Below are 57,152 nucleotides of genomic sequence, written 5' to 3' on the forward strand. Positions count from 1 at the left end.
CAGCCGATGTCGCCGTCGAGCTTGATATAGGCGAGGTCGTACTTCGATGCCTCGAGCTCGGCGGGATCTTCCTCGGTCTCGTCGCGCAGTTCCATCAGGTCCTTGTGGCGGAACATCGCGTTGCCGTCGAAGGCGACCTTGGCGTCGAGCACCATCAGCTTGCCGTCATCGGTGACCGCGAGCGGGTTGATTTCGATCTGCTCGGCATCGGTGCCCATGAAGGCATCGTACAGCTTGGCGGCGACGAACGACGCCTGCTTGGCGAGATCGCCCTTGAGCTCGAGCGCGGCTGCGACGGCGCGGCCGTGATGCGGCTGGAAGCCGGTCGCCTGGTCGATGTCGATGCTGTGGATCTTCTCGGGCGTGTCGTGCGCGACGGTCTCGATGTCCATCCCGCCCTCGGTCGAGGCGACCATCGACACGCGGCCGGTGGCGCGGTTGACGAGCAAGGCGAGGTAGAATTCCTTGGCGATGTCGACGCCGTCGGTGACGTACAGGCGGTTGACCTGCTTGCCGGCGTCGCCGGTCTGGATCGTCACCAGCGTGTTGCCGAGCATGTCGGTCGCGGCCGCGCGAACCTCGTCAGCGGTCTTGGCGAGGCGGACGCCGCCCTTCGCGTCGGGGCCGAGTTCCTTGAACTTGCCCTTGCCGCGGCCGCCGGCGTGGATCTGCGCCTTGACGACATAGAGCGGCCCGGGGAGCTTTTCCGATGCTGCAACCGCTTCCTCGACCGACATGGCGGAGAAGCCCGCGGGAACGGGCACGCCGAATTTCGCCAGGAGTTCCTTGGCCTGATATTCGTGGATGTTCATGAGCGCGTGCCTTTCCAAGGGTCGGGTTTGCGGGGGGCTTAAGCACACACGGGGGCGCGAATCCACCCCTTCGCAGTTGCGAACACTCGCTATCGCGGCCGTGGCACGCTATATCGCCTGCATGTCGCTGATCTCCGGTCTGTTGCTCTTTCTTGCCACCGTCGCTGGGATGGAGCTGTTCGCTTATGCTGCGCACCGCTGGGTGATGCACGGATTCGGCTGGTTCCTGCACGAGAGCCACCACCGCCCGCGCACCGACAATTGGGAGCTCAACGACCTGTATGCGGTGATCTTCGCTCTGCCGTCGATCACGATGCTGGTGTTCGGCGTGCAACTCGGCTGGTGGCAGGGTTTCACCTGGATCGGCGCGGGCATCGCCGCTTATGGCGCAATCTATTTCGGCTTTCACGACGTCATCGTCCATCGCCGTATCCCGACGCGCTATCTGCCCAAGTCGGCCTATATGAAGCGGATCATCCAGGCGCACCGGCTCCACCATGTCGTCGAGACCAAGGATGGGACGGTCAGCTTCGGCTTCCTCGTCGCGCCCAAGCCAGAAGATCTGAAAGCCGAACTCAAGCGCCGCAAGCGCGCTGGCGTCCGCGCGCCGGTCGGCCAGACCACGCTCATCCCGGATTGAACGAGCCGCTGCATTTCTACGCGCTGGCGGTCCCGGCGGTGGTGCTGCTCGGCCTGTCGAAAGGCGGCTTTGCAGGGCTCGGCGCCTTGTCGCTGCCGATGCTCGCGCTCGCTATCTCGCCGGTGCGCGCGGCCGCGATCCTGCTGCCGATCCTGATCGTGCAGGATGTCGTCGGCGTCTGGGCGTTCCGGCGCGATTGGGACGCGACGATTCTCGGCTGGATGCTGCCGGGCGCGGGGGTCGGGATCGTGCTCGGCTACCTGTTCGCAGCGCAGGTCTCGACCGCGGCGGTGCTCGCGGTCGTCGGGGTGATCTCGGTGCTGTTCGGGCTCTACCGGCTGTGGAGCGAGCGGCGGGGCGCGGTGGCGGTCGCGGCGCAGGCGCCCGGCTGGGTGGGATCGCTGCTCGGCATCGCCTCGGGCTTCACCAGCCAGATCGCCCACGCCGGCCAGCCGCCGTTCCAGGTCTATGTCCTGCCGCGTCGGCTGCCGCGCGACGTGCTCGTCGGCACGACTGCGATCTTCTTTGCCGCGGTCAATTGGGCGAAGGTCCCCGCCTATTGGGCGCTCGGCCAGTTCGACCGCGGCACGCTCGGTATCGCGGCGCTGCTGCTGCCCGTGGCGATCGCGTCGACCTTTGCCGGCGTCTGGCTGGCGCGGCGCGTCCCGCCCGAGCGATTCTACACCGCGATCTACACGCTGATGGTGCTGGTCGGCGTAAAGCTGATCTGGGACGCGCTCGCCTGATTTAATCGAACAGCGACGAGACCGACGATTCGTCGGCAATCCGCCGAATCGCCTCGGCGAGCAACGGCGCGATCGTCAGGTGGCGGATCTTCTTGGCCGAGGCGACGATGTCGTGGCTGCCGAGCGAATCGGTGATGACCAGTTCCTCGAGCGCCGAGCTTTCGACTCGCGCCACCGCGCCGCCCGAGAGCACGCCGTGCGTGATATAGGCGGCGACGCCTGCAGCGCCGGCTTGCTTGAGCGCGGCGGCGGCGTTGCACAGCGTGCCGCCCGAATCGACGATATCGTCGATCAGGATGCAGAAGCGCCCTTCGACCTCGCCGATGATGTTCATCACTTCGGATTCGCCCGCGCGCTCGCGGCGCTTGTCGACGATCGCGAGTGGGGCGTTGTTGAGCCGCTTGGCCAGCGCGCGTGCGCGCACCACGCCGCCGACGTCGGGCGAGACGACCATCAGATTGCGGTTGCCGTAGCGGGTGAGGATGTCGGCCGACATCACGGGCGCGGCGAACAGATTGTCGGTCGGGATATCGAAGAAGCCCTGGATCTGCCCGGCATGCAGATCGACCGAGAGCACGCGGTCGGCGCCCGCGACGGTGATCAGATTGGCGACGAGTTTCGCCGAGATCGGCGTACGCGGGCCGGGTTTGCGGTCCTGCCGGGCATAGCCAAAATAGGGGATGACCGCGGTGATTCGCTTGGCCGAAGCGCGTTTCAGCGCGTCGATGCAGATCAGCAGTTCCATCAGATTGTCGTTCGCAGGGTAGCCGGTCGATTGCAGCACGAAGACGTCCTCGCCGCGGACATTCTCCTGGATTTCGACGAAAATTTCCTCATCGGCGAAGCGGCGCACCTGCGCGTCGGTTAGCGGCAGCTGGAGGTAGGCAGCGACATCGCGCGCGAGCGGCAGGTTCGAATTGCCGGTGAGAAGTTTCATATGGGCCGCCCCTTGCGCTTGCCGATTTGCAGCCTCCTTAGGAGCGTCCACCGCTTGGGGAAAGGGACCGCAGGGCGGGTGATACCCCGCGCGACCCGCAGATGCGCCCCAAAACGGACGCCTTATGGCACATCGCAGCCTTGCCGCGCGGGCTTGTCGAGGGGGCGCCGCGTCCTCTACCGCTCGTCGCATGACGATCCGCACTCGCTTCGCCCCTTCGCCCACCGGCATGCTGCACGTCGGCAACATCCGCACCGCGCTCCACAATTGGCTGTGGGCGCAAGCGCAGGATGGCGAATTCTGGTTGCGGATCGACGATACCGATGCCGAGCGCAGCGAAGAGCGCTTCGTCGACGCGATCCGGGCCGATCTCGCCTGGCTCGGGCTGACGATTGCGGGCGAGGAGCGGCAGTCGGCGCGCTTTGCGCTCTATGAGGCACGCTTTGCGGCGTTGCGCGAGGCCGGCCGCGTCTATCCCGCCTATGAGACCGCGCAGGAACTCGACCTCAAGCGCAAGATCGCCGCCGGGCGCGGGCTGCCGCCGGTCTATGACCGCGCCGCGCTCGCGCTGAGCGACGCCGAGCGGGCGAGCCTCGAAGCCGCTGGCGTCAAGCCGCACTGGCGCTTCAAGCTCGATCATGCCGCGCCGATCGTATGGGACGATCTGATCCGCGGAGCCCAGAAATTCGATGCCGCGACGATGAGCGATCCCGTCATCCGCCGCGCCGACGGTTCGTGGCTGTATATGCTGCCCTCGGCGATCGACGATGTTGAGATGGGCATCACGCATGTCGTGCGCGGTGAGGACCACGTCTCGAACACCGCACTGCAACTCCAGATGTTCGACGCGATGGGCGCGACACCGCCGGCCTTCGCGCACGAGGCGCTGCTGGTCGGCTCAGAGGGCAAATTGTCGAAGCGGCTGGGATCGCTCGGCGTCGCGCATTTCCGTGAGGTCGGGATCGAACCCGAGGCGGTGCGCGCGCTGCTCGCGCGGATCGGGACAAGCTTGCCGGTCGAGCCGCTGGTCGAGATAGCGACGCTGATCGAGAGTTTCGATTTCGCCAAGTTCGGCCGCGCGCCGGCACGCTTCGACGAGACCGAGCTCGCCGGATTGAACGCCAAGATCGTCCATCAGCTCGATTTCGCGCACGTCGTCGACCGGCTTCCCGCTGGGATGGGCGCGGCGGAATGGGCGGCGGTGCGGCCCAATCTCCAGACGATCGCCGAGGCGGCCGACTGGTGGGGCGTGATCGAGGGCCCGGTCGTCGCAGAGCGCGACCCCGCCGATGTGGACTTCCTCGTTGCCGCCGCGCGGGTGGCCAAGTCGCTCGACTGGGCAGGGGACCCATGGCACGCGCTGACCGCTGTGCTGAAGGCCGAGACCGGACGCAGCGGCAAGGCGCTGTTCCTGCCGTTGCGGCGAGCGCTGACTGGCCGCGAGCACGGTCCCGACATGAAGGCGTTGCTCCCGCTGATCGGCCGCGACCGCGCGATCGCGCGCCTGTCGCCCGAGTAAGGCGACAGGATATAATGTCTCTTGCGCGCGTAATGTTATGATGTAACATCCTCTCCATGTCCGGCGCAGACTCGGACGGCACAGATGGAGACGGGACGATGTACGCAGATCGCTATGCCAACCGCCATGGTCTCAACCCCGGCGGAGTCGCCTTCGCGCTCGGCGCCAGCGGCGTGTTGCTGTTCGGGCTTTCGCTGACCGCGCCGCATTTCGTGCGCGATATCGTGCCGACGATCACCGCGACCAACATCCCGCTCGATCCGCCACCCCCGCCAAAGCCCGAACCAAAGCCGGTCCCGCAGATCCAGCACGCCGCGCAGCCACTGAAGCCGCCGCCCGAATCGATCGACCTGACCAAGCCTGTGCTACCGGGCGTCCCGAGCGGCCCGATTGCCACGCACATCGATCCGCCGCCGCTGCAACCGTTCGCCGGCGGCACGGGTGATGTCGGCACGATCGTCAAGCCGCCCGCGCCGGTCATGACGATCCCGCGCCTCGACTCGCGCTATCTCGGCGCGTTCCAGCCGACCTATCCGAGCGACGAACGCCTCGCCGGGCGCGAGGGGCGGGTCGTGGTACGCGTGTTGATCGGCACCGACGGGCGCGTGAAACAGGTCGAGCAGCTCAGCGCGGCGAGCCCCGCCTTCTTCGAGGCGACGCGCAAGCGCGCGCTCGAGAAATGGCGCTTCACCCCGGGCACGCGCGACGGCGTGGCGATCGAGGCGTGGCAGACGATGGCGGTCCGCTTCGTGCTCGACGAAGAATAGCCGGAGCGGGTGGGCGCGGCAGGGCTGGCATCGCCTCCCTGTCGCGCCTATCTCGGTGCCATGAATTTCCTGCGCTACATTTCCCCGCTGCGCGCCTGGCGCGATATGCGCACCTATATCGTGACGCGCCGGCCGCATCAGCTCGGCTTCATGGGGCTGGCGCTGGCGCTGACCTATGTGATGGTCGTCGGCGTGATCTATGAGTCGAAGATCCCGCCCAAGCCGTATCACCGCGACATCATCTATGTGCAGCAATGGCGCGCCGATCGCACCGATGCCGAGATCATCGCACAGCAGAAGATCGACGGCGTCGAACAGACGCGCCAGGCCAACGAGCTCAAGCGGCTCGAGGCCGAGCGGCGGGCGCAGTTCAAGAAGGTCAATGACGGGCTCAAGGCCTACGGGATCTGAGCGTGACCACGGCTTCCGACGATCCGCGCTGGATGGGCGCAGCGCTCGCGCTCGGCGAGCGCGGACGCGGGCGGACCACGCCCAACCCCAATGTCGGCTGCGTGATCGTCGCCGATGGTATCGTCGTCGGGCGCGGCTGGACCCAGCCGGGCGGGCGCCCGCATGCCGAGGCGATGGCGTTGGCGCAAGCCGGCGAAAAGTCGCGCGGCGCAACCGTCTATACCACGCTCGAACCCTGCGCGCACGTCTCGACGCGTGGGCCGGCGTGCAGCGATCTGCTCGAGCTGGCAGGCGTGGCGCGCGTCGTGGTCGCGCTCGGCGATCCCGATCTGCGCACCAATGGCGCGGGCGTGGCGCGGTTGCGCGATGCGGGGATCGCGGTCGATCTCGGCCCGGGCGCCGCCGCCGCGCGCTCGGCGATGGTCGGCTTCCTTATGCGACGCCAGCATGGCCGGCCCGCCGTGACGCTCAAGCTCGCGCTGTCGCTCGACGGCGCGACCGCGCTGGGGTCGGGCGCGAGCCAGTGGATCACCGGGTCAGAGGCACGCGCGCACGCGCACCTCGAACGTACGCGCCACGACGCGATCCTGGTCGGCCGCGCGACAATCGACGCCGACGATCCGACGCTCGACGTGCGCTTGCCCGGACTCGAGGCGCGGTCGCCGCGGCGTTTCATCCTGTCGCGCACGCCCGACCTGCACCATTCGGCGCCCGACGGCGCGCTGCCGTGGGAAAACCTTGCTGCGCCGGACGCGATCGGCACGTTGGCGGGTGTGGACACCATGCTCGTCGAAGGTGGCCCGGCGACCGCCGCCGCCTTTCTCGGCGCCGACCTCGTGGACCGCTTGCTGCTCTATCGCGCGCCGATCGTTGTCGGCGGCGGGCGCACCTTGCCCGACATCGGCCTCGCCGATCTTTCCGAGGCGCATGGTCGCTGGACGATGAGCGACGCGCGCACCCTTGGCAGCGACCGGCTCGAGGTTTACGAGCGCGTCAGGGAGTAGGCCATGTTCACCGGGATCATTACCGACATCGGCACGATCGATCGGATCGAGGAGCGTGGCGATCTGCGCATCTTCGTTGACACCACCTATGACATGGCGAGCGTCGATCTCGGCGCTTCGATCGCCTGTTCGGGCGTGTGCCTGACCGTCGTCGACAAGTCCGCGCCCGGCGCGTCGGGCTGGTTCGCCGCCGATGTCTCGGGTGAAACCGTCTCGCGCACCCCCGCCGCGCAATGGACCGCCGGTCGCCGGCTCAATCTCGAACGCGCGCTGAAGCTTGGCGAGGAACTGGGCGGCCACATCGTCACCGGCCATGTCGACGGCATCGCGTCGATCGTCGCGACCAGCAGCGACGGTGATTCGTGGAAGGTCGTCATCGCCGTTCCGGCCGCGCTTGCGCCGTTCGTCGCGCCCAAGGGCTCGATCACCGTCGATGGCGTCTCGCTGACCGTCAACAGCGTCGCCGATCAGGCCGACGCAACGACCCATTTCGCGATCAATATCATTCCGCACACCCAGGCGATGACGACGCTGGGCGATCTTCACCCCGGCGCGCACGTCAATATCGAGATCGACGTCCTCGCCCGCTATCTGCAACGCATGGAGCATTATCGTGCAAAAGCCTGAAGTTGCGCGCCTGCGCCATGGGTTCCTGTCCTCGCCCGAGGAACTGATCGACGAGGCCAAGAATGGCCGCATGTTCATCCTGGTCGATGACGAGGATCGCGAGAATGAAGGCGATCTGGTCATCCCCGCGCAGATGGCGACGCCCGAGAAGATCAACTTCATGGCCAAGCACGGCCGCGGGCTGATCTGCCTCGCGATGACCAAGAAGCGGGTCGAGGAGCTCGGCCTGGGTCTGATGAGCCGCCACAACGGCACGCGGCACGAGACCGCCTTCACCACCTCGATCGAGGCGCGCGACGGCGTCACCACCGGCATTTCGGCGGCCGACCGTGCGCGCACCATCGCGGTCGCCATCGATTCGTCGAAGGGCAAGGAAGAGATCGTCACCCCGGGCCACGTCTTCCCGCTCGTCGCGCGTGACGGCGGCGTGCTGGTGCGCGCGGGGCATACCGAGGCTGCGGTCGATGTCTCGCGGCTCGCCGGGCTCAACCCGTCGGGCGTGATCTGCGAGATCATGAACGAGGACGGCACGATGAGCCGGCTCGACGATCTCGTCTCGTTCGCGCAGCTTCACAATCTCAAGATCGGCACGATCCGCGACCTGATCGCCTATCGCCGCCGCCACGACCATCTCGTCGAGAAGCGCGCCGAAATGCCGTTCGAATCGAAATGGGGCGGACTGTGGAAGGCGATGACCTTCCACAACAAGGCGACCGGCGACGAGACCGTCGCGCTGGTGAAAGGCAAGATCGACCCGAGCAAGCCGACGCTGGTGCGGATGCACACGCTGTCGACCTTCGTCGACGTGTTCGGCGAAGAGAATGAGCGCTCGGGCCTGCTGTCGGGCGCGATGCAGCTGATCGCCGACGAAGGCACCGGCGTGATCGTCGTGATCAACCGCCGCATGTCGGACGGCATCACGCGCTTCATGAAGTTGCGCGGCGAGGGCAAGGGCGCGGGCGCGCCCGAGGTCGAGGAATTGCGCGATTACGGTGTCGGCGCGCAGATCCTCGCAGAATTGGGCGTCGAGGAAATGGTACTGCTTACCAATACGCATCACGCGCTGGTCGGCCTCGAAGGCTATGGCCTGTCGATCGTCGACGAGCGCGCCATTCCAGGCACCGGGGGCGAATAATGGCCAAACTGCTCATCGTCGAAGCGCGCTTCTACGACCATCTGAACGACCTGCTGCTCGAAGGCGCCCGCGCCGCGATCGAGGCGGCCGGGCACACGCATGAGACGATCACCGTCCCCGGCGCGCTCGAAATCCCCGGCGCTGTAGCGCTCGCGGCCGAGACCGGCCTGTATGACGGCTTCGTCGCGCTGGGCGTCGTGATCCGCGGCGAGACCTATCATTTCGAGATCGTCGCGGGCGAGAGCGCGCGCGGGCTGATGGCGCTGTCGATGGATGGTCTCGCGATCGGCAACGGGATCCTCACCACCGAGGACGAAGCGCAGGCGCTGACGCGCGCGCGCAAGTCCGAGAAGGACAAGGGCGGCGAAGCAGCCAAGGCGGCACTCGCGATGATGGCGCTGAAGGCGCGCTTCGGCTGATCCCGATGGTGAGCGGGCCGATCCTGTTCACCGACCGGCTGATTCTGCGGCTCCCCGAGCCCGCGGACTTCGAGGCCTATGCCGCCTTCACCGCCGATGGCGAGACGATGGCGCATCTCGGCGGCGCGATGCCGCGCGCGGTCGCCTGGCGTGACTTTTCGGTGCGCGCCGGCGCGTGGATGACGCGCGGCTTCTCGATGTTTTCGGTGATCGAACGCGAAACGGGCGCCTGGGTCGGGCGGATCGGCCCGTGGCAGCCCGAGGGCTGGCCGGGCACCGAGGTCGGCTGGGGCGTTGCCAGCGGTTTTGCCGGCAAGGGCTATGCGCATGAAGCCGCGGTCGCCGCGATCGATTACGCGTTCGACCTGCTCGGCTGGAGCGACGTGATCCACACGATCGCACCCGACAATCACCGCTCGGCCCGGCTCGCCGAGCGTCTCGGCTCGACCAACCGCGGACCGACCCGCTTGCCGCCGCCGCTCGCCGACTATCGCGTCGATGCCTGGGGCCAGAGCGCTGCCGAGTGGCGCGCGCGGCGCGGCCGATGAGCAAGCCGCCGCCCCCGCGCTACAAAATCGTCGAGCGCGATGGGCGGCTGCTCACGATCGACACTTGGGCCGATCGCCCGGCGGCTGCGCCGCCACAGCGCCGTGCCGGCCCGGTCGCGCCGGGTGACGCGATCGGCGCGCCGCTCGTCGCGGCGCTGTTCCGCGTGCGCGACGCGCAAGGGAGACGGTTGCTGACAACGTCGCCGAATTGGGATCGCAAGGGACCGCGCGTCATCGCGCTGTCGCCCGCGGGCGAACGCCGGATCGCCGCGCTCGGTCTGCTGAGCATCGGCCTTATGCTCGTCGGGGTGCTGGTGGCGCTGATCGATCTCGACTGGCTGCTGCCGATCGTCGTGGTCGCGGTCGTGCTCGCCGGCGCGATGTCGAGCAGCCGGACCAGCTGGGTCACCCGCTGGCTCGACTCGCTCGGCGAGGAAGCGCCGCGCTAAGCGCTTCCCAGCGCGAGACTCCTTACTTATACCAATGTCAGTAAGCAGGAGCGCGACGATGGCCTACGCCCATACCTTCAAAGCCAATCCGCACTGGCTGCCGCGGCAGAAGCAGGGGGACATTCGCGACATTCACGGCGAGGATGGGCTGCCCTTCGTCGGCAACACCTTCCGCATGCTCAAGGATCCGGTGCGCTTCGGGCGCCACATGATCGACAGTTATGGTCCGGTGTTTCGCAACAACGCGTTTGGCGGGCCGACCGTCAGCCTGATCGGTCCCGAGGCCAACGAACTCGTCCTGTTCGACCGCGACCGCGTCTTCTCGTCGGAACAGGGCTGGGGGCCGTTGCTCAATTTGCTCTTTCCGCGCGGGCTGATGCTGATGGATTTCGACAAGCACCGCGCCGACCGCCGCGTAATGTCGGTCGCGTTCAAGCCCGAGCCGATGCGGCATTATGCCGAGACGCTCGACAGCGGCATTGCGCGCACCGTGGCGGGCTGGGGTAACCGGCCGATGCGCTTCTATGATGCGATCAAGGAACTGACGCTCGATCTCGCCGCCGAAAGCTTTCTCGGCATGCCGCTTGGCCCCGAGGCAACGCGGATCAACCAGGCGTTCGTCGACGAGGTGCAGGCCTCGATCACCCCGATCCGCGTGCCCCTCCCGGGCTCGCAGATGCGCAAGGGCGTGCGCGCGCGCGCCTATCTGATCGACCTGTTCGAACGCGAGATTCCGGCGCGGCGGGCAGGCGCGGGCAACGACTTCTTCTCGCAATTCTGCCGCGCGACCGATGATGCCGGCAAGCCGCTCGCTGCCGATGCAATTGCCGACCACATGAACTTCCTGATGATGGCGGCGCACGACACGATCACCTCGTCGGCGACGAGCCTTGTCATGTTGCTCGGACGCAATCCCGAATGGCAGGAGACGTTGCGCGCCGAGATTACCGAGCTCGGCCGTAACGACACCGGCGGGCCGGCATATGGGCAGCTCGACCGGCTGGTGCTGACCGACATGGCGTTCAAGGAATCGCTGCGGCTGATCCCGCCCGTCCCGTCGTTGCCGCGCCGTGCGATCAAGCCGTTCGACTTCGGCGGCTATCATATTCCGGCGGGGACGACGGTCAGTGTCAGTGTCGCCTACACGCACACCATGCCCGAACTGTGGTCCGACCCGCAGCGCTTCGATCCCATGCGTTTCACCCCAGAGGCGGTGCGCGCGCGGCACAAATATGCCTGGGTGCCGTTCGGCGGCGGCGCGCATATGTGCCTGGGGCTGCACTTCGCCACGATGCAAATCCGCATTCTCGTCGCGCATTTGCTCAGCCGCTATCGCATCGTTCTCGACGCGGGTGCCGGTGAGACATGGCAGGCCTGGCCGATCCCGCGGCCCAAGGACGGGTTGCCGTTGCGTTTTGTTCCGCTGGGGTGAGGCGGAAAGGGTCGTGTCAGACCGGCTTGTTGGGCGACCCCGCTGGACATGCAGGTCGCTCCGTTACGCAAGTACGGCACGACTGATGTCAGATCATTCGACCACCCGCTGTTGGCCGCAAATCTCAGCCGCCACAACCATCTTGCACTGAGCGAATGTCGTACGGCTTTGTCTCGCCGGGCACGACCCGTTTGCCAAAAAACGGTAGTTAGAGTAGCGCTCGAACTCCGTATTCGCTACCCGCGCTTGGACGGGACAGCGGCATACCGCTGCCAGGTCTTGCATCACAAGCCGTGTTCGCCTAGCGCAAGCCTGTGACGCCATTTCTTCCTTTCAAGGTATCTTGTAGATAATTATGGACGTTGAAAATTCGCTCCGCTTCGAGCCTACAAAGGCAACCAGTCAAAGCAGAGTATCTGCGTTGATAAAAAAGAGGAAATGGTTCTTTGTATTCGTAATTTTGCCAACAATCTTGGCGGCGATCTATTATCTATTTATAGCATCTGATGTCTATATTTCGGAAGCGCGTTTTGTTGTAAAGAGTGCTGATCAAAAGCGCCCGCAGCTTTCGACGCTCGCGAATTTAATTCAGACGACCGGCCTCTCTGCTGGGCAAGAGCAAGCAAACGAAATCCTTGAATTTGTGCGGTCGCGCAATGCGGTCGCGGCGTTGGAACGCGACCCAGGTTTGCGGCAGAGGTACTCTGCGCCGGGGATCGATTTCATTTCGCGCTTCCCGCATCTCGGGTCAGGGAATACCTTCGAGGACCTGTATCGCTATTATACCAATATGGTCAGCGCCAAGCTCGACGGCGAGACGGGCACCGCGATTCTGACGATCAAGGCCTACTCGGCACGAGATGCTTACGAGATAAACAAGAAGCTCCTCGAGTTGAGTGAGGGGATGGTTAATCGGCTAAATACCCGGGCGCAAACGCGTGGGATTTCCGAGGCGCAAAAACAGGTGGCGATTGCCATGGAGCGGACGAAGGAGGCACGTGCAGCCCTCGCCCAGTTCCGGAATTCGCAAGATATCATCGATCCGACCAAGCAGGCCACTGGGGTTCTGGAGATCTCGAATAAGATGGTCGCCGAACGGGCGTCGTTGGCAGCGCAATTGGCATCTATCCAGCGCTCAGCTCCCTCCAATCCCTCGATCCCCGCGATCCGCAGCAGAATCGCGGCAATCTCGGCGCAGATTGCCTCGCAAAATGGTCGTGTCGTCGGTGCGGGCGGCAGCATCTCGTCGAAGCTTGGTGGCTATGAAAACCTGCAGGTCGAACAGGAGTTTGCGACCGAAAACCTCAATGTCGCGAGCGCGGCGCTGGTCCAGGCGCGCAATGAAGGGCAGCGCCAGCAGTTCTATCTCGAGCACGTCGTGGACCCTAATTTGCCTGACATGCCGTTGTTGCCGCGCCGGCTTATCGACATCATCGTCGTAGCGGCTGCAGCGACGTTCCTTTATTTTATCGGATGGATGGTTATCGTCGGCATCCTCGAACACGCGCCGGAAGAGTGACCGTGGCCAATCTAGATCTGCGCCGATTTCGGAGAGGCTGGGGAACGCAAGTTCGCGTGATCCACGCGCTCATGATCCGAGAACTGCACACACGCTATGGCCGCGAAAATATCGGATTTTTGTGGATCATGGTCGAGCCCCTGCTCTTTGCGGGTCTCGTCGCGCTGATCTGGCGCTTCTTGAAAGGGCCGGAAGAACACGGGATCGGGATCGTCGCGTTCGTCGTCTCGGGCTACATTCCGATTACCCTTTTTCGGCATGGCGTTTCCCGAAGCATCAGCATTTTCCTAGTCAATGGTAGTTTGCTTTACCATCAGCAAATCAAGGTGATCGATTTTATCTTGGTTCGCTTTCTTATCGAAATGCTCGGCGGGATGATGGCGTTTCTCTTCATAGGCATAGTTCTGATTCAGTTTGATTTGTTTCCGATCCCGCAGGATATTGGACTATTTGTCGCTGGTTGGTCACTGTATTCGATTTTCACTTTGTCGATATGTTTTGTCGTCGCACCCCTTTCGGAAATGTCTGAGGTGCTCGAGAAGTTCATGCCGGTCGTCACGTACATCATGATCCCGTTCTCGGGTCTCTTCACGATGGCGTCGTGGTTGACGCCTACCTTCCGCGAGTATCTTCTCTGGTCTCCCTTCGTCAACGCGATGGAGATGATGCGGAAGGGCCTGTGGGGCGACGATTTGACGGCATATTACAACCCTTGGAATCCCATCGCCTGCACAGTCGTACTGACCGCGATCGGCCTCGCACTCTGCCGTCACGTACGAAAAGAGTTGGCTGTCGAATGATCACGTGCGTCAATTTGGGTAAGAGCTACCCTGTCGGGTCAGGCAAGAAGCACGTCCTGCAAAACGTCAACCTGTCGGTTGGCCGTGGTGAGCGTATCGCGTTGATGGGGCGTAACGGTGCTGGCAAAAGTACGCTTATCAAGCTGATCGGCGGAGTGGAGATGCCGTCGTCGGGGCATATTTCGCGAAAGATGTCTGTCTCGTGGCCGCTCGGCTTTGCTGGAGGGTTTCAAGGAAGTCTGACCGGTTTTGACAATGCGCGCTTTATCGCCCGCATTTACAATCGGGACTATCGCGAGATTAAAGATTTTGTAGAGAGCTTTACTGAGCTCGGGCGGCAGCTGAAGATGCCGGTCAAAACCTATTCGTCGGGTATGCGAGCTCGCCTTGCCTTTGCATTGTCACTTGCCATCGAATTTGACTGCTATCTGATTGACGAAATCATCTTGGTCGGTGATCAGAATTTCCAGCGTAAATGTCATTACGAGCTTTTTGAGCGTAGAAGCGATCGATCTATGATTCTTGCGTCTCATAGCATGGACGTCGTGCGGCAATATTGTAACCGAGCTGTTCTTATCCATGAAACGCGTGCTGTAGAGTATAGCGACGTGGAACTCGGAATATCGGTATACGATAGTCTCTAAATTCTGACGGAAGGGTCGATAAATTGAGCTCGAAGATCGTGGAGACATTGCGGCGCGCCCTTTTCAGTCAAGAAAAAGGCGTCGATGGCTTGTCAGGAACCCCCCAAAGTCCGCCGCGCTATCTCGCAGATGACATAAATCTGGATAATCAAGTTCCATGGTTTATGTCTTACGATTATAAAGACGACGAACGATACCTAGCCTTGCCCGACGATGTGAGGGAACAGGCAGATCGTTTCATGCGGGATGGCTACATTGTCTTCGAAAATGCGGTGTCTCCGGATCTGTGCGATCGTGTGACTTCGGAATTCCGGTCGCTATGTTCACGAAACAGCGACTATTTCGACCAATTCCGAAACGATTTTGGTTATCTTGAGCGCGTCATCAATATTCATCTGACGTTACCGGTGTTGGTCGAGATGTTTGCCAGTGCGCGGCCGGTTTTGGCATTTCAGGATGCATTATTTGGCGCGCGGACGAGTATCTATACATCGCTATATTTCGAGAAGGGCTCTGGACAAACGTTGCATCGGGATACGCCTTATTTCACGACTCGGCCTGAATATTGTTACTTCGGAACGTGGTTTGCGTTGGAAGACGCTGACCCTGGCAATGGGTGTCTCGAAGTGATTGCGGGCGGTCACCTGGTTCCAGAGTTGGACCGCCTGGCTTTCGCGCGGAGCGCTGCTGAAAATTCGGAAATAGGCTCGATCAACAATCAACTCTTCGACAAATATCAGGGTGATATGCTCGCGGAATGCGAGCGCCGTGGTCTGTCGTCGCGTCACGTACCGATGAAGCGTGGCGATGTGCTGATCTGGCATCCACAACTTCCCCACGGGGGAGGCTTCATCGCAGAGCCAACGCGAACGCGAAATTCGATCGTGATGCACACGGTTCCTGAAGGGTGTCCGGTCTATCACGCGTACGCGTTTTTCGATCCGACCAGCTCACTCCCGGCTGAAGCGCCTTGGGCTCAAGATGAACTGTTCGACCGGCGATTTGCGGCGCATGACACTATCGAGGTCATGCACCGGTCGCCTCGGCACAAAGACTCTTTTCTCTAGCGGATCTTCCGAGGCAACTCGGTCGATCTAGCCGCTGTCTTTGGCGTGAGCTACTCAACGAGGTGAGGAGGGACTGCCCGAAATGAGCAGTTCCTCTGTCTGAGCCCTTCCGTTATGGCATTACGCGCTGGACCGGCAGCCTCTGTCAAATTTGAGATTTTATAATGGCAATCCAGAAATCTGCGTGTCTTATTTTGTTTGCCGGATTGGCCGGATGCGCTTCGCTGCCATCGAGTGGCCCGACCGGAAAGCAGATCGTCAAATCCGCGGCGGTCGCTGCGGAGGGCGCGCCCATCCCTATCATCGAACTCACGAACGCGGCCGATGTCCCAGGGGCGCAAAAGGTCGACGATGCTGGTCTTGAAAAGCTGCGGGGCACCGTGCCGCCGCCGACCGACCTGGTCGGGCCGGGGGATGTGCTGGATATCAATATTTACGAGGCCGGCGTTCCGTTGTTTTCAGGCGGGGGATCTAGTGGTTCGTCGGGCGAGGGTGGCCAGCCGGATGCCGGTGTAAAGGTCCAGAAGCTTCCTCCGACGCGGGTCAGCGACGATGGACTCATTTTCATTCCTTATGCAGGCAAACTTAAGGTGGCCGGCCGCACCGTGAGTGAAGTCGAATCGTTGGTCCGTCGCTCGTTGCGTGGCTTGTCGCAGAATCCGCAGGTTGTGGTGAGCATGCGGGAGATGGTCACGAACACCGTCATTGTCGGGGGCGAAGTCGCGCGCCCAGGTCGCTTGGTGCTTCAGACCAATCGCGAATCGCTGAGCGACGTCGTTGCGTTGGCCGGCGGTTATCGCGGGAGCGCGAAGGATTTGGTTCTCCGGTTGATCCGACGGAACGAGGCAATTGATATTCGCTTCGGGACGCTGGTCGCGAATCCCGGCTTGGACGTCTTCGCTTATCCTGGTGACAAGCTAACGCTCATCAGCAGTCCGCGAAGCTACTCGGTCATGGGGGCCTCGGGGCGTGTTGACCAATTGCCGTTTAATCAATCGTCGATCTCTCTTGCGCAAGCTGTTGCATCCGCTGGCGGCGTCAATCCTTCGATCGGTGATCCGGCGGCGATTTTCCTTTTCCGGTTCACGCGCGCGGACGACGGCAGTGAAAAACCTGTCGTCTATCATCTCAACATGATGAAGACTGGGGCGTATTTCATGGCACAGCGCTTCGTGATGCAAGATGGAGATGTGCTGTACTTTGGCAATGCCAGTGCTAACCAGCCAAGCAAGGTCGTTCAACTTGTTAGTCAGCTCTTCTCGCCGATCCTGACCGTGACGAGCGCGGTTCAAACGGTCCAGAACAGCCGAAACTAAGAAGCGCACACCGCCTTCGTTTCACCCAAGGAAGAGTCATGGACGTTCGAGAATTTCCTATTGATGGCGTTAAGATATTGATTCCCCGTCACATTGGGGATGAGCGTGGGTATTTCGCCGAGACGTTCCGTGCCGATGTTTTTGCTCGCCATTGCGGGGACTATGCCTTCGTTCAGGACAATGAGTCGCTTAGTGCCCGCGCAGGCACGATCCGCGGTTTGCATTTTCAAAGCGATCCGCACGCCCAAGGGAAATTGGTGCGCTGCACGGCGGGCGCACTGTTCGACGTAGCGGTCGATATCCGCAGCGGTTCGCCGACCTACGGGCAATGGGTTGGCGAGATGCTTACCCCCGAAAACGGCAATCAGCTTTGGGTTCCGCCCGGCTTCGCACATGGTTTTTGCTCGATGCTTCCCGACACGGTGATCTGCTACAAAGTTACCGGATATTATAACGCCGAATGCGACAAGGGACTTGCGTGGGATGACCCGACCATCCGGATAACCTGGCCCGACGTCGCCAACGCTGAGACACTGTCGCCAAAGGATCTCAAGCAGCCGCGATTGCAGGACCTTCCGCCATATTTTTCGTGGTCCAACTTCGATGGGAGCAAGTAAGCTCATGCGTGTTATTGTTACCGGCGGCGCCGGATTTATTGGATCTGCGCTAGTACGCTATCTTGTCCTGACCAAGGGTTATGAGGTCCTTACGATCGACGCTCTGACCTATGCGGGTTGCGAGGCTTCTTTACGGGCGGTGGCCGATAGCCCCAACCATCGCTTCCTCAAGGCCAATATCTGCGATAGTGCTGCGATGATCCAGGCGATTGCCGATTTCCGGCCCGATCGGATCATGCATCTCGCAGCCGAGAGCCATGTCGATCGCTCGATCACGGGCGCTGCCGATTTCGTACAGACCAACGTGGTTGGGACTTTCACGCTGTTGGAGGCTGCGCGCAGCTATTGGAACGGCCTTGTAAGCCAGGCCAAGGCGGACTTCCGTTTTCTCCACGTTTCGACCGATGAAGTCTACGGGTCGTTGGGAGATGAAGGTCTCTTTACCGAAACCACGCCGTATGACCCAAGCTCGCCATATTCGGCTTCAAAGGCTGCGTCGGACCATCTCGCCAAAGCGTGGGAGCGAACCTACGGCCTTCCGATCGTGGTTTCGAACTGCTCAAACAATTACGGTCCGTACCATTTCCCTGAGAAGCTGATTCCGCTGACGATCCTCAACGCGCTCGCCGGTCGTCCGCTGCCGGTCTACGGCAAGGGCGAGAATGTGCGCGACTGGCTCTTCGTCGACGACCATGCCCGCGCACTGGACATCATCATCGAAAAAGGGCGGGTAGGCGAAACCTATAATGTCGGCGGGCGCAATGAACGCCGCAACATTGACGTCGTGCGCCGCATCTGCAGTGTGCTCGACGACCTTCGTCCCGGTACGACCCCGCGCGAAGAGTTGATCGAGTTCGTCACCGATCGTCCGGGGCATGATGCCCGCTATGCGATCGATGCCACCAAGCTTGAGGAAGAACTTGGCTGGCGCGCGGAAGAGACGTTCGAGACCGGGATCGAAAAGACGGTCCGCTGGTATCTGGACAATGCATGGTGGTGGCAGCCGCTGCGGGATCAATACGATGGCGAGCGCCTGGGGTTGTCCGCTGCGCCGGTTGCTGCATGAAAATCGCCATCACCGGGCGCGTCGGACAGGTCGTCACTAGCCTGATCGAGCGCGGCACCACGGCCGGGCATGAGATCGTCGTATTGGCGCGTCCTGAGCTTGACCTTGTCGATCCCGAATCTGTTGCGCGCGCCGTTCAGGCGGCGGCGCCTGATGTCGTGATCTCGGCGGCCGCGTATACGGCAGTCGACAAGGCCGAGACTGAGCCTGATCTTGCTTATGCCGTCAATGGTATCGGTGCAGGTGCCGTCGCCGCGGCCGCCAAGGCGCTCGATGTGCCCCTAGTGCATATTTCGACGGACTATGTGTTCGATGGCGCGCTCGATCGTCCTTATCGTGAGAGTGACGCGACCGGGCCCACCGGCATCTATGGCGCATCGAAGCTCGATGGCGAAACTGCGGTATTGGCGTCGCATCCTGACAATAGCGCCATCTTACGCGTGGCATGGGTCTATAGTCCGTTCGGCGCCAATTTCGTCAAAACGATGCTCCGGGTCGCAGGCGACCGCGAGGAAGTGTCGGTTGTCGCTGATCAAATCGGCAATCCGACCAGTGCGCTCGATATTGCTGATGGGATATTGCGTGTTGCGGCCAATCTCGTCGCCGATCGTAATCCTGCGCTTCGTGGTATTTTTCATATGACGGCAGCCGGCGAAGCCAGCTGGGCTGATTTCGCAGAGGGCATTTTTAAAGCGTCGTCTGCGCGGGGAGGTCCGTCCGCCCGCGTTTTGCGGATCACGACGGCCGATTACCCGACTCCCGCTAAACGACCTGCCAACTCCAGGCTGGACTGTAGCTTGATAGCAGATGTGCATGGTGTGGCTTTGCCGAATTGGCAGGAAGCGCTGGAAACAGTGGTTGCCCGTCTCCATCCGGCTATCGTTTAACCACGCTTCAGACGAGGAAGAAGACTCATGAAAGGTATCATCTTAGCTGGGGGCAGCGGCAGCCGGCTATATCCTATGACGCTTGCTACATCGAAGCAGTTGATGGCGGTCTATGACAAGCCGATGATCTATTATCCGCTAAGCACCTTGATGCTGGCGGGAATACGGGAAGTTTTGATCATCTCGACGCCACGGGATATTCCATCGTTCCAGGCGTTGCTCGGAGATGGTTCGCAGTGGGGTATGTCCCTGGAATATGCGGTTCAGGCCAGCCCTGACGGCTTGGCCCAAGCCTATATTATCGGCGCCGATTTTGTCGCTGGTCAGCAATCGGTGCTGATCCTGGGCGACAATATCTTCTATGGCCACGGCATGACCGAATTGCTCAGCAACGCTCGTGCGCGCAAGAGCGGCGCAAGCGTCTTCGCTTACCACGTGACAGACCCGGAGCGGTACGGTGTCGTCTCCTTCGATGAAAAGATGACCGCGCTGTCGATCGAGGAAAAGCCCGAAAAGGCGCAATCGAACTGGGCTGTCACCGGTCTGTATTTCTACGACGAGAAAGTCGTCGATATCGCTGCCAATATGACGCCATCGCCGCGCGGTGAGTTGGAAATAACGGATGTCAACCGTGTGTACCTCGAACGTGGCGAGCTGTCGGTGGAAATCATGGGGCGTGGCTATGCTTGGCTCGATACCGGAACCCCAGACAGCCTGCTAGATGCCGCAGAGTATGTGCGTATTCTTGAAAAGCGCCAAGGTTTCAAAATCGCGAGCCCTGAAGAAATCGCATTTCGTGAAGGGTTTATCGACGCAAGCGGCATGGAGCGCGCGATCGCAAAGCTTGGAAAGTCGGATTACGGGCGCTATTTGCGGGGTATCTTGAACGAAGCCTGAGTGGAACCATCGCTGATGCTAGATGTACAGATCTAGTATCAGCGATGTGCGCGTGAGCAAAAGAGGCGGACTGATCGATATAGTCATATTGCTGGCGCCATGTTTGCGGTAACGGGTCCAGTCTAGCGCACTGGGACCAAGACGGTCGATTGCTCGATGCAGCCGATCAATGCCGCAACCGCCTTGAACCCCAATCCACGGTGCTGTCGATGAGACTTGCGCTTCACGAGGTGCTGATGCGGATTGACCAGATGCGGCACAATAAGGTTTCCGGACCGACACTTGCCCAGTACTTTCGAACCCATGAATGGCGCAAGCGCTCCAATTTCATGAGGCTCGCTTGACCACGTCGCAGGCCGCGTCACCAGAACGCCTTGGCGGAATTCGATCACGCGAAAGATTGTTTACCGGTATTGATAGCTGCTTAATGTGCTTTCAGCCGCCATCCCGCGCATATACTCATGTCGCCGATCGGTCCTTCCGCGAAGAGCAACCTTGCCTGCCTGCGCTAGCCGACTAAACGGCCCGGATGATGAATAATAGCTCGTTTGAGCAGGACCTCCGGAAATGGGGCGGCGTAGCAACGGTCCGAAGGATCTGGCTTACCCTATGGGTGCATTTCGACGCCGGCCGCCGTGCGCCACGGGCTTATATGACCGCCTTGTGGTGGCGTTTGCTTGGCAAACGTTTACGGGCACGATCTCAGTTCGCACCATTGCTCATGAAGTCGCCGCGGGCCTATTCGCTTTGGCTGGAAAGCGAACCGCGCATCGACGCGTATACGGATTGCTTCCGACGTATCATCGCGCTGGTTGATGCGTCAGGGGATCAATCGGCTTCGGCACGTGGCGCTGTGCAGCGAACGCTTGATAGCTTGTCCACCGAGGGAATAGCAGCTTTCGTCGTAGGGACTTCGCGCATTCCGGACCTTGGCGCCGTCGCGAGACGGATAGATTGGGGCGAGGCCGTCTGGCTCCTGCCGATACCTGCCGGCGACGTGGTGGCACCGGCCGCTGGCGATGCGTACCGCCGAGCGATCGGTGCGGCGGATAGCCGCGTCATCTATGCTGATGACGACCTCTACGATGATCGTCGCCGGCGGACGTCTCCGCATCTCAAGCCGGATTGGAATGCTGAGCTATTCAATCATTTCGATTATCTCAGTGGGGCGTGCATCGTATGCGCGACTGAGCAAGATCTCGAGAACAATAGCGGCCCCCTCTGGGTTCCTCATCTCACCGCCTCGATCGCGGCCGCATCCGCCACTGTACCTCGTCATCTTCCGTACGTCTTGCACCATCGGCTCTCGCGGCCGAGCCCTACGATTCCGGCGTCGTTCGATACGGGGCACGCCGAAACACCTTCTGTGAGCGTAATCGTGCCCACGCGGAACAGGATCGACCTTCTACACACCTGTTTGCAGGGGCTGGAGCAAACGGACTATCCGAATCTCGAAATCATTGTCGTCGATAACGATAGCGATGATCCGGCTACATTGGCGTATCTCGCAGCACTCCCCGCGCCCCGCTACCGTGTAGAGCGATATGTGGGAGCTTTCAATTTTTCCGCGATTAACAACCTTGCCGCGCAGAGCGCGCGGGGGGACGTCTTATGCCTGCTCAATAACGACATCGAGGTCCGGGCCCCAGGCTGGTTGAAAACGATGGTGCGACAGGCGTTGCGCCCCGAGGTCGGTGCGGTCGGCGCGCAGCTCCTCTACCCGGATGGACGGATCCAGCATGCCGGGGTGACGTTGGGCATAGGCGGTGGTGCCGGCCATTCGCACCGCTTCCTATATCCGGACGACGTTGGGTATTTCTCTCGGCATGCCGTGCCGCAATTCGTATCGGCAGTAACGGCAGCTTGCTTGGTGGTGCAACGTTCCCGTTTCCATGCGGTCGGCGGGCTTGACGAAGAAAATTTTGCTGTCGCCTTTAACGATGTGGATTTGTGCATGCGTCTCAAACGTCGCGGATGGCAATCGCTCTACGAACCGCGAGCCATGCTTGTGCACCACGAATCCGTGTCGCGCGGTCTCGATCGCGATCCGATCGGTGCGCGCCGTTTCGCCGGGGAGTTCGCGGCACTCCGGCGATTATGGGTCGACGGCAAACCGCTTGATCCGTTCTTTCATCCAAACCTCAGTCCGTTCAGCGAACGCTTCGCGCTTAACCTGTGAACCGACGTATGAATCTGGCTCCAGAGAAACGTCGGCTCCACGAGGTGGACCGACTGTTTTTGCCGCAAGTAACTTTGTGTGCCGTCACCTCCGTCAACGTTACGGCGACGATACAGGCAATGCAGGATTGCATGGCGCAAATCACCTTTGCAGACTGCATGCTCTTCACCGATGCGGATCTCGATGGTTTGCCGTATGACCTCGTGGCCGGCATAAAGGTCTTTCCTATCGATAAGATCACATCCTCCTCGGCATATTCCGATTTCTTGCTCCATGACCTTGCAGACCATGTCGCCACGTCGCATTGCTTGATCGTGCAATGGGACGGCTATGTCCTAGACCACCGCCGCTGGCTTCCGCAGTTTCTCGATTACGACTATATCGGCGCGAGTTGGCCGCAATTTGATGACGGTCATGATGTTGGCAATGGCGGCTTTTCGCTGCGCAGTCGGGCGCTTCTCAAAGCCTGCCAAGCGCCGGAATTCAGACCTGTTCATCCCGAAGATGTTGCCATCGGCCGTCACAACCGCGCCTGGCTCGAAACGTGCGGTTTCCGCTTCGCCCCTCGCGCTCTCGCCGACTGCTTTGCGACCGAGCGCCGAGGCGACCTTGCCGCAAGCTTTGGCTATCATGGGGTCTACAATATGCCGCGCGCTGCAGGGCTTGAACGATTCTGGCAGACGTATCTGACCCTCGATGAGCGGTCCGCCGTCCATCACGACCTCACGACACTATTGCGCGCTCTGGGGGGAGGCCGCAACGCACTGTCACGACGGTCGCAAATGCTGCTGCGTTACGTGCGCGATCGGATCGGGAGTTCGCGCGGCGGCTGAATGCTATTCTTTGTGCGGTCGTACGCGCGTCGGGTCGTGGTTGACAGTGTCGCCGCCGTCGGCAATCGATCGGCGATGATCTTTCTCGATGGCTAACCGCTGAGGGCGAGGGGGTGAGCGCGATCTGTTTCGATTCCTTTGTTTTCGTCCAAATCTGCTAGCTACCAGTGCCCACCATCTCAGGTTTTCGTGATTATGGAGTGATCCCGATGGCGCTATGGCGATTGCACCCGACCGCCGTGGAGGCCACAATACGCACTCAAACCGAATCTTGAAATTTGTATCTTTGAAACGTGTCTCGTGCGCCTGTTGCATTCAATACAATACGTGCGCCCAGTGTATTAATAGTCAGCAAGGCAGTGAAATGGTTCACGGTCCGAATATACCGAAAAGCAATACTACCCGGAGGTTGACGGATATGTCGGAACTTGATGAGGATTCTGCATCCGCACCAAAATCGAATGATTCCACTTTAAACGTTGTGACGTCGGCACCTGGGGGTGGGGCGGAAGGTTTTCGGATGTCTAGTAAGTCTGAGCAAGCACCAATCGCTAACGACGTGACCGTATCAAAGGGTGATAGCCTTATGTTGAATGCAGAGCTCAGAAAGCGGGATCAGGCACTTGAGCTGATAACCCAAGAACTGCATGACTTGCGCCATAAACTAAGCTTCGCCGAAAATCGGCTGCGTCAGCATGATGAAGAGGTCGAGCAATATCGTAAAACGCTCGAGGGTATGACCTCAGTAGAGAATCAAGTCGCGCAATGGCGAGCGAAATTCGAGACTGAACGGGATTGGGTTTTTGAACTCTCGAGGCAACGGCGTCAGTCCGAGGAAGAAGTGGCCCGCCTCGCGGCTGCCGTTGCCCACCTCGAGGCGGAGGCACGTTCGCACTCGACGCGTGTTCAAAACTTCAGACTCGAATTGGCAGGCCTCAAAGCGGACAGTGCAAGGTCTGCCCAAAGCGCACGAATCGAATATGAGGCCACGATTGAGAAGGCGCATGATGCCAAGCTCTTAGCCGAACGCCAAATTGCCGACCTCGCTGCGCGCCTCGAAGAAAAGTCGAGTGCTCAAAGTCCTGCGCCGGAGAATGAGCGCCAACAGGTTGAAATTACCCGCCTGTCCGATCTTGTGAAAGACCGAGATAAGCAAATCTTTGATTTGCGACGGCGTGAGTCTGAGGCAATGTTAGAAAAGAGAGCCGACGATCAAAAAACACGTTCGCGCTTTGAAGAGATAAAGAAATCCGTCAAAGATCGAGACGATCAAATATTCGATTTGCGAAAGCGCGAATCTGAATTGCTGTTGGAAAAGAAGGCGAATGAGCAAAAGGCGAGAGAGCGCTTTGAAGAGATCAGTAAACTGTCTTCGTTGTTGATGCAAAGGGAAGCTGAGCTCCTTGATAAAGAATGGCTTCATAAAGTTTGCGTCTATTTTCTAAAAATCCCGTTTTGGTGGTATTTGCTGCCAGCAAGCTGGCGTAGAAAGCAGCGTGATCGCAAGTTGAAGCAGTTGGCTATTTTTGATGCCCGCGCATATGCGGAACGATATCCGGACGTTGCCAACGAGCGTATCGACCCTTTCAAGCATTATGTTTTGCATGGCCTTCGTGAGCATAGGGATCGCGTCTTTAACTAACATTCGGCTCTAGATCTTTTTTCTGTTCTCGGGGTAAACTGTGGCGTTGATATCTTATTCACGTGATGACGTTGAAATTGTACGTGCCAGTGATCTGTTTGATTTAGATTGGTATCTTGGAAGCTATGCTGATGTGGGCATGCTTAATATGGATCCCGTCGTCCACTATCTCTGGGTAGGAGCCAAGATCGGGCGTGATCCGTCGCTTAAATTTAGTACTCTTGGCTATTTGCGCGAGAATCCTGATGTCGAACAGATGGGGGCAAATCCGCTTGTTCATTACTTAACGATGGGTCATGCGGAGAACCGCAGCATAGCAACCGCAGAAGAGTATCGGCATTGGACTCCGATTACGGACCGGTATCTCGAGCGCTTTCAATTCCAACCATTGAGCGATAAGAAAGCCCGCGTCATAGCGTTCTATCTTCCGCAGTTTCATCCGTTCAAGGAAAATGATGCCTGGTGGGGCGACGGGTTTACTGAGTGGACTAACGTTAACCCCGCTCGTCCTAATTTCTTCGGCCATTACCAGCCGCATGTGCCGCACGATGACATCGGCACCTATTCGCTACTGGATCGTTCTGCGCAGCTAAAGCAGATCGAATTGGCCAAAGCCTATGGCATCGAGGGCTTCTGTTTCTATTATTATTGGTTCGACGGCCACCGCTTGATGGAAAAGCCGATCGACAATTATCTTGCCGATCCAACGCTGGATCACCCTTTCTGTCTGTGCTGGGCGAACGAGAATTGGTCACGTCGGTGGGACGGGCTCGATTCTGAGATCTTGATCGCGCAGAACCACAGCGCCGAGGACGACCTTGGCTGTATTGCGGATTTGGCGAAGTACATCCGCGATAAGCGGTATATCCGGATTGACGGAAAGCCGTTGGTGTTAATTTATCGACCGAGCCTTTTGCCAGATCCTAAGGCGACCGCGGCGCGGTGGCGGCGATGGTGTCGTGATAATGGCATCGGTGAGATTTTTCTTGCCTATACGCAATCGTTCGAAAATGAAGACCCCCGCGTCTATGGATTGGATGCCGCTATCGAATTTCCGCCGAACAATTCGGCGCCGCCCAATCTTACGAAGACTGTGCTGCCTTTCGTCGATACCTATGCGGGCCAGGTCTACGACTGGCGGATTCTCGTCGAGCGTAGCGAGGCCTATAGCACGCCTTCGTACCCCCTTTTCCGCGGCGTGTGTCCTGGTTGGGACAACACGGCGCGCCGCAAAGAGAATGGGATCACGTTCGTCAACAATACGCCGGCATCCTACCAGCGCTGGTTGCATAACGCGGTGGTCGACACTGAAAAGCGCTTCCGCAATCCAGACGAGCGGGTGATTTTTGTAAACGCGTGGAACGAGTGGGCGGAAGGCGCGCATCTCGAGCCCGACCAGCGAAATGGTTATGCGTATCTCGAGGCAACACGTGCCGCGCTCGATGCGACACCGCAGCCCGTAAGCCTTGGCGTGGTCATTCACGCCTTCTATCCCGACGTACTTCGAGAGATCGTCGACATCTGCGGGGAAATTGAGGAGTCCTTCAAGTATTTCGTAACAACCAATGCTGCTGTTGAGGAAGAGGTTCGGACAATCCTCCAAAATCAGGACAAGGACTTCACGCTTTTGGTGCTCCCCAATCGCGGACGAGACGTTCTTCCCTTCCTAAAAGTGTTGGAACAGATGGAGCGTGAAGGAATAGAATTTTTCGCGAAGGTTCACACCAAGCGGTCGCTGCATCGCGCAGATGGTGCACAATGGCGCCGTGAACTGTACGATGCGGTAATCGGGCGCGATACGTTTGCGGCGTCGATTACCGCAATGCGCGACGATCCGCGGATCGGCATGCTTGGTCCCGACGGGCATTTGGTTTCGATGGACACCTATCTTGGATCCAATCTTGAGCGGATCACGAAATATGCCGGAGTGTTGGGGGTCAGTCCAGACCGACTCCTCGAATATAGTTTTTTCGCGGGCACTATGTTTATCGCCCGAGTCGAATCGCTCAGACCGATCTTGACACTCGGACTGACCGACCAGGATTTCGAGGACGAAGCCGGCCAAATCGATGGGACCTTGGCCCACACGCTTGAGCGGATCCTAACGATCTGCGTGTTGTCGCGCGGCTATCGAATTGGAGCTTCCTCCGCCCCGACGAAGGAGGTGACGATCAATACACGGTACGGATTTGCCTGACCGTCGTTCGCGCCGTCCTAGCTGGATCGCGCAAAGACCGTGGTGGGCGATCGCATTTGTCTGCGCAGCCAATGCACCCGGGTCGCAGTCATCGGCGGTACCGGAGGGTATAGAACGCAATTTTGACGGCAAGCCGATACGGGTTTCTATTGCCCCTCGGCGTTTTGCTGGCGCCGTGATGTCGGTGACGTATCGCGGAGTCGAATATATCGACACGTCCGATCACGGTCGCGAGCTGCAGTCAGCACTGCAGCTCGACGGTCTAGCCTGATCTATTCACCGGCAGCGTTTCTCAGCCGATGGGTTAGCGCAGGCGTCGTATAGCCGCAGGCAGGGCGCATGGGTCCGAAGCGCCTGTCTCATCGCGGTTTCACAGGTTGGGGCGGAGTTGATGGGCGGGGTTCGTTAGGCGGCCACTGCCGCATCGATCATGGGCCCGCGGTGCGCAGATTGAGCGCGATGGATCGGAACAGTGCGGCATCGGGGTATGCGCTGGCGAAGGCGATGCGGATGCGGCTGGCGGTTTCGACGACGCGCGCGGCGACCTTGAGCAGCCGCAGGCGGATGGTCGCGAACTCGGCGGTGCGGAGCGTGGCGGTTGCGGGCATAGCGTGCCGCACGGCCCACATCAGCCAGTAGGCGGCGGTGTGAAGGATGAGCCGCATCTGATTGGCGTTGGCCGAGCAGCAGGAGGTTCGGTCGCTCTTCAGCTGCGTTTTATGCAGCTTGATCAGGTTTTCCGCCTGGCCGCGAGCGCAGTAGAGCGTGTCATAGATCCGTTCAGCGCTGCCCTCGGCAAGCGAGGTGACAACGAGGCGGATGTCGAGGCCGAGGCTGCTCGCCTCGATGCGAGCAACGACGCGACGTTCGGTATTCCCCCAGGTTTTCGCAGCGTAGCGCGTCTCTGCGTAACGCCGTAGTTCGACCAGTCCCTGCAATGCCCGGTCGGTCGCGCAGGCATCGCCTTCCCGGACGATGACGGGATCGGCGTGGAGCGTGCGGTTGCCGGGCAGCCCGAAGATGTAGTCGATGCCGTTCGCCTCGCACCAGGCCATCGGCTCTGGCCGACCGTAATGACCATCGCCGCGCAGCGTGATCCGGGTATCGGGCCAGTGGCGACGGATACGTCGCACGAGCCGGCGAACATGGCCGGCGACTTCCTTGCCCGACGGCGTTTTGCCGGTGCGCAGCAGCATCGCAACCGGCCGCCCGGTAGCGGTGTCGTAGACATGGATCGGCAGGAAGCAACGCTCGCCGTAGTGCCCGTTCCAGAAGGAGAGCTGCTGCGCGCCGTGTACGACGTCGACGGTATCGTCGATGTCGAGCGTCACCGCCGCAGGCGGCACGGGGTAGCTCGCGCAATAGAGGTCGACCAGCGTGCCGGTCAGACGGATCAACTCGCGCGTAGTCGGCGCGTTCTCCCACCGGCTCATCGTCGGCTGGCTGGCCAGCCCGAACGGATCACCCGGCAGTTTGCCGAGCGCCAGCTTGAACCCTGGATCATGCCGCAGGGTGTCGAGATCGTCGGCGTCTTCATACCCACACGAGATCGCCAGCATGCGGGCGCGCAAGATGTCGGCGACCCGGTGGATCACCCGACCCTGATCGCGCGGATCAGCGATGCAGGCGGCGAGCCGATCCGCGATCCCCAACCGCCGCTCGGCCTGTGCGAGCAGTAGCACGCCGCCGTCCGACGTCAGCCGACCGCCGTCGAACGCGGCGGTGATTTTTCGACCACGAATGGCTGGGAAGGTAAAGGAGAACCCGCTATCGTCAGCCATGGCGGTCGTGGCACTTTCTGTCTGGAGCAGAGGGATGGCGTAAGCACCCTTTCTCTACTCCAAACCAAAGACTTAGACCACGATCGCCACCACCGATTTGGGCTCCCGATGAATAATCCGGGCTAGGCGAATGTTTCAATCCAACCGAAGCCGGCTCGAAGGCCGACGCACGCAAGCCCACGACGTCAAGTCGGCTGATGTCAGCGCAAATTACGGCCAGCGCGATCGTCACGCGCACGCAGGCAGCGTTTTGGCTCGCCCCTCATGAGCGATACCCAGTCGATTGCGGTGGACTTCCAGCGGGACAAACAGGGGGGCTGGACCACGCCGTCAACGCGACGACCCTGTCCCAATTCGTCGTCGAGAAGACGGTGAAATTCTATGGGGATGCCATTCCAAATCTTGTGACCGTTGATACGACCTGGTCCGTGCCGTCGTCTCACAGGTCCGCCAATATCGAGGGTGTGACGGCGTACCTTCCGCGATCGTTCGGAATTTTTTTGGAGTACGATCCGATCGCGCGGTCGTTGCGCCGGATCGTTCCGGGCGAGACTGATACCGCCGCGCAACATACGACAAAGGCGGTAATTCTCTCCCGGCTGGATGGTGGCGATGCGATGGGCGCCTTTGCCCCCGCGATTCTTCAGGATCCCGCTCTGGGTTATATGGCGCTGTTCGATTTTCCAAAGGCGGACGCACCGACCACCAAATGGTCCTGCATGTTCTACGTTCGCAATCTGAGCGCCGGACATCGATATCAGCAGCGCTGCAACCTCGCGCTCGGCTCGGTCGATCAGGTTCTCGATGCCATCGATTCTTATACAGGCAATTCCCAAAAGGCGGCGGCGATACGGCCATTCTACCGTTCTTATCGACCTCCGATGCATCGTATCGCAAGTTCATATCGCGACGCGGTATCGGATGGCTTCAGGTTTGAGCTGACCGCGTTCCATAGCTTTACCCAAGGCGGCCAGGGGCGACGCCCGATCTATCTGTGCGGCGGCAAAAACGCACTTGATACCATCGGTACGGCGAAAGAGCGTTGCCGAGGTGTGACCGGGCAGCTGGCGGGCTATGTGGCGATCGCGGCGGCTTCAGGTCTCGTTCCACTCTATCGGTTCGAAAACGCAGTCACCGGGGATGTGCTGACAACGATCAGCGCCAACGAAGGGGCCGACAACGGGTATAGGTCGCGTACGATATTAGGCTATGTCAGGAACTGAACGCGCAGGGGCCGTACTGACAAAAACACTGGCAACTGGCAATGGTTACAGGGACCGTTCAGGATTTACAGCCACGACACCGTGTATGTTTACCAACGCGCCTGAACATGCTTCTGTTAAGCTAGGCATCGTGGTGGCGAGAAGCGATCGGCCTCGGTGGTGGCTCACCATTTGGACACCGCCCAAATCTGTCGTGTGCCGTATCCTGTGATCATGCAGGCGGCACTGCCAACACGATCCGTCCCAGCGCCGGATCAAGCGCAAGATGGTTCAAAGCCCGTATTGAGGACATCGGTCGGCGATGCGACGTGCATCGCGTGGGAGGTCGAAATGCCTGCAGGATTCTCCCATTTCAGGCCGTCAAGGAACGTTCGTTCCGCCCTGGACCCTGCTGCAAATCGAGGAACAGACATGACCGATACGACCCATGACATCGTCGATACCGCCGTCGCCGCAGGCGCCTTCACGACACTCGTCGCGGCCGTCACGGCTGCGGGCCTGGTCGATACGCTGAAGAGCGACGGCCCGTTCACCGTCTTCGCACCGTCCGACGACGCGTTCGCAGCGTTGCCGGCCGGCACCGTCGATGACCTCGTAAAGCCGGAAAACAAGGACAAGCTGACCGCAATCCTGCTCCTCCACGTCCTCCCGGGCAAGGTGATGGCAGCCGACGTCGCGGGCCAGGTGCTCGATCCCGCCACCGCCGGCGGTGCGACGGTCCATGTCGATGGTACGAACGGCGTCACCGTCGATGGTGCCAAGGTCGTGACCGCCGACATCGCCTGCACCAACGGCGTGATCCACGTTATTGACACCGTGCTACTTCCCAAGGGCTGATCCTCGACGCCGGCGACCGGGCGCTGCTATGGCCCCGGTCGCGGGCAAGATCGCTATCGAACCGAATCGGACGTCCTATGAAGACCCCCGGCATGAGGATCGGCATCGTCGGCGCCGGCATCGCAGGTCTTTCCTGTGCAGAGACGCTCCAGCGGGCTGGGTGTGTGGTCACGGTGTTCGACAAGGGGCGCGGTGCTGGCGGGCGTATGGCGACCCGTCGTGTCGCATCGGCATCCGGCGACGTCGCGTTCGACCATGGCGCGCAATATTTCACGACACGGGACCAACACTTCACCGCCGCCGTGACGGAGTGGCAAGCGGCCGGGGTCGTCGCCCCGTGGCCCGGCGCAGGCGATGACGCCTGGGTCGGAACGCCGGGCATGAACGCCGTGGTCAAAGCGATGGCGCAGCCGTTGGCGGTCCACTGGAACAGTCGCGTCGATGCGCTCCGCCGTGTCGACGGGGCGTGGTTCCTCGCTTCCGTCGCCGACGATCCGTTCGCCGCGGTGATCGTCGCGACCCCGGCCGAGCAGGCAGCACCGTTGCTGGTGGCGCACGACCCGGCGATGGCTGCGATGGCGCAAGCTTCGCCGTCCGCGCCGTGCTGGACGGCGATGCTGGCGTTCGACGAGCGGATCCCGATCGCCGAGGACGTCATTCGCGATGCCGGCATCATCGGCTGGGCGGCGCGCAACAGCGCCAAGCCTGGCCGCGGCGGCATCGAGACCTGGGTCGTCCAGGCGACGGCGGACTGGTCGCGCGATCATCTCGAGGATGGCGAGACCAGCGTGGTCGATGCGCTACTGTCGGCACTTGCCGCGAACGCGACCGAGGCCGCTGCCCGCCCCCGTCGTGCGGATCGGCCATCGCTGGCGCTACGCGCGCGCCAAGGCGACACAGCACGGCGTGCTGTGGAACGACGCGATGCGGATCGGCGCGGTCGGGGACTGGCTGCTGGCACCGCGGATCGAAAGCGCGTGGCTGTCCGGACGGATGCTGGCCGAGCGGATCCTCGCGGCCGACCGCTAGGCGGGCATCCCGGCGACGATCCGCGGATCGACCGCATAATCGCGGGCGATTTCGCGTGCGGTCATCTTGGCCGACATCATCACCGATGGCGTCCCCCCGCCCGGCTGCGTGCCCTGGCCGACAAGGTACAAATTGGTGATATCCTCGCTGCGGTTGTGCGGGCGGAAGAAGGCGGTCTGCGTCAACCGCGGCTCGACCCCGAAGCCGTTGCCGGCATAGGCGCCGAGCACCTGCTCGAAATAGTCGGGGGTGACGAAGCTGCGATAGACCAGCCGCTCGCGCAGGTCCGGGATGTAGCCACGATCATCGAGGAAATTGAGCACCGTGTCGGCGAACCCCTCGCCCACCGCATCCCAATCCACGTCGCCCAGCGTGTTGGGCACGGGGATCAGCGTATAAGCGGCATGATAGCCCGGCGGTGCGAGGCTCGGATCGGTCAGCGTCGGGATATGCAGATATTGCGAAAAGTCCTCGGCGAGGATCTTGCGTTCGAAGATGTCGGTCAGCAACTCTTCGTAACGCGGCCCCAGGATGATGTTGTGGTGCCGGACGTCGGGGTCGCCCGCGCGCTTCTCATAGCCGAAATAGATGACCATCAGCGACATGCTCTGCTTGCGGAACTTGACCACGGCATCGCGATTGATCCGGCGATGCGCCGCGTCGATCAGCTTCAGATAGGTGGTTGCGTAATCGGCGTTGGAGACGACGAGATCGGCCTTAAGTGTTTCGCCCGACGCGAGCGTCACGCCGGTCGCGACGCGCTGGCGGCCGCGCTTCTCGACATCGATCCGCGCCACCTTTGCACCCAGCTGCAGCGTTCCGCCCAGTTCCTCGAACTTGACGACCAGCGCCTTCACCAGCGCGCCGGTGCCGCCCATCGCGTAATGGACGCCCCAGGTCTTTTCGACGAAGTGGATCATCGCATAGATGGCGGGCACCTTGAGCGGATTGCCGCCGATCAGCAGCGGCTCGAAGCTGAACACCTGCCGCATCTTGTCGCTCTTGAAATATTTGCTAATGAGCGAAAACAGCGGCTGGACCGCCCCCAGCTTGAGCAGGTCGGGCACCACCTTCAGCATCGACCCGAGGCTGCCGAAATAGGTGTAGCCGAGCTCGAGGAAACCGCGCTGGAAGATCGCGCGCGCCGCCTCGTGGAAGCGGTCGTAGCCGTCGAGATCCTCGGGCGCGAGCCGTGCGATCTGCGCGCGGACGTTCACCGGGTCGGCATCGTAATCGAAGAAGGTGCCGTCGTCGAAATAGATCCGGTAGAAGGGCAGCACCGGCACGATGTCGAGATAGCGACTGGTATTGGGCCCGCCGCTGATGCCCGACACGATCCGCTGGCCATCGCCGAGCACGTCGTCGGGGAAATCGGGCGCGCTCAGCATCGCCACATCGCGCTCGAGCGAGAAGAGCTCCTCGATGAAATGCGGGACGGTCAGCACCGTCGGCCCCATGTCGAAGGTGAATCCTTCGGCGCGCCGGACATAGGCGCGGCCGCCGACATCATCGAGCTGCTCGACGATACGGGTGTCGAAGCCGAGGCTCTGCAGGCGGATCGCGCAGGCGATTCCACCGATGCCGGAGCCGATCACGATAGCGGTACGACGAGTCATGCGGTCAGGGTCTTCTCTTCAAAGGAAGGTACGGCGGACAGCCGCCCTTCGAGCCAGCGCGAGAGCATCAAATGCGGCACCGCGACCGATGCCAATAGCTGAAACGCTTGTGCCACAACTATTGGCTCGAATCTCGACGGCGCTATCGATCGTACGGCCCACCAACCGAGAATGGCGAGGCCCGACAGCAGCGCGCCGGTGCCGAGCCATCGCCCAAGCGGCATGTCGCGCAATACAGCGCGGGTCTGCGCCAGGTGCCGCGGCGAATGCAGGAAGACGAAGAACAGCGCGAAGCCCGCGACCGGCGGCAGGACCAGCAGCAGAGCGAAGCACAGCGCCATCGCCGCGGCCCAGTGTCGGCTCCCGTCGCGCCACGCCGCGGCAATCCCGACCGCGGTCACCAGCAACGCGACCGGCGCGGCGGCGGTGATGATCTGTGCGACCACCGCAGCGCGCGGATCACTCATCGCGACGAACAGCGCCGAAACCTCGGCGGGATGGCCGATCGTCGCCGCCGCGATCACCGCCGCACCCGCTGCGACCCGCAGCAGCGGCTCCTCGAGCATCTGCCAATCCTCGCCGAAATGCACCGAAGCGACCGCCAGGAAAAGCACCAGGGCTGCTAGCGGCAGCAGCATCCAGAGCCCCACCATCAGCAGCGCGATCGTGGCATACCCACCGACCGCAATCCCGACGCCGGATCGGCCCAACGCGACCGAACGCCGCAGCAGCGCGATGTCATACGCCCCGTGCGGCAGACCGCCGCCGATGAACACGAGCGTCGCCGCAGCCACCGCCGCCGGCTGCCCGAGCGGCACGCCCAACAGCGCCGCTGCGATCAGCGCGGTCGCCGCGATCCAATAGGCTGGATACACGACATCGCCACGCCCCAGAGGAGCACGGCGACGCGGTGATGGCTGGGTGTAGGCAAGCGCCGTCATGATGTCAGGCGGCGTAGCCCTTGTGCCCGTCGGCTTCAGCCTCGGACTTGCGGACCGCGATCAGGAAGATCAGGATTCCGAGGCCAGCCTTGGCGACGATGTCCGCGATCGTATAGCCGATCTGGATCGTCGTGGTCGCCGACCCACCGGTCAGCCCGGCATAGGGCGCCATATAGACGATCGGGTAGAAGCCCCACGACGCGAAGGTCAGCAAGCGTGCCTTGCGCACGAGCGGCTGCGCGCCCGCAGGCTGCTGCTTGATCGAGGCGCCGAGACCGCTGAACAATTCCCACACGATGTAGAGGAACGGGATCGCCGAGAGCGTGCCCCAGATCGCGCGCGTTGGAATGTCGCTGGCGATTTCCCCGGGATAGCCGAGCACGATCATCAGCGCCGCGGCCGAACCGAGGCGGATCGCCTTGGACGACGTCTCCTCGCGCGACAGCCGCATCACCAGCACCAGTTCGATCAGCAGCAACGGCACGGTCAACAGCCAGTCGACGTAGCGATAGGCATCGTTGAACGCGAACCCCGTCGCGGTGACGACGCCGTCCTTGAAGACATAGGCCGCGTTCCAGCTCTCGAAGATCCGGAAGTAATGATAGGCGGCGATGCCGGTGACCAGCCCCGAGATGGTCAGCGCGGTCCGATAGGCCGGCGCAACCAGTCCGCGACTGAGCCAGAGGAAGGCGGTGGCCGCCCCCATCGCCGCAAAGGTGAAGGAAAACGCGTTGTAGACCAGCGAGAACTGGAAGGGCGTGACGATATCCATGGGAGTCTCCGTCGCATTGATCCGCGGCACGGGTGCGCCGGGCAGGCTCGATCCGGGATCTCGCCAACCCAGTTGAGATGGACCTGTAGCTCCCGAATATGTCGCCACAGCAGCGCCAGATGGCCGAGGGTGAGCCTGACCGCGCACCGAATGGCTGAAGGTGCACGGCAACGCCGCTGTGGCGACAGGAGAGGTTTAGACTGACGGGGATTTTCCGCCGATACGGGCTTTGGGCCGTACCGAGATCGTCCGCCGTTACAGGCCGGCCTCGACGGCGAGGCGGATGAGGTCGGCGGTCGTATGCAGATCGAGTCTGCTCATCAGAATGGCGCGGTGCATCTTGACGGTCTTTTCCGCCAGATTGAGCTCGGCGGCGATCTGCTTGTTGAGCAGGCCGTTCGCGACGAGCTTGAGCACCTGCCCCTGCCGGGGCGACAGCGCCTTGACCATCTCCGCCGCGCGAATGCGGCGCATGCTCGACGGCGTCGCCGCGCCGGAATCGATCTCGATCTGCGACCCCAGGAAATACAGCAACGCATCGTTCTCGTCGTAGATCGGCGCGACGAGGACGGCATTGCGAAACGGCTGGCCGCTGCGCTTGTAGTTCAAGATCTCGACAAGCACGGGACGATGCTCGCGCACGCCGCGCCGGATCTCCTCGGTCAGCCACGGTTCGGTCGCCGGGCCCGACAGGAAGCGGCAGTTGCGCCCGACGACATCTTCGACTGGATATCCGGTCAGTTCGCAGAAGGCGTCGTTACACGCGACGATCGGATTGTCGGGCAACCGCGGATCGCTGATCACCGAGGGAATCGGGCTATCGGCGACCAGACGCAAATGCCGGTCCCGCGTGGCAAGAAAATCGGCCTGTTGAGCCATGTCAGCTGCGCGTGCGATGCATATCGACCTGCATACCCGCGGCACGACAGTGTGGCACTCGAATTGTTGGGACGTGGCAAGAGCGCTCCCGGTATCGGGATTGCGCGCGTGCCGAGGCAAGACCATTCCGACCTAGCCGTCGCCCCCCGAGCCGAGCGGACACTCGACAATATCTTGCGCAAACCCTTGCTGAGGGATTGGTTGCAAAAGGCAGGAGTCTTATTCGCAACATTTTCGTGCGTCGGATCTGAATTTATGCTGCACTGCGCAAAAGTGTCGAGCGTCATCGGAATTCCGACGATCGCTCTGCCGGGGGGTAGCAATGAACGATGCCAATCCAGACGCTATCGACGCGACCGACTATCGGATCCTGCGCGAACTCAGCGCTGACGGTCGATCCTCGGACGTCGCGCTGAGCGAGCGCGTCAATCTGTCGAGTACCGCGGTCGCGCGGCGCCGAAGGATTCTCGAGGAAAGTGGCGCGATCGGCGGCTATTCTGCCGATCTCGACCTTGCGCGGCTCGGCTTCGGCATCGTCGTCATCGTCATGATCGAACTCAGCTCGCAAGCCGAGCCTGCGCTGGTCGAGTTCGAGACCGCGGTGATCGCGTGCCCCTCCATGTCCTATTGCAGCTTCGTATCGGGCAGCACCGACTTCCTGATGATCGTCCACGTCCGCTCGCTTGCGGATTACGACCGGGTCTATCGCAGCGAACTCTCGACGTTGCCGCACGTCGCGCGGGTCCGCAGCAGTTTCGTGTTGCGGGAGGTCATGCAGCGCAGCGTACCGCCAGCGGTACTGACATCGCGCACGACGTGACGGCCGAATCATGCGTAAAACGCGATATTGTTATTTCAATCGATTTCAGTCGCGTTTGATATCAGCAATAATAATACAGATCGCGCAGGAATCGCAACCAAACTGTCACGATCCCGCCGAACTTTAGCGGAATCCGCACGCCCGTTTCTGTTAGCCTCTGTTTCGAGAGAGGGGTTCTCACAACCGACATTTTGGATGCCGCGGCATTGTTCGCGGTCACCGCAGCACTGTGGTCTGCGGTGTCGGCTCTGTGTGTGTCCCTTTGGATACGAGAGTCGTGCCGCCGCGAATGGGCGAGCAGACCGTGATTGGAGTGGGTGCCCGGGCGACGTGCGTTTCTCGGGGGGATACTATGACACGATTCACTGTCGCCGTTGCACAGACACACAGCCGTCGTTCCCGCAATCGCTGGCTCGGGACCGCCGGCATCATCGCCCTTACCGCCATCGCGCATCCGGCCTTCGCGCAGGTCGCGCAGGCGCAGATCGAACCGGTCAGCACGCCCCCCCGCGATACCGCGCAGTTGCTCCCCGCGACGCCGTCGGATGGCGACAAGGACGGCAGCGAGATCGTCGTCACCGGCTCGCGCATCGTGCGCGACGGCTATAGCGCGCCGACCCCGGTCAGCGTGATCAGCACCAAGGAGTTGCGCGCCGAAGTCCCCGCCAACATTTCCGATTTCGTCAACACGCTGCCCGCAGTGCGCGGTTCGGGGACGTCGTCGAACTCGAACGGCTCGCTGTCGAACGGCGCTGCCGGCATCAACAGCGTCAATCTGCGCAACCTCGGTGCGAACCGCACGCTGGTCCTGTTCGACGGCCAGCGCTCGGTCGCCTCGACCACGACGGGGCAGGTCGACGTCAACACCTTCCCGCAATCGCTGATCCAGCGGGTCGAGGTCGTCACCGGCGGCGCATCGTCGGCGTATGGCTCGGACGCGGTCTCGGGCGTCGTCAACTTCATCCTCAACAAGCGCTTCACCGGGCTCGAGCTGTCGGCCGAGAACGGCATCACCACCTACGGCGACGCGCCGAACTACAAAGTGGCGCTGACCGCGGGACATGCCTTTCTCGACGGGAAGCTGCACGTCACGATCGCTGGCGAATATTTCAAGCAGACCGGCGTCACCACGATCGCACGCGACTGGAACGACAGCGGCTTCTTCACCGTCAACAACCCGACCTATTCGGCCGCGGCGGGCGGCAATTGCGCCAAGCCGGCGGGCTATGTCGCGGGCACGCCGATCGCGGGATGCACGCCCGAATATTTCGTCACGTCCGGCGCCGGGACCGGGCAATTCACCCCCGGCGGCCTCGTCTCGACCGGGCCGCTCAAGGGCACCTATTTCGGCGCGGTCGATCCCGCCACCGGCAAGGCGACGGTCAACCAGCTGACGTTCGGCCAGACCAGCGGCCAGTGGATGATCGGCGGCGATTACAATATCACCAGCGCGAACCACCGCTCGAGCGCGTCGCTGCAGCCGTCCGAGGAGCGCAAGAGCAGCTTCGGCCGGCTCAGCTATGAAGTGACGCCGGGAATCGAGGTCTACGGCCAGTTCGCCTACAACCAGTATCGCGGCCAGAGTTTCTACCAGCAGACCCCGACGACCGGTGTCTCGATCAGCGTCAACAATCCGTATCTGCCCGATTCGGTGCGCGCTAAGATGGTCGCCAACAACCTCTCGACGATCTCGATCGGCACCTCGAACGTCGATCTCGGCCAGCAGGGCAGCGACAATACGCGCAACGTGTATCGCTATGTCGGTGGCGTTGCCGGGGCGTTCCATGTGCTCGGCAGCGACTGGAAGTATGACGCTTACTACCAGTTCGGCATGACCAAGACGACCGAGAAGCTGACCAATGCGTGGAACCTCGCGCGTCTGGCGCTGGCGACCGACGCGGTGGCGGCGCCGGCCGGCAATGCACTCGGAGTCGCGGCAGGGACGCCGGTATGCCGTTCGTCGCTGACCGCGCCGACCAACGGCTGCGTTCCGATCAACCGGATCGGCACCGGCGTCGCCAGCGCGGCGGCGATCAATTACGTAATGTATGGCGGCCAGCAACCGACGCGGTTGCAGCGCCTGACCGAGAAGGTCGCTGCGGGCAGCATCCGCACCAACAGCCTGTTCCGGCTGCCTGCCGGCCCGGTCGGCTTCGCGTTCGGCGCCGAATATCGCGAGGAAGCGGTGAGCGGCTTCGTCGATCCGCTGTTCCAGCCGGTCGTCGCCAATGGCGTGACCTCGGGCACGTGGATCTACGGCAATTACCTGGCGACCACCGGCAAGTACACCGTCAAGGAGGCATTCGCCGAGCTGCTCGTGCCGCTGATCAAGGGGGCCGATTTCAACGGCGCGGTGCGCGTGACCGATTATTCGACCTCGGGCACGGTGGTCACCTGGAAGGCCGGGCTGACCTATCAGATGATCCGCGACATCAAGTTCCGCGGCACCGTGTCGCGCGACATTCGCGCGCCCAATCTGCAGGAACTGTTCGCATCGGGGACCGGGCGCACCAACACGGTCAATCGTCCGACGGCGACGGGTGGGGTTGCGACCGACCAGTTCAACGAATCGACCGTCGGCAATTCCGCGCTCAAGCCCGAAATCGCGATGACCTATGGCGCGGGCGTCGTGCTGACGCCGCGCTTCCTGCCCGGGTTCGCCTTCTCCGCCGATTATTACAACATCAACCTCAAGGGCGCGATCTCCTCGCTCGTCGCACAGACGCTGGTCGATCAATGCTATACCGCCGGGCTGCAATCGGCCTGCTCGTTCATCGCGACCACCGGCGGGCGCGGCGTGGTGACGCCGGGGCTGGCGATCACCAGCATCGAGATCAAGCCGACCAATTTCGTCTCGATCAAGACGCAGGGGATCGATTTCGAAGGAAGCTATCATCACGAATTGGGCGCCGGCACCGTGTCGCTGCGCGCGCTTGCCAGCTATGCGATCGGCCTCAAGACCAATAACGGCGTCGCCGCGATCACCGACGATGCCGGACAGAATACCGGCGGCCTGACGAAATGGACCTACCGCTTCACGGCCGGTTATGATTTCCGCAGCGGTTTCGGCGCTTCGCTTGTCGCGCGCGGGGTGAGCCCGGGCGTCTACAACAACAATTACATCGTCTGCTCGACCAACTGCCCGGCGTCGAGCTCGGATTATCACACGGTCAACACCAACCGGATCCCCGGCGCCTTCTATTTCGACCTCAATGCGAACTACACGATCAAGTCGCACGGGTCGCAATTCGAGCTGTTCGTCGCGGTCAAGAACCTCCTCGACAAGGATCCGGTGCTCGTCGCGATCGGTCCGACCGGCAACAACACGCCCGCTTATCCGCAGACCAACCGCTCGCTCTACGACGTGCTCGGCCGCGTCTACCGCGTCGGCGTGCGCGTGAAATTGTGATCCGTTTCCCCCGTCCAACCGTGTCCAAACAAAGGGTCGATACAATGCAGCGTCTGAACTATTCCGCCGCGGTCCGGGCGATCGCCGGTGCCGCGATGATCGGCACGTCGCTCTCGGCAACCGCGGCCCAGGCGCAAGCCAGCGCCGCGCTCAAGCAGGAGGCGATCGCCAGCGTCGATGCCCATGCCGACATGGTGGCGAAGGCGGTCGACCAGGTGTTCAGCTATGCCGAGCCGGGTTTCCAGGAAGTCCAGTCGACCAAGTACATCGCCGATCTGTTGACGAAGAACGGCTTCAAGGTCGAGTTCGGCGTCGCCGGCATCCCGACCGCGTTCAAGGCGACCTGGGGCGAAGGCGGTCCGCTGATCGCGCTCGGCAGCGACATCGACTGCCTGCTCGGCGTGTCGCAATATCCCGGCACCGGCAAGCTGACGCCGATGGTCGCCGGCGCGCCGGGGCATGGCGAAGGGCATAATTCGGGGATGCCGCTGATCGTCGCCGCGGCGATCGCCGCCAAGGACGTGATGGTCAAGCACGGCATCAAGGGGCGGCTGCTGATCTGGCCGGGGATCGCCGAGGAATTGCTCGCCACCAAGGCCTATTACGTGCGCGACGGGCTGTTCAAGGGCGTCGATGCCAACATCTTCACGCATGTCAGCTCGGACTTCAGCACCGGCTGGGGCGAAGGCGGCAGCAACGGGATGGTCTCGGTCGAATATACCTTCCACGGCAAGACCGCGCATGCCGCGGGCGATCCGTGGGATGGCCTCAGCGCGCTCGACGGCGTCGAGCTGATGGACACCGCGTGGAACTTCCGCCGCGAGCATCTCCCCGTCACGCAGCGCTCGCATTACGTCATCTCGAACGGCGGCGGCCAGCCCAACGTCGTGCCCGATGTCGCCTCGGTCTGGTATTATTTCCGCGATCGCACCTTCAAGGACGTCGCCAGCCTGTACAAGATCGGCAACGATATCGCCGAGGGCGCCGCCAAGCAGAGCGGCACGACGGTCGAGCATCGCATCCTCGGCTATGCCGCGCCGAATTACGGCAACCGGCCGATGGCCGAGGCGGCGTACGCCAATATCCAGGCGGTCGGGATGCCGAAATGGTCGGCCGACGACCAGGCCTTCGCCAAGACGGTGCAGACCGTCACCAAGCGCGAGGTCAAGCCGCTGGCGACCAAGGTGGCCGAGCTCTCGACCCCCGCCAACCGGCCGCGCTCGATCGGCGGGGGATCGGACGATGTCGGCGACATCATGTGGACCGTGCCGACGATCACGATCCGCTTCCCGTCGAACATCCCGAGCATGATCGCGCACAACAAGCTCGCGGCGATCGCGATGGCGACGCCGATCGCGCACAAGGGCGCGGTGGCCGGCGCGAAGGCGGTGGCGCTGACCGTGCTCGATCTGATGACGACGCCGAGCCTGATCGCCAAGGCCAAGGATTTCCAGCAGAACGTCCAGTTCAAGGAAGACACCTATGCGCCGCTGATCACCGCCAGCGACACGCCGGCGATCTGGCTCAACCACGACCTGATGGAGAAGATGCGGCCGCAGCTGGCCAAATTCTATTACGACCAGAGCAAATACCCGACCTATCTCGCGCAGCTCGGCATCGCCTATCCCGGCGACGCCGCCAAAGACCCGACCAAATGATCTGTCGACGGGCGGCCCGGTGGGTCGCCCGTTCGCCGCTGCGCGGGTGACCAGGAGCCCGATGATGAACCGTCCGACGATCGCCGTTTTGAGCCCGGGCGTAGCCATGCTCGCCTTGCTGTCGCTGCCCGCGGCGAATGCGATCGCCGCGCCGCCTGCTGCGCTGGCCGCCAAGAGCGAAGGCCAGCGCTTCGACGGCTATATGCCCTTCACCTGGGAGGCCGCGAAGGGCCGCGTGCTGCTCGAAATCCCTGCGTTCGACGAGGACATCCTCTATTACGTCTCGGCGGCGACCAATCCCGGCTCGGTCGAAGCGCCGTTCGATCGCGGCGTGCTGTACAGCTCGGTGATCCATTTCGTCCGCTCGGGCGGCAAGGTCGTCGTCAACCGGATCAACCTCGACTATCGCGCGGTGCATGGCAGCGCCAAGACGCAGGAAGGCGTCAGCGATTCTTTCCCGAGCTCGGTGCTCGCGGTGCTCCCGGTCGAATCCGACATGGGCGGCAAGGTCGTCGTCGATGCGACGGCGCTGTTCATGCGCGACGCTGCGGGCATCACGACGCGGCTGAAGCGCGCCAAGATGGGCGACTTCAAGTTCGATCCGGCGCGCAGCGTCTTCTACCCCAAGCGGATGAAGGCGTTCCCCGAAAACACCGAGATCGCGACGATCGCGACCTTCACCTCGGATGCGCCGGGCGCGGCGATCAGCGCGGTGACCCCGGATCAAGGGGTGCTGACGATGCGCATCCACCATTCGTTCCTCAAAGCGCCGACCGGCTATGTCCCGCGCGAGGCCGATCCGCGCATCGGCGTCAGCGCGATCCGCTTCAAGGATTTCTCCAAGCCGTTTGACGAAGCCCCCGACACGCAGTGGATCACGCGCTGGCGGCTCGAGAAGAAGGATCCGGGCGCGGCGCTGAGTGAGCCAGTCAAGCCGATCACCTATTATTTCGACCCCGCCATCCCCGATCCGATCCGCGCCGCGATGAAGACCGGGCTGCTGTGGTGGAACACGGCGTTCGAGGCGGCCGGCTTCAAGAATGCGATCCATGCCGAGGATGCGCCGGCCGACATGGACCCGATGGACATCCGCTACGCCTATGTCCTGTGGATTCAGCGCGACGAGCGCGGTTTCTCCTCGAGCGGCAATTATGCCGACCCGCGCACCGGCGAGACGCTCGGCGCCAAGACGCATATGGACACGTTCCGGATGCGCACAATCGCGAGCTATTACGACGCGTATCGCGGCGGACTGCCGGTCGATGGGTCGGGCATCACCGTCGCCGATCCGAGCATCGTCGATGCCGCCGCGTTCGACACGATGCCCAAGGCGCAGCGCGACATGGTGCTGCTGCGCCAGGCGCTGCTCACCGCGCACGAGCTCGGCCATACGCTCGGCTTCCAGCACAATTGGGCGGCGAACCAGAACGACCGCTCGTCGGTGATGGAATATCCCACCCCGCGCGTGAAGGTCACCAACGGCAAGCTCGATCTGAGCGAATCGTTCATGAAGTCGATCGGCGCTTACGACACCTATATGGTGCGCTACGCCTACACCCCGTTCGCGGTGCCGCAGGAACGCGCCGGGCTCGATGGCGTGGTCAAGGACATGCGCGATCACGGCATTGTCTTCACGCTCGACAGCGACCCCCGCTGGACCTGGTACGACGACCGCGGAACACCTGAGGAAAATCTCCGCGAGACCGCCGCCGTCCGCAAGATCGCGCTCGCGCAATACGGCGCGGGGATGCTCAAGCCCGGCGAGCCGCTCGGCAATCTGCGCGATATGCGGTTGTGGATCGTCTATCTGCAGCAGCGCTATGCGATCGAATCCGCGGTCAAATATATCGGCGGGATGCTTCAGAACATCAGCGTGAAGGACGAGGCGCATCCCCTGGCGCCGACCGAATTCATCGCGGGCGACCGCCAGCGCGCGATCCTGGCGCAATTGATGGAGACGCTTGCGCCGAAGAATCTGGAGATCCCGGAATCGCTGCTGATCCAGCTGACGCCGACGCCTGGCCGCAATCTCGAGGATCTGTCGAAGGACGATGTGTTCGACCAGCTGCGCGCGGCGCGGATCCTCGCCGCGCAGGTGATCGAGCCGCTGTTCGACGCCGACCGCGCGGCGCGGATGGTCGCGCTGGCGGCGCGCCAGCCTGGCGCGCTGACCTTCCCCGAACTGGTCGATACCGTGCTGGCGAACAGCTGGAACGCGCCGGCCGATGCGACGCCGCAGGCGCGGTCGCTGCGCCGCCAGGTGGAGGCGGTGACGCTGCTGGGGATGATGATGCTCGGCGGATCGAGGGACGGATCGCCCGAGGCGCGCGCCTATATCCTCGACCGGCTCGATCAGCTCGCGACCAGCCTCAAGACGCGCACCGGGCCCGACGCGTTGACCACGGCCTTCTACCGCCAGTCCGCACGCGACATCGCGCGCTATCTCGAAGACCCCGTCGCGAACGCGCCGAAGAGTGCTGCGCCGGAATGGGGGCAGGGCCCCCGCTCGCGCTTTCCGTTGCCGCCGGGGCCGCCGCTCGGGGGGTGAGGGGCGTTGCGGGACAGGTTGGCGGTCGCCGAAACATTCCCTGCGTCTTGGGAGGATGGGCCGTGTGCCGACCGGGCTGGCATTGCCGGTCAGCGCCAGACCATCGCTGGTCAAGATCTTGCGGACGTCGGTATGGGCATGGCCGAACGCGCGCCAGCGTCAGGTTCGGCGTCGCCGAGAAGGCATGAAGCCCACAGTATCCAAATACATCTCAGTATGAATATTCTTTAGCAAAAGAAAATACAGTGTAACAAACCGTGTCATCCAGACTGCATTCTGATGAGAACGATAGGTCCGCTTAATTCCCTATCGTTTTTGTCATTCATATTACGCATTACGCCTTCAACAGACCCCCGTGGCGGACGATTTTATCCCCATTTGGTAGTTTAAGAAGGAAGACGATGCGCAAGGCTTTCATGTATGGTGCTGCAGTGGCGGGCTTCGGCTTGCCGACCTTCGCCGCGGCCCAATCGACCGGATCGATCGACGCCGAGACCGACATCATCGTCAGCGGCACGCGCGCCAAGCCCAACATCAACGGCATCGAAATCCCCGAGACGCCCAAGCCGAAGGCGGTGCTGACGCAGGAGTTCATCGCGCACCGGGTCCCTGGCCAGTCGATCCTCGACACGATCAACCAGATCCCGGGCGTCAATTTCACCAACAGCGATCCGTATGGCGCGTCGGGCGGCCAGCTCCGCATCCGCGGCTTCGACGGCGCGCGCGTCGCGCTGACGTTCGACGGCATTCCGCTCAACGATTCGGGCAATTATTCGATCTATTCCAACCAGCAGCTCGACCCCGAGCTGATCGAGCAGGTCAACGTCAATTTCGGCTCGACCGACGTTGATTCGCCGACCGCCAGCGCTTCGGGCGGGACGGTCAACTATCGCTCGCTCACCCCGACCGACACGATCGGCGCGACCGTCGTCTATTCGCACGGCACCTACGACATGAACCGCGTGTTCGGCCTGTTCAACACCGGCACCTTCACCAAGTTCGGCACCAAGGCGTGGCTGTCGGCGAGCAGCGAGACCTATGACCAGTATCGCGGCTCGGGCAGCCTCGACAAGAAACAGTATAACGGCAAGATCTACCAGCCGCTCGGCAATCATGGCGACTTCATCTCGATCGCCGCGCACTACAACGAGAACCGCAACAGCTCGTACAGCAACCCGACGCTCGCCAATATCCGCAGCGTGCTCGGCACCGCGGCCGTGCGTAATTATAGGCGTCGGTCCTCGAATTGTACGCCGAATAGCTGCCGTCGGTGCCGAACTTGCGGCTCACCCCGCCGAGCGCGAAGCGCGTGCCCTCGATCGAGCCGGAGCCGCCCGCGATCAGGCCGCCCGAGCCGTCGTCGACCAGCGCCTGACGGGAATAGGAACGGTCGTTCTGTAGGATCGCGTCGCGCTTGGTGTAATCGAGATAGAGCGTGACGTTGCCGCGCCCGCTGTCGAAATTATGGCCGAGCAACAGATGTGCGTTTGCCGTCCCGCCGTCGCCCGCACCGGTGATACGGTAATTGGCATTGGCCTCGATGCCCGAGAAATCTTTCTTCATCACGAAATTGACGACGCCCGAGATCGTATCGGAGCCATACACTGCCGAACGTCCGCCGCTGACGATGTCGACGCGTTCGATCAAGCCGGTGGGGATGGTGTTGAGATCGACGATCTGGTTCGAGTCGTATGAAACGTAGCGGCGTCCATCGACGAGCACGAGCGTGCGCGTCGCGCCGAGCCCGCGCAGATCGGCGGTCGCGACGCCGCCGCCGGGATTGTTCGAGGCACCCGTCGTGCTCGGGATGAGCTGCGGCAGATCCTTGAGCACGCCCTCGATGTTGATCTGGCCCGTCAGCGCGAGCTCCTTGGCGGAGATCACCGAGATCGGCGAGGATTGCTGCAGGTCGGGCCGGGCGATGCGCGATCCGGTGACGACGATGTCGGTTGGGGCGGTATCCGCGGCCGTTGGATTGGTGCCGGCATCCACAGTGCTTGTCTGTGCGAGAAGCGTGCCGGGAAAGATCACCGCAAGCGTGGTCGTCAAAAGTCTTACAACACTCTTTGTTCGCATGGCGTATCCAATGTGAGAGGAACGCAGACGCTCAGTTCTGCTCGCACAAGGATGTCCGGCAAGTCGCTTTGATCATCAGCCGATAAAGCCGGTGTTTCATGATAACTCTGCAATTTGTACGATTACGGTCACAGATTGTTTATAAACATTATGAATTGTTTCAGAGTGTATGGGAACATGTAGATGTAGCACGTCGGGGCGCTTGCTTGTCGGGGTCACATACGGGCCAAACGGGTCTGCCTTTGGCCGGATGCGTGGACGACGCCCGCGCTGGGGGCGGTGAAATCGAATCCGAAGGCTGCAGTCGGCGAACGGACAGACGCCCCTGGGTGGCGCGTCGGCCATGGCGATGGTCGCGCTGCCGATCGCGCCGAGGTCGAGCGGATCGGTTGCGATTGCCGCAGTCCTCAGGGACTGGGCCGTACGGTGGACGTAGGACCGGTGATACGATGCCGCGCCGGTCACGATGGACGGCCGGAACGGCGGCTTCCATCGCGGTTCGCCCGCCGACACCGATGCATCTGTCGTCGACGAAGAAAACGCCCTGATGCGCGATGAGCAGCGGCTTGACGCCGCTGGAGCCGGCGACTCTCGCTGCCGGACGGACGGACGGACGGACGGACGGGCGGCGTGGCTGGCGCTGTCTCGAAACGCTTGCGACGCGTAGATTCCGAGGCTGTCGGATCGCAATGGCCTGCGAGATAGCCGCATGGCGGCACGTCACGCGGCCCGTTTGGCGGGTGCGCCATAGGCGATGCGCTCGAGGAGACGAACGATGGCCGGCACGGATTCACGGATCAAAGACGTCGGGCCACAGCCGCAGGCGTTCGACCTCGAAAGCGCTACGCGGGACAATGCCGCGTATCGTTCCGTCGCGTGGAGTGGCCGCTATCTGCAGGTGACGCTGATGTCGATCCCGGTCGGGGGCGATGTCGGTCTCGAGGCGCACCCCCAGACCGACCAGTTCCTGCGCCTCGAGTCAGGCCATGGCCGCGTGCAGATGGGCGCTGCCAAGGACAGGCTGACCTTCGAGAAAAACGTTTCGGACGGCTGGTGTGTGCTCGTTTCGGCGGGGACGTGGCACAACATCACCAATACCGGCGCGACGCCGATGCAGCTTTATACCGTCTATGCCCCTGCGCATCATCGGCCGGACGCCGTTCAGGCGACCGCAGCGGCGGCCAGGGCAGACCGCGGTGACGAACCGGCCGCCTGGTCCGTGCAACCGGAGCATACAGCAGACACGCACGGTTGAACGCGACCATGCGCAAGCTCCGGATCGACATGGCCGGGCGGCGCTATGCGCGGCTTCTGGGCGTGGATTTTTCGCACACGGATCGGCATGGGCACTGCCATTGGCTGTTCGCCTGCGATTGCGGCACCCTGATCGTCGCCCATGGCGGCAACGTACGGCGCGGAAGCACCACGAGTTGCGGTTGCAGACACCGCGAGATCAGCGCCGCGCGGCTGCGCACGCATGGCGACCGCGCTGCCAAGCGGCATGCGCCGACCTACCGTGCGTGGCAGGCGATGAAGAGCCTGTGCACCAATCCAAAGGTCAGCGGCTATCCGCAATGCGGCGGCCGCGGGATTGCGGTCGCCGTGCGGTGGCGAGACGACTTCCCCGCATTTCTGGCGGATATGGGCGAACGCCCGGCCGGAATGACGCTCAGGCGAGACGACGCCCAGTGCGATTTCGGCCCGAACGCCTGTCATTGGGCGGTGGTGCCGAGCCGCGCCGAGCGGGCTGCGCAGTCCTGGACGCGTCGTCACGCGGAAACGAAGGGAGGCGGCGCATAGCTGCCTGGTGACACGCATGCTGTGCCGACGCGCGACGACGCAACGGCTTTGCGGACGCTGCATCAGTCCGGAGATCGAACCCCAAACCGGACGAATTTCAAAGTGCCGCGCAGCAGTGCCGAAAACCACGAAGCCCGTCTTTGGTGCGAACCCAATGCGGACCAAGGCCGATACAGATCTGATGTGCAAGGCGGCTTACGCTGTAAGCCGCAGTTCTCCCGTGGAAAACTGGAGCGGGCGAAGGGATTCGAACCCTCGACCCCAACCTTGGCAAGGTTGTGCTCTACCCCTGAGCTACGCCCGCTCTGGCGTTTACGGCCCAATCAGTCGTTGACTGGGCGGGTAAGGTGGCGGGCTCTAACAGCGACTTTCACACTCGGCAACCCCCTTATCGCGATCATGTGCAGATCGTTGAGAAAAGGGTTGGCTTCGCAGGCCGAGCGCCCACATAAGACCCACACGCCACAATATTGGAGCGACACTTGGCCACCCTGGGAATGAGCGCCGCCGAACGCGAGGCCGTCGAGAGCTTCCGCCGCGACGTCGTCGAGCCGTCGATGACCAAGCTCGTCGTGATCGATTTCTGGGCGGAATGGTGCGGGCCGTGCAAGGCGTTGACGCCCTTGCTCGAGAAGGTCGCCGCCGCTTATGCCGACAAGGGCGTGCTGCTCGCCAAGGTCGACACCGACAAGAATCAGTTCATCGCCGCGCAATTCCAGATCAAGTCGATCCCCACCGTCTATGCGATGTTCCAGGGGCAGCTCGTCGCCGACCTGACGCCCGCCCGTACCGAGACGCAGCTGCGCACGATGCTCGACCAGTTGCTCAAACAATTGCCGCTCGAAAGCGAGGCGGCGAGTCTGGAGGCCGAGCTCGAGCCGCTGATCGCGATGGGCGAGCAAGTGCTCGTCGAAGGCGATGCCGAGCGCGCGCTGAGCGTGTTTGCGCAATTGAGCGAAATGGCGCCCGAGCATCCCGCGGTGCTGTCGGGCATGGTGCGCGCGCTGGTCGCTGCGGGGCGGGCCGACGAGGCCGAGGCGGCGATCGCTGCGCTCCCCGAGGAGATCGCCAAGCTTCCCGAGATCGAGCGCGCGCGCACCGCTCTGGCGCTGGCGCGCGAAGTGCAGCCGGTCGATGATCTGGCGGGGCTCGCCGCTGAGGTCGCTGCGAACCCCGAGAATTACGAGAAACGCTTCGAACTCGCCGGCGGGCAGATGGCGGCGGGAGACCGCGATGCCGCGGCCGACACGCTGCTCGCGATGATCGCCGCCGACCGGACATGGAACGAAGGCGCGGCGCGGACGCAGTTGCTCAAGATCTTCGAGGTCGTCGGGCTCGAGGATCCGTGGGTCTCGGCGCAGCGGCGGAAACTCTCGGCGATCCTGTTCGGATGACGATCACGCGGCTCTCGATCTTTCCGCTGCCCGGCGCGCTGCTGTTTCCGGGCATGCATCTGCCGCTGCACATCTTCGAGCCGCGCTATCGTGCGATGATCTCGGACGCGATGGCGCGCGACCGGCGGATCGGCATGGTCCAGCCGCGGCCCAACGTGCCGGCGCGGCCCGACAAGCCGCCGCTGTTCGAGATCGGCTGCGTCGGCAAGATCGCCGAGTTCGAGGCGAGCGAGGATGGGCGCTACAATCTGATCCTCGAGGGGCTGTCGTTGTTCCGCATCGTGCGCGAGCTCGACGTGACGACGGCGTTCCGCCAGGTCGAGGCCGAGCTGATCGCGGGGCCAAGCGAGCCCGAGATCCTGTCGCTGTCGCGCCGTTCGGCGCTCGAGAGCGAATCGCGCGCCTTTGCCGATGCGCAGGGCTATGCGGTCGATTGGGATGCGGTGACGCGGCTCGACGACGAGGCTTTGGTCAACGGCATCGCGCAGATCGCGCCGTTCGACGTGGCGGCGAAGCAGGCGGTGCTCGAAGCCGGGCGGATCGAGGATCGCGCCGAGTTGATCATCCAGCTGATGCAGTTCTTCGGACGCCACGACGGCGAGGATTCGGTCACGCTGCAATGAAGGACGCCGCGAAGCGCAAGGGCCGCGTCGGCGGCGCGGCGATGATGATCGGGATGTTCTTCGCGACGCTGTTCGATCCGAAGAAGGGCGCGGCGATCGTGCATATTGATACGCAGCGGCGAATCGGCAGCGAGAGCGATCGAATCGCGGCGACGGCGAGTTCGCCTCCCGCTGATTTGCGGCCGGTGCGCGACTGATCGGGCGCGTCTCGCGGTTCGTCGGTGGATTGGTTCGCGCAGAGGCGCGGAGGACGCAGAGCGGTTGCTCACTAGTTCCGGGTCGGCACCCCTATCGCACTTTCTGTATCGCGTCCCCGGCGAAGGCCGGGGCCCAAAAGTAGCATGCTCCCTGCTCGCACGGTGAGCGCGACCAGCTTGGCCATATCGACTGGGCCCCGGCCTTCGCCGGGGAAGCGCTATGCGGGTCGAGCGCGCACCCTGGCAACGCGCCCTCTGCGTCCTCCGCGCCTCCGCGCGAACCCAATCGACGCCGTAACGCGCGTTGCCGCCTAAACCGTCATCCCCTGCAGCAGCTTCGGCACATCCCCGCTCTCGCCGCGTGCCTCGGCGATGAAGCGCCGCTTGAGCGGCGGCACGCGCTGCACTGCCGACAGCCCCATCCGCCGCACGGCATTGGCGGTCTTGCCGGGAATGCCGAACAGCCGCGTCAAGCCATCGGTCGCCGCCGCCACCATGAAGGTGTCGAGGCTGCGCCAGCGGTCGTAGCGCGCGAGCAGCTGCGGGTCGCCGAGGTCGAGCCCGGTGCGCTTGCCCTCGACGAGTACCTCGACCAGCGTCGCCACGTCGCGGAAGCCGACATTGACGCCCTGGCCGGCGATCGGATGGATGCCGTGCGCCGCATCGCCGACCAGCGCGAGCCGGTCTGAGACAATCCGGGCTGCATGGTGGAAGCCGAGCGGATAGCTCATGCGATTGCCGAGCGGCCCGAGCTTGCCGAGAAACCCGCCGATCCGCTTGTCCGCCTCGGCGAGCCAGCCGCGATCGGACAGCTTCATCATCCCCGGCGCCTGATCATGCGTCACCGACCAGACGATGCACGAGCGATGTCCCTGTTCGTCGTCGTTGAGCGGCAGGATCGCGAACGGGCCGTCGGGATAGAAGATCTCGAACGCGATGTTCTCGTGGCTATGTTCGTGGTGCAGCGAGGTGACGATCGCGGCATTGTCGTAGGTCCAGCGTGCGACGCGCAGGCCCGCTGCCTCCCGCGTCGGCGAATTGCGGCCCTCGGCGGCGATCAGCAGCGGGGCCTTGATGACCGCACCCGAATCGAGCGTGACGGTGACGCCTGCCGCGCCGCGATCGACCGACACCGCGCGCGTCTGCATCCGCACGTCGACATTGGGAGCGGCCGAGGCCGCCTCGAACAGCGCCGCGCGCAGCTTGCGATTCTCGACCATATGGCCGAGCGCGCCGTCGCCCGCCTCGGGCTCGAAATCGAGCGCGCCGGGCTCGAGCCCGTCGCTGACGCGGATCCCCTGGATCGGGCAGGCGAACGGCGCGAGCCGGTCGGCGACGCCGATCGCCTGCAGCATCCGCCACGGCGCGCCAGCGATTGCCGAGGCGCGCCCGTCGAAACCGGCCGCGAGAATCACTGCCGGATCGGCGATGTCGATGACGATCGCGCTGAGCCCATGCGTGTCGAGCGCCACGGCGAGCGCGCTGCCGACGAGTCCGCCGCCGAGGATGATGACGTCTGCTGTGTCCATACCGCTGCTGTAGCGCCTCGTCCGGGCGCTCGCCAGCCCGCAAAGTCTTGACGCCGGGGCCGCCGCGCGCGATGAATCCGCAGCACAGACAGCGAACATCGGGACAAGAGATCATGGCGAGCCGCGCGCAGCCACCCTTATGGCGTGAGACCGTCAAGGCCGGCGCGGTGCGCAGCGGCGCATTGCTCGCGGCCATCACGCTCGTCGTGCTGGTTGTTTTGCTCGTCGTCGCGGTGGCGAGCTATCATGCGAGCGACCCCTCGCTCAACACCGCCTCGGGCGCCGCCGCGCGCAACTGGCTCGGCAAACCGGGCGCGCTCGTCGCCGATGGCGCGTTCTGGCTGCTCGGGCCCGGCGTCGTGCTGCTCTTGCCGACGGTGTTGCTCATTGCGTTGCGGCTGTGGCGCGGCGTCCCGGTCGGTCGCTGGCGGCTGATGCTCGGCGCCTCGCTGGGTGGGGTCGCGCTCGTCGGCACCGCGTTCGCGCTGATCTGGGCGGCGGCGGTACAATCGCTGCCGGCGGGGTATGGCGGCGCGGTCGGCCTCGGGCTGGCCGACGTGCTGCGCGCGCTGATCGGCCTGCTGCCCAATGCCAACGCCGTTGTATGGACGACGCGCGGGATTGCCGCGGTGCTCGGGCTCGCTGGGCTCGCGGCATGGGCGTACAGCTTCACGATCGACGTCAGCGAGCGGGCGCCGCGGATCGCGCGCGAACCCAAGCGGCTGACCGACCAGCGGCGCGACCGCGACGACGAGGCGGACGACGACGGCTTCGCGCCCGACCCGACCCCGCGCAAACTGTCGATGCCGCGCGCGCTCGCCAGCCCCGACGTGCGCCCCGGCCCGGTGATCGCCGACCGCGCGATGACGCCGGTGACGCTCGCCAAGCCGCGCGCGAAACAGACCTCGATGGATTTCGGCGACAAGTCGACGCTCCCCTCGCTCGACCTGCTCAACCCCGCGCCGCCAGCGGTCGGCGGCCCGGTCGACAAGGTCGCGCTCGATCGCAATGCGCGGCTGCTCGAGACCGTGCTGAGCGACTTCCACGTCAAGGGATCGATCATCAACGTGCGGCCGGGCCCGGTCGTGACGATGTACGAGCTCGAGCCAGCCCCCGGCATCAAGGCGAGCCGTGTGATCCAGCTCGCCGACGATATCGCGCGCAACATGTCGGCGGTGTCGGCGCGCGTCGCGACGATCCCCGGGCGCACGGTGATCGGTATCGAGCTCCCGAACGCCAAGCGCGAGACGGTGGGCCTGCGCGAGCTGATCGATTCGCTCGACGACCAGCCGGGCTCGCTGTCGCTGGTGCTCGGCAAGAATATCGCGGGCGATCCCGTCATCGCCGATCTCGCGCCGATGCCGCATCTGCTCGTCGCGGGCACCACCGGCTCGGGCAAGTCGGTCGGGCTCAACTGCATGATCCTATCGCTGCTCTACCGGCTCAAGCCCGAAGAGTGCCGGATGATCATGATCGATCCCAAGATGCTCGAACTGAGCATGTACGAGGACATCCCGCATCTCTACGCGCCGGTCGTGACCGATCCGTCCAAGGCGGTCCGCGCGCTGAAATGGACCGTCGAGCAGATGGAGGACCGCTATCGCCAGATGTCCTCGCTCGGCGTGCGGTCGCTGGCGAGCTTCAACGACAAGGTGCGCGCGGCCAAGGCGAAGGGCCAGCCGCTGGGGCGCAAGGTGCAGACCGGCTACGAGCCCGGCACCGGCGCGCCGATTTATGAGGAAGAGACGCTCGATTATCAGGTGCTGCCGCAGATCGTCGTGATCATCGACGAGCTCGCCGATCTGATGATGACCGCAGGGAAAGAAGTCGAATTCCTGATCCAGCGGTTGGCGCAGAAGGCGCGCGCGGCGGGCATCCATCTGATCATGGCGACGCAGCGTCCGTCGGTCGACGTCATCACCGGCGTGATCAAGGCAAACCTGCCGACGCGGATCAGCTTCCACGTCACCTCGAAGATCGATTCGCGCACGATTCTGGGCGAACAGGGCGCCGAGCAGCTGCTCGGCAAGGGAGACATGCTCTACATGCCCGGCGGCAAGGGCATAGTCCGCGTCCACGGTCCGTTCGTCTCGGACGACGAGGTGCGCGCCGTCACCGATCACTGGCGCGCGCAGGGGCAACCCGATTACAACCAGGCGATCACCGAGGAGCCCGAGGACGGCTTCGCGATGGATGGCGCGCCGACCGGCGAGGACACCGCCGAGGACCAGCAATATCGCACCGCGATCCAGCTCGTCGTCGAGAGCCAGAAGGCCTCGACCTCGTGGCTCCAGCGCCAGCTGCGCGTCGGCTACAACAGCGCGGCGCGGCTGATCGAGCGGATGGAGAAGGACGGCATCGTCGGTCGCCCCGACCATGTCGGACGTCGCGAAGTGTTGCGCGACCGCGACGGGAACCCGGTGTAAGGGAACCGGGCGTGCCGGCTTCGGTTCAGAGCGGGTTCAAGCCGCTTCGGGCTTAAGCGGCCGCGTCAGGAGAATATTCGTGTCCCTTCGTTACCCAACGCTTCTTGCCGCGCTCGCCGCGCCGGCCCTGGTGTCGGCCGCGCCCGTCGCCGACCTTTCGCTGGTGCAGAAGCATCTGCAATCGGTCGAGAGCATGACCGCTTCGTTCACGCAGACCGACCGCGCCGGCAAGGTGCTGACCGGCGTGCTGACGCTGAAGAAGCCCGGCAAGATCCGCTTCCAATATGAGAAGGGCGTGCCGATTCTGATCGTCGGCGACGGCAAGTCGCTGTGGTTCCTCGATTACTCGGTCGGGCAGAAGCAGCGCTGGCCGATCGGTGGCTCGCCGCTCGGCATCCTGCTCGACCCGTCGCGCGACATGCGCGGGATCGCGAGCGTGGTGCCGACGGGCAATCCCGAGACGGTCGCGGTCGATGCCGCTGACCCCAAGCATCCCGAATATGGCCGGATCAGCCTGGTGTTCGTGCGCAATGCGACGGCACCGGGCGGGCTGATGCTGCAGGGTTGGGTCGCGCTCGATTCGCAGAACAACCGCACGACGATTCGGCTGTCGAACCAGCGATTCAACGCGCCTGTGAGCAATTCGGCGTTCCAATGGCGCGATCCGACGCCCGCATCGGGCAGAAAATAACCCGCGCCTTGATCGGTTCATATTGGCGACAGGTTTGCAGCGGTAATGCGGTCTTGCGGATGTGAGGTGCTACCGGGATTTTTCCCCCTGTTGCCCGGACCCTTGCTTCCCGCCTGCGTGACGAACGCTAGGTCGGCCCTCGCTCCATGCCCCCGGAGCGGGGGCCTTTCCATGTCGGATAGCGGCGGGTGGCGCGGGACCCTTGCGATGGCTACAGCGCTGGCATGACGACACCGCTCAAGATCGTATCGTGGAACATCAATTCGGTCCGCTTCCGCCTCGACATCGTCGAGACATTCCTGCGCGAGATGGCCCCCGACATCCTGTGCCTCCAGGAAACCAAGGTGGTCGACCAGGATTTTCCGACCGACAGCTTCCGCGCGCTCGGCTACACCCACATCGTGCTGCACGGACAGAAGATGCATCACGGCGTCGCGATCCTGTCGAAGGTCCCGCTCGTCGCGGATGACCGCTTCGACTGGCAGGCCAATCAGGAGGCGCGGCATGTTGGGGTGCGGCTCGAATCGGGGATGCGGATCGAAAATGTCTACGTGCCCGCCGGCGGCGACGTGCCCGATCGCGCGGTGAACCCCAAATTCGGCCAGAAGCTCGATTTCCTCGAGCGGATGACGCAGTGGTCGCAAGGTCTGACCGTGCCGACGCTGCTCCTTGGCGACCTGAACATCGCGCCGCTCGAATCCGACGTGTGGAGCCACAAGCAGTTGCTCAAGACCGTCAGCCATACGCCGATCGAGGTTGCGGCGATGGACCGGCTCAAGGCGTCGAACAGTTGGGTTGATCTCGGGCGCCATTTCTTCCCGGCGCCGGCGCGGTTGCACACCTGGTGGAGCTATCGCTCGGTCGACTGGACGGTCAACGATCGCGGCCGGCGGCTCGACCATATGTGGGCGACCGCCGATGTTGCGGCCAAGGCGACGCGGCACCATGTCTATGAGGAATGCCGCAGCTGGCTCAAACCCTCCGACCATGTGCCGATCATGACCGAATTCGCGATATGACCCCTCCGATTGCTGGCCCGATTGCGGGCCCGATTGCTGGCGACGCGCACAAGACCGCGCTCGCGATCGATGCCTTGCGACGCGGCTGGCCGGTGGCGATCGCCGGGGCCGACGGGACGCTCGCCTTGTTGCCGATCGAGACCGCCGACCCGCCGCGGCTTGCGGCGTTCGACCCCGACGCGACCGCCCCGTTGCTGCTGTCCGCCGGGCGATCGGCGACGCTCAAGCTCGCCAACCAGCTCGAGGCGGCGGCGCCCGATGCCCCCGTGCTGGTCGAGCGCGTGCCGTGGATCGACTTCGCGATGGCGACCGCGCTCGCCGATCCGCAGTTCGATCTCGAAACGCCGATGAAGGGACCGTTCCGCGCGCTCCATCTCGCGGAGACCGAGGCCGGCGCGGCGGCGCTGCGCCTTGCGCGAATCGGCGGCGTGCTGCCGGCGTTCTTTGCACGCGCGGGCGAATCGGCTGCGTTGGTGCTGACGCCGGGCGATATCGACGCGCATGAGGACGCCGCGCGTCTCACCATCGCCACGCGCGCGCATCTGCCCGTGGTCGGCGCCGAAGATGCCGAGATCGTCGCCTTCCGCACGCCGGAAATGCCGGGCGAACATATCGCGCTGCTGATCGGCAAGCCCGACGGCCGCCCGCCGCTGGTGCGGTTGCACAGCGAATGCCTGACCGGCGACATGCTCGGCAGCCTCAAATGCGACTGCGGGCCGCAGCTACACGCCGCGATCGACGCGATTGCCGCGAGCGGCTGGGGGATCGTGCTGT

Annotated in this window: 51 protein-coding genes, 1 tRNA gene and 2 pseudogenes (2 of these 54 only partly in view); 44 read left to right on the forward strand and 10 right to left on the reverse strand. The window is 62.9% G+C overall.

Translation table 11 applies throughout. The features are described 5' to 3' along the window. Positions 1 to 812: the 5' portion of an ADP-forming succinate--CoA ligase subunit beta gene (gene sucC, locus ACVWYO_RS09975; RefSeq protein WP_457350396.1), read on the reverse strand. It extends 388 nt beyond the left edge of the window; only the first 812 of its 1,200 coding nucleotides appear in the window; its start codon is at positions 810 to 812; the stop codon falls past the left edge of the window. Between the two features lie 121 nt (positions 813 to 933). Between sucC and ACVWYO_RS09980 the strand changes: the two genes are divergently transcribed. Next, positions 934 to 1,452: a sterol desaturase family protein gene (locus ACVWYO_RS09980; protein ID WP_457350398.1), complete on the forward strand. Its 519-nt coding sequence runs from the start codon at positions 934 to 936 to the stop codon at positions 1,450 to 1,452. Next, positions 1,449 to 2,198, forward strand: a complete 750-nt coding sequence (locus tag ACVWYO_RS09985; protein WP_457350400.1) for a sulfite exporter TauE/SafE family protein — start codon at positions 1,449 to 1,451, stop codon at positions 2,196 to 2,198. Before ACVWYO_RS09980 ends, ACVWYO_RS09985 begins: the two co-directional genes overlap by 4 nt. A 1-nt stretch (position 2,199) precedes the next feature. Here ACVWYO_RS09985 and ACVWYO_RS09990 read toward each other — a convergent pair whose 3' ends face one another. After that, positions 2,200 to 3,135, reverse strand: coding sequence for a ribose-phosphate pyrophosphokinase (locus ACVWYO_RS09990; protein ID WP_133191154.1), 936 nt, complete (start codon positions 3,133 to 3,135; stop codon positions 2,200 to 2,202). A 190-nt stretch (positions 3,136 to 3,325) separates the two neighbouring features. On the opposite strand from ACVWYO_RS09990, the gene gltX reads away from it, so the two are divergent. From gltX to ACVWYO_RS10110, 24 genes are all read left to right on the forward strand, one after another. Next, on the forward strand, positions 3,326 to 4,654 hold the full coding sequence (gltX, locus tag ACVWYO_RS09995) for a glutamate--tRNA ligase (RefSeq protein ID WP_457350403.1): 1,329 nt from the start codon (positions 3,326 to 3,328) through the stop codon (positions 4,652 to 4,654). Positions 4,655 to 4,710: 56 nt separating this feature from the next. Beyond that, a complete protein-coding gene (locus ACVWYO_RS10000; protein WP_457350405.1) occupies positions 4,711 to 5,421 on the forward strand; it encodes a TonB family protein in 711 nt (236 codons plus the stop codon). Positions 5,422 to 5,481: 60 nt separating this feature from the next. After that, complete coding sequence (locus ACVWYO_RS10005) at positions 5,482 to 5,832, forward strand: hypothetical protein (protein ID WP_133191148.1); 351 nt, start codon at positions 5,482 to 5,484, stop codon at positions 5,830 to 5,832. A 32-nt stretch (positions 5,833 to 5,864) separates the two neighbouring features. Beyond that, positions 5,865 to 6,836: a bifunctional diaminohydroxyphosphoribosylaminopyrimidine deaminase/5-amino-6-(5-phosphoribosylamino)uracil reductase RibD gene (gene ribD / locus ACVWYO_RS10010; RefSeq protein ID WP_457354930.1), complete on the forward strand. Its 972-nt coding sequence runs from the start codon at positions 5,865 to 5,867 to the stop codon at positions 6,834 to 6,836. 3 nt (positions 6,837 to 6,839) lie between these two features. Further along, positions 6,840 to 7,463 (forward strand): riboflavin synthase, encoded by a 624-nt coding sequence (locus tag ACVWYO_RS10015; protein ID WP_457350407.1) that lies wholly within the window; start codon positions 6,840 to 6,842, stop codon positions 7,461 to 7,463. Then, entirely contained in the window at positions 7,450 to 8,598 is a 1,149-nt protein-coding gene (gene ribB / locus ACVWYO_RS10020) for a 3,4-dihydroxy-2-butanone-4-phosphate synthase (protein WP_457350409.1), read from the forward strand. Before ACVWYO_RS10015 ends, ribB begins: the two co-directional genes overlap by 14 nt. Further along, on the forward strand, positions 8,598 to 9,017 hold the full coding sequence (gene ribH / locus ACVWYO_RS10025) for a 6,7-dimethyl-8-ribityllumazine synthase (RefSeq protein ID WP_457350411.1): 420 nt from the start codon (positions 8,598 to 8,600) through the stop codon (positions 9,015 to 9,017). The genes ribB and ribH overlap by 1 nt, the downstream gene beginning before the upstream one ends. A gap of 5 nt (positions 9,018 to 9,022) precedes the next feature. Continuing rightward, on the forward strand, positions 9,023 to 9,565 hold the full coding sequence (locus ACVWYO_RS10030; RefSeq protein ID WP_457350413.1) for a GNAT family N-acetyltransferase: 543 nt from the start codon (positions 9,023 to 9,025) through the stop codon (positions 9,563 to 9,565). Continuing rightward, entirely contained in the window at positions 9,562 to 10,014 is a 453-nt protein-coding gene (locus tag ACVWYO_RS10035) for a hypothetical protein (RefSeq protein ID WP_457350415.1), read from the forward strand. The genes ACVWYO_RS10030 and ACVWYO_RS10035 overlap by 4 nt, the downstream gene beginning before the upstream one ends. A gap of 58 nt (positions 10,015 to 10,072) precedes the next feature. Beyond that, a complete protein-coding gene (locus ACVWYO_RS10040) occupies positions 10,073 to 11,446 on the forward strand; it encodes a cytochrome P450 (protein ID WP_457350417.1) in 1,374 nt (457 codons plus the stop codon). A gap of 355 nt (positions 11,447 to 11,801) precedes the next feature. Further along, complete coding sequence (locus ACVWYO_RS10045; RefSeq protein WP_457350418.1) at positions 11,802 to 12,965, forward strand: Wzz/FepE/Etk N-terminal domain-containing protein; 1,164 nt, start codon at positions 11,802 to 11,804, stop codon at positions 12,963 to 12,965. 71 nt (positions 12,966 to 13,036) lie between these two features. Next, positions 13,037 to 13,765, forward strand: coding sequence for an ABC transporter permease (locus ACVWYO_RS10050; protein WP_457354933.1), 729 nt, complete (start codon positions 13,037 to 13,039; stop codon positions 13,763 to 13,765). Continuing rightward, a complete protein-coding gene (locus ACVWYO_RS10055; protein ID WP_457350420.1) occupies positions 13,762 to 14,409 on the forward strand; it encodes an ABC transporter ATP-binding protein in 648 nt (215 codons plus the stop codon). Before ACVWYO_RS10050 ends, ACVWYO_RS10055 begins: the two co-directional genes overlap by 4 nt. A gap of 23 nt (positions 14,410 to 14,432) precedes the next feature. Next, positions 14,433 to 15,476 (forward strand): phytanoyl-CoA dioxygenase family protein, encoded by a 1,044-nt coding sequence (locus tag ACVWYO_RS10060; protein ID WP_457350422.1) that lies wholly within the window; start codon positions 14,433 to 14,435, stop codon positions 15,474 to 15,476. Positions 15,477 to 15,640: 164 nt separating this feature from the next. Beyond that, positions 15,641 to 16,792 carry a polysaccharide biosynthesis/export family protein gene (locus ACVWYO_RS10065; RefSeq protein ID WP_457350424.1) on the forward strand — a complete coding sequence of 384 codons (1,152 nt, stop codon included), beginning with the start codon at positions 15,641 to 15,643 and terminating at the stop codon, positions 16,790 to 16,792. A 38-nt stretch (positions 16,793 to 16,830) separates the two neighbouring features. Then, complete coding sequence (gene rfbC / locus ACVWYO_RS10070; protein ID WP_457350426.1) at positions 16,831 to 17,409, forward strand: dTDP-4-dehydrorhamnose 3,5-epimerase; 579 nt, start codon at positions 16,831 to 16,833, stop codon at positions 17,407 to 17,409. Between the two features lie 4 nt (positions 17,410 to 17,413). Beyond that, the gene (gene rfbB, locus ACVWYO_RS10075) at positions 17,414 to 18,475 is read left to right on the forward strand and encodes a dTDP-glucose 4,6-dehydratase (RefSeq protein WP_457350428.1); all 1,062 of its coding nucleotides are present in this window, start codon (positions 17,414 to 17,416) and stop codon (positions 18,473 to 18,475) included. Next, on the forward strand, positions 18,472 to 19,362 hold the full coding sequence (rfbD, locus tag ACVWYO_RS10080; RefSeq protein ID WP_457350430.1) for a dTDP-4-dehydrorhamnose reductase: 891 nt from the start codon (positions 18,472 to 18,474) through the stop codon (positions 19,360 to 19,362). The genes rfbB and rfbD overlap by 4 nt, the downstream gene beginning before the upstream one ends. 27 nt (positions 19,363 to 19,389) lie before the next feature. Continuing rightward, on the forward strand, positions 19,390 to 20,259 hold the full coding sequence (rfbA, locus tag ACVWYO_RS10085; RefSeq protein WP_457350432.1) for a glucose-1-phosphate thymidylyltransferase RfbA: 870 nt from the start codon (positions 19,390 to 19,392) through the stop codon (positions 20,257 to 20,259). 149 nt (positions 20,260 to 20,408) lie between these two features. Further along, positions 20,409 to 20,603 (forward strand): hypothetical protein, encoded by a 195-nt coding sequence (locus tag ACVWYO_RS10090; protein ID WP_457350434.1) that lies wholly within the window; start codon positions 20,409 to 20,411, stop codon positions 20,601 to 20,603. A 269-nt stretch (positions 20,604 to 20,872) separates the two neighbouring features. Next, positions 20,873 to 22,438: a glycosyltransferase family 2 protein gene (locus tag ACVWYO_RS10095; protein ID WP_457350436.1), complete on the forward strand. Its 1,566-nt coding sequence runs from the start codon at positions 20,873 to 20,875 to the stop codon at positions 22,436 to 22,438. 131 nt (positions 22,439 to 22,569) lie between these two features. Beyond that, positions 22,570 to 23,271 carry a DUF5672 family protein gene (locus tag ACVWYO_RS10100; RefSeq protein ID WP_457350438.1) on the forward strand — a complete coding sequence of 234 codons (702 nt, stop codon included), beginning with the start codon at positions 22,570 to 22,572 and terminating at the stop codon, positions 23,269 to 23,271. A 418-nt stretch (positions 23,272 to 23,689) separates the two neighbouring features. Continuing rightward, the gene (locus ACVWYO_RS10105) at positions 23,690 to 24,913 is read left to right on the forward strand and encodes a hypothetical protein (RefSeq protein WP_457350440.1); all 1,224 of its coding nucleotides are present in this window, start codon (positions 23,690 to 23,692) and stop codon (positions 24,911 to 24,913) included. A 40-nt stretch (positions 24,914 to 24,953) separates the two neighbouring features. Further along, positions 24,954 to 27,110, forward strand: a complete 2,157-nt coding sequence (locus tag ACVWYO_RS10110) for a glycoside hydrolase family 99-like domain-containing protein (protein ID WP_457350442.1) — start codon at positions 24,954 to 24,956, stop codon at positions 27,108 to 27,110. A 428-nt stretch (positions 27,111 to 27,538) separates the two neighbouring features. On the opposite strand, the gene ACVWYO_RS10115 is transcribed toward ACVWYO_RS10110, so the two are convergent. Then, positions 27,539 to 28,891: an IS1380 family transposase gene (locus ACVWYO_RS10115; RefSeq protein ID WP_457348490.1), complete on the reverse strand. Its 1,353-nt coding sequence runs from the start codon at positions 28,889 to 28,891 to the stop codon at positions 27,539 to 27,541. Between the two features lie 197 nt (positions 28,892 to 29,088). Between ACVWYO_RS10115 and ACVWYO_RS10120 the strand changes: the two genes are divergently transcribed. From ACVWYO_RS10120 to ACVWYO_RS10135, 4 genes and pseudogenes are all read left to right on the forward strand, one after another. Next, positions 29,089 to 30,114, forward strand: a complete 1,026-nt coding sequence (locus ACVWYO_RS10120) for a hypothetical protein (RefSeq protein ID WP_457350444.1) — start codon at positions 29,089 to 29,091, stop codon at positions 30,112 to 30,114. Positions 30,115 to 30,525: 411 nt separating this feature from the next. After that, the gene (locus ACVWYO_RS10125) at positions 30,526 to 30,951 is read left to right on the forward strand and encodes a fasciclin domain-containing protein (protein ID WP_457350446.1); all 426 of its coding nucleotides are present in this window, start codon (positions 30,526 to 30,528) and stop codon (positions 30,949 to 30,951) included. Between the two features lie 92 nt (positions 30,952 to 31,043). After that, positions 31,044 to 31,697, forward strand: a pseudogene (locus ACVWYO_RS10130) (NAD(P)/FAD-dependent oxidoreductase); the annotation flags it as partial. A gap of 67 nt (positions 31,698 to 31,764) precedes the next feature. Further along, complete coding sequence (locus tag ACVWYO_RS10135; protein ID WP_457350448.1) at positions 31,765 to 31,980, forward strand: hypothetical protein; 216 nt, start codon at positions 31,765 to 31,767, stop codon at positions 31,978 to 31,980. On the opposite strand, the gene crtI is transcribed toward ACVWYO_RS10135, so the two are convergent. From crtI to ACVWYO_RS10155, 4 genes are all read right to left on the reverse strand, one after another. Next, positions 31,977 to 33,596 carry a phytoene desaturase family protein gene (gene crtI / locus ACVWYO_RS10140; RefSeq protein WP_457350450.1) on the reverse strand — a complete coding sequence of 540 codons (1,620 nt, stop codon included), beginning with the start codon at positions 33,594 to 33,596 and terminating at the stop codon, positions 31,977 to 31,979. The genes ACVWYO_RS10135 and crtI overlap by 4 nt on opposite strands. Continuing rightward, complete coding sequence (locus ACVWYO_RS10145) at positions 33,593 to 34,537, reverse strand: Brp/Blh family beta-carotene 15,15'-dioxygenase (RefSeq protein ID WP_457350452.1); 945 nt, start codon at positions 34,535 to 34,537, stop codon at positions 33,593 to 33,595. The genes crtI and ACVWYO_RS10145 overlap by 4 nt, the downstream gene beginning before the upstream one ends. A 4-nt stretch (positions 34,538 to 34,541) precedes the next feature. Continuing rightward, entirely contained in the window at positions 34,542 to 35,309 is a 768-nt protein-coding gene (locus tag ACVWYO_RS10150; protein ID WP_457350453.1) for a bacteriorhodopsin-like, read from the reverse strand. Positions 35,310 to 35,564: 255 nt separating this feature from the next. Next, complete coding sequence (locus ACVWYO_RS10155; protein WP_457350455.1) at positions 35,565 to 36,188, reverse strand: LuxR C-terminal-related transcriptional regulator; 624 nt, start codon at positions 36,186 to 36,188, stop codon at positions 35,565 to 35,567. Positions 36,189 to 36,510: 322 nt separating this feature from the next. On the opposite strand from ACVWYO_RS10155, the gene ACVWYO_RS10160 reads away from it, so the two are divergent. The 5 genes from ACVWYO_RS10160 to ACVWYO_RS10180 all read left to right on the forward strand — a co-directional run bounded on the left by ACVWYO_RS10160 (position 36,511) and on the right by ACVWYO_RS10180 (position 46,062). Then, positions 36,511 to 37,008 (forward strand): Lrp/AsnC family transcriptional regulator, encoded by a 498-nt coding sequence (locus ACVWYO_RS10160; RefSeq protein ID WP_457350458.1) that lies wholly within the window; start codon positions 36,511 to 36,513, stop codon positions 37,006 to 37,008. Positions 37,009 to 37,360: 352 nt separating this feature from the next. After that, a complete protein-coding gene (locus ACVWYO_RS10165) occupies positions 37,361 to 40,417 on the forward strand; it encodes a TonB-dependent receptor domain-containing protein (RefSeq protein WP_457350460.1) in 3,057 nt (1,018 codons plus the stop codon). Between the two features lie 44 nt (positions 40,418 to 40,461). After that, positions 40,462 to 42,075, forward strand: coding sequence for an amidohydrolase (locus tag ACVWYO_RS10170; RefSeq protein ID WP_457350462.1), 1,614 nt, complete (start codon positions 40,462 to 40,464; stop codon positions 42,073 to 42,075). 64 nt (positions 42,076 to 42,139) lie between these two features. Further along, positions 42,140 to 44,623 carry a zinc-dependent metalloprotease gene (locus ACVWYO_RS10175; protein WP_457350464.1) on the forward strand — a complete coding sequence of 828 codons (2,484 nt, stop codon included), beginning with the start codon at positions 42,140 to 42,142 and terminating at the stop codon, positions 44,621 to 44,623. Between the two features lie 401 nt (positions 44,624 to 45,024). Then, the gene (locus ACVWYO_RS10180) at positions 45,025 to 46,062 is read left to right on the forward strand and encodes a TonB-dependent receptor plug domain-containing protein (protein WP_457350466.1); all 1,038 of its coding nucleotides are present in this window, start codon (positions 45,025 to 45,027) and stop codon (positions 46,060 to 46,062) included. Positions 46,063 to 46,210: 148 nt separating this feature from the next. Here ACVWYO_RS10180 and ACVWYO_RS10185 read toward each other — a convergent pair. After that, positions 46,211 to 46,699 (reverse strand): annotated as a pseudogene (locus ACVWYO_RS10185) (TonB-dependent receptor plug domain-containing protein); the annotation flags it as partial. 775 nt (positions 46,700 to 47,474) lie between these two features. Here ACVWYO_RS10185 and ACVWYO_RS10190 point away from each other — a divergent pair. Beyond that, the gene (locus tag ACVWYO_RS10190) at positions 47,475 to 47,954 is read left to right on the forward strand and encodes a cupin domain-containing protein (RefSeq protein ID WP_457350468.1); all 480 of its coding nucleotides are present in this window, start codon (positions 47,475 to 47,477) and stop codon (positions 47,952 to 47,954) included. Positions 47,955 to 47,983: 29 nt separating this feature from the next. Beyond that, entirely contained in the window at positions 47,984 to 48,499 is a 516-nt protein-coding gene (locus ACVWYO_RS10195) for a hypothetical protein (protein WP_457350470.1), read from the forward strand. 229 nt (positions 48,500 to 48,728) lie between these two features. Here ACVWYO_RS10195 and ACVWYO_RS10200 read toward each other — a convergent pair. Next, positions 48,729 to 48,803 (reverse strand) — tRNA-Gly (locus ACVWYO_RS10200). 193 nt (positions 48,804 to 48,996) lie between these two features. Between ACVWYO_RS10200 and ACVWYO_RS10205 the strand changes: the two genes are divergently transcribed. Genes ACVWYO_RS10205 through ACVWYO_RS10215 form a run of 3 tightly spaced genes read left to right on the forward strand, consistent with a single transcriptional unit; the run spans position 48,997 to position 50,713 of the window. Beyond that, positions 48,997 to 49,893 carry a tetratricopeptide repeat protein gene (locus tag ACVWYO_RS10205; RefSeq protein WP_457354935.1) on the forward strand — a complete coding sequence of 299 codons (897 nt, stop codon included), beginning with the start codon at positions 48,997 to 48,999 and terminating at the stop codon, positions 49,891 to 49,893. After that, the gene (locus tag ACVWYO_RS10210; protein ID WP_457350472.1) at positions 49,890 to 50,516 is read left to right on the forward strand and encodes an LON peptidase substrate-binding domain-containing protein; all 627 of its coding nucleotides are present in this window, start codon (positions 49,890 to 49,892) and stop codon (positions 50,514 to 50,516) included. The genes ACVWYO_RS10205 and ACVWYO_RS10210 overlap by 4 nt, the downstream gene beginning before the upstream one ends. Beyond that, the gene (locus ACVWYO_RS10215) at positions 50,513 to 50,713 is read left to right on the forward strand and encodes a hypothetical protein (protein ID WP_457350474.1); all 201 of its coding nucleotides are present in this window, start codon (positions 50,513 to 50,515) and stop codon (positions 50,711 to 50,713) included. Before ACVWYO_RS10210 ends, ACVWYO_RS10215 begins: the two co-directional genes overlap by 4 nt. A 311-nt stretch (positions 50,714 to 51,024) precedes the next feature. Here ACVWYO_RS10215 and ACVWYO_RS10220 read toward each other — a convergent pair whose 3' ends face one another. Next, positions 51,025 to 52,242 (reverse strand): UbiH/UbiF/VisC/COQ6 family ubiquinone biosynthesis hydroxylase, encoded by a 1,218-nt coding sequence (locus tag ACVWYO_RS10220; RefSeq protein WP_457350476.1) that lies wholly within the window; start codon positions 52,240 to 52,242, stop codon positions 51,025 to 51,027. A 113-nt stretch (positions 52,243 to 52,355) separates the two neighbouring features. On the opposite strand from ACVWYO_RS10220, the gene ACVWYO_RS10225 reads away from it, so the two are divergent. The 4 genes from ACVWYO_RS10225 to ribA form a co-directional block, all read left to right on the forward strand. Next, on the forward strand, positions 52,356 to 54,668 hold the full coding sequence (locus ACVWYO_RS10225; RefSeq protein ID WP_457350478.1) for a DNA translocase FtsK 4TM domain-containing protein: 2,313 nt from the start codon (positions 52,356 to 52,358) through the stop codon (positions 54,666 to 54,668). 79 nt (positions 54,669 to 54,747) lie between these two features. Beyond that, entirely contained in the window at positions 54,748 to 55,359 is a 612-nt protein-coding gene (locus ACVWYO_RS10230; RefSeq protein WP_457350480.1) for a LolA family protein, read from the forward strand. A 224-nt stretch (positions 55,360 to 55,583) separates the two neighbouring features. Continuing rightward, entirely contained in the window at positions 55,584 to 56,378 is a 795-nt protein-coding gene (locus ACVWYO_RS10235; protein WP_457350482.1) for an exodeoxyribonuclease III, read from the forward strand. Then, positions 56,375 to 57,152: the 5' portion of a GTP cyclohydrolase II gene (ribA, locus tag ACVWYO_RS10240; protein ID WP_457350484.1), read on the forward strand. The gene runs 323 nt beyond the window's last position; the window shows 778 of its 1,101 coding nt (coding positions 1-778); its start codon is at positions 56,375 to 56,377; its stop codon lies beyond the right edge, outside the window. The genes ACVWYO_RS10235 and ribA overlap by 4 nt, the downstream gene beginning before the upstream one ends.

The sequence above is a fragment of the Sphingomonas sp. UYP23 genome (genome assembly GCF_054059235.1).

Excerpts from the sequence above, each read along its gene's own strand:
- ACVWYO_RS09980 (WP_457350398.1), top strand. The coding sequence starts at position 934 with ATGTCGCTGATCTCCGGTCTGTTGCTCTTTCTTGCCACCGTCGCTGGG.
- ACVWYO_RS09990 (WP_133191154.1), bottom strand. The coding sequence starts at position 3,135 with ATGAAACTTCTCACCGGCAATTCGAACCTGCCGCTCGCGCGCGATGTC.
- gltX (WP_457350403.1), top strand. The coding sequence starts at position 3,326 with ATGACGATCCGCACTCGCTTCGCCCCTTCGCCCACCGGCATGCTGCAC.
- ACVWYO_RS10000 (WP_457350405.1), top strand. The coding sequence starts at position 4,711 with ATGTCCGGCGCAGACTCGGACGGCACAGATGGAGACGGGACGATGTAC.
- ACVWYO_RS10005 (WP_133191148.1), top strand. The coding sequence starts at position 5,482 with ATGAATTTCCTGCGCTACATTTCCCCGCTGCGCGCCTGGCGCGATATG.
- ribD (WP_457354930.1), top strand. The coding sequence starts at position 5,865 with ATGGGCGCAGCGCTCGCGCTCGGCGAGCGCGGACGCGGGCGGACCACG.
- ACVWYO_RS10015 (WP_457350407.1), top strand. The coding sequence starts at position 6,840 with ATGTTCACCGGGATCATTACCGACATCGGCACGATCGATCGGATCGAG.
- ribH (WP_457350411.1), top strand. The coding sequence starts at position 8,598 with ATGGCCAAACTGCTCATCGTCGAAGCGCGCTTCTACGACCATCTGAAC.
- ACVWYO_RS10030 (WP_457350413.1), top strand. The coding sequence starts at position 9,023 with ATGGTGAGCGGGCCGATCCTGTTCACCGACCGGCTGATTCTGCGGCTC.
- ACVWYO_RS10035 (WP_457350415.1), top strand. The coding sequence starts at position 9,562 with ATGAGCAAGCCGCCGCCCCCGCGCTACAAAATCGTCGAGCGCGATGGG.
- ACVWYO_RS10040 (WP_457350417.1), top strand. The coding sequence starts at position 10,073 with ATGGCCTACGCCCATACCTTCAAAGCCAATCCGCACTGGCTGCCGCGG.
- ACVWYO_RS10045 (WP_457350418.1), top strand. The coding sequence starts at position 11,802 with ATGGACGTTGAAAATTCGCTCCGCTTCGAGCCTACAAAGGCAACCAGT.
- ACVWYO_RS10050 (WP_457354933.1), top strand. The coding sequence starts at position 13,037 with ATGATCCGAGAACTGCACACACGCTATGGCCGCGAAAATATCGGATTT.
- ACVWYO_RS10055 (WP_457350420.1), top strand. The coding sequence starts at position 13,762 with ATGATCACGTGCGTCAATTTGGGTAAGAGCTACCCTGTCGGGTCAGGC.
- ACVWYO_RS10065 (WP_457350424.1), top strand. The coding sequence starts at position 15,641 with ATGGCAATCCAGAAATCTGCGTGTCTTATTTTGTTTGCCGGATTGGCC.
- rfbC (WP_457350426.1), top strand. The coding sequence starts at position 16,831 with ATGGACGTTCGAGAATTTCCTATTGATGGCGTTAAGATATTGATTCCC.
- rfbB (WP_457350428.1), top strand. The coding sequence starts at position 17,414 with ATGCGTGTTATTGTTACCGGCGGCGCCGGATTTATTGGATCTGCGCTA.
- rfbD (WP_457350430.1), top strand. The coding sequence starts at position 18,472 with ATGAAAATCGCCATCACCGGGCGCGTCGGACAGGTCGTCACTAGCCTG.
- rfbA (WP_457350432.1), top strand. The coding sequence starts at position 19,390 with ATGAAAGGTATCATCTTAGCTGGGGGCAGCGGCAGCCGGCTATATCCT.
- ACVWYO_RS10100 (WP_457350438.1), top strand. The coding sequence starts at position 22,570 with ATGGCGCAAATCACCTTTGCAGACTGCATGCTCTTCACCGATGCGGAT.
- ACVWYO_RS10105 (WP_457350440.1), top strand. The coding sequence starts at position 23,690 with ATGTCGGAACTTGATGAGGATTCTGCATCCGCACCAAAATCGAATGAT.
- ACVWYO_RS10115 (WP_457348490.1), bottom strand. The coding sequence starts at position 28,891 with ATGGCTGACGATAGCGGGTTCTCCTTTACCTTCCCAGCCATTCGTGGT.
- ACVWYO_RS10120 (WP_457350444.1), top strand. The coding sequence starts at position 29,089 with ATGTCAGCGCAAATTACGGCCAGCGCGATCGTCACGCGCACGCAGGCA.
- ACVWYO_RS10125 (WP_457350446.1), top strand. The coding sequence starts at position 30,526 with ATGACCGATACGACCCATGACATCGTCGATACCGCCGTCGCCGCAGGC.
- crtI (WP_457350450.1), bottom strand. The coding sequence starts at position 33,596 with ATGACTCGTCGTACCGCTATCGTGATCGGCTCCGGCATCGGTGGAATC.
- ACVWYO_RS10145 (WP_457350452.1), bottom strand. The coding sequence starts at position 34,537 with ATGACGGCGCTTGCCTACACCCAGCCATCACCGCGTCGCCGTGCTCCT.
- ACVWYO_RS10150 (WP_457350453.1), bottom strand. The coding sequence starts at position 35,309 with ATGGATATCGTCACGCCCTTCCAGTTCTCGCTGGTCTACAACGCGTTT.
- ACVWYO_RS10155 (WP_457350455.1), bottom strand. The coding sequence starts at position 36,188 with ATGGCTCAACAGGCCGATTTTCTTGCCACGCGGGACCGGCATTTGCGT.
- ACVWYO_RS10160 (WP_457350458.1), top strand. The coding sequence starts at position 36,511 with ATGAACGATGCCAATCCAGACGCTATCGACGCGACCGACTATCGGATC.
- ACVWYO_RS10165 (WP_457350460.1), top strand. The coding sequence starts at position 37,361 with ATGACACGATTCACTGTCGCCGTTGCACAGACACACAGCCGTCGTTCC.
- ACVWYO_RS10170 (WP_457350462.1), top strand. The coding sequence starts at position 40,462 with ATGCAGCGTCTGAACTATTCCGCCGCGGTCCGGGCGATCGCCGGTGCC.
- ACVWYO_RS10175 (WP_457350464.1), top strand. The coding sequence starts at position 42,140 with ATGAACCGTCCGACGATCGCCGTTTTGAGCCCGGGCGTAGCCATGCTC.
- ACVWYO_RS10180 (WP_457350466.1), top strand. The coding sequence starts at position 45,025 with ATGCGCAAGGCTTTCATGTATGGTGCTGCAGTGGCGGGCTTCGGCTTG.
- ACVWYO_RS10190 (WP_457350468.1), top strand. The coding sequence starts at position 47,475 with ATGGCCGGCACGGATTCACGGATCAAAGACGTCGGGCCACAGCCGCAG.
- ACVWYO_RS10195 (WP_457350470.1), top strand. The coding sequence starts at position 47,984 with ATGGCCGGGCGGCGCTATGCGCGGCTTCTGGGCGTGGATTTTTCGCAC.
- ACVWYO_RS10205 (WP_457354935.1), top strand. The coding sequence starts at position 48,997 with ATGAGCGCCGCCGAACGCGAGGCCGTCGAGAGCTTCCGCCGCGACGTC.
- ACVWYO_RS10210 (WP_457350472.1), top strand. The coding sequence starts at position 49,890 with ATGACGATCACGCGGCTCTCGATCTTTCCGCTGCCCGGCGCGCTGCTG.
- ACVWYO_RS10215 (WP_457350474.1), top strand. The coding sequence starts at position 50,513 with ATGAAGGACGCCGCGAAGCGCAAGGGCCGCGTCGGCGGCGCGGCGATG.
- ACVWYO_RS10220 (WP_457350476.1), bottom strand. The coding sequence starts at position 52,242 with ATGGACACAGCAGACGTCATCATCCTCGGCGGCGGACTCGTCGGCAGC.
- ACVWYO_RS10225 (WP_457350478.1), top strand. The coding sequence starts at position 52,356 with ATGGCGAGCCGCGCGCAGCCACCCTTATGGCGTGAGACCGTCAAGGCC.
- ACVWYO_RS10235 (WP_457350482.1), top strand. The coding sequence starts at position 55,584 with ATGACGACACCGCTCAAGATCGTATCGTGGAACATCAATTCGGTCCGC.